The 55034-nt window shown below is 68.9% G+C and carries 56 protein-coding genes and 3 pseudogenes (2 of these 59 running past the window's edge); 27 read left to right on the top strand and 32 right to left on the bottom strand.

Annotated elements, in window-relative coordinates; all coding sequences use genetic code 11:
• Nucleotides 1-1001 carry the 5' portion of a restriction endonuclease gene (locus HEK131_RS15165; RefSeq protein WP_244335702.1) on the bottom strand. It extends 256 nt beyond the left edge of the window, so 1001 of the gene's 1257 nt are visible here — the first part of the coding sequence; it begins with the start codon at nucleotides 999-1001; its stop codon lies beyond the left edge, outside the window.
• A gap of 382 nt (nucleotides 1002-1383) precedes the next feature.
• Between HEK131_RS15165 and HEK131_RS15160 the strand changes: the two genes are divergently transcribed.
• The 4 genes from HEK131_RS15160 to HEK131_RS15145 all read left to right on the top strand — a co-directional run bounded on the left by HEK131_RS15160 (nucleotide 1384) and on the right by HEK131_RS15145 (nucleotide 9537).
• On the top strand, nucleotides 1384-5736 hold the full coding sequence (locus HEK131_RS15160) for a hypothetical protein (protein ID WP_244335701.1): 4353 nt from the start codon (nucleotides 1384-1386) through the stop codon (nucleotides 5734-5736).
• Between the two features lie 148 nt (nucleotides 5737-5884).
• Complete coding sequence (locus tag HEK131_RS15155) at nucleotides 5885-7045, top strand: tyrosine-type recombinase/integrase (RefSeq protein WP_244335700.1); 1161 nt, start codon at nucleotides 5885-5887, stop codon at nucleotides 7043-7045.
• Nucleotides 7042-8895 carry a site-specific integrase gene (locus tag HEK131_RS15150; RefSeq protein ID WP_244335699.1) on the top strand — a complete coding sequence of 618 codons (1854 nt, stop codon included), beginning with the start codon at nucleotides 7042-7044 and terminating at the stop codon, nucleotides 8893-8895. Before HEK131_RS15155 ends, HEK131_RS15150 begins: the two co-directional genes overlap by 4 nt.
• Complete coding sequence (locus HEK131_RS15145; protein ID WP_347881874.1) at nucleotides 8896-9537, top strand: site-specific integrase; 642 nt, start codon at nucleotides 8896-8898, stop codon at nucleotides 9535-9537.
• Between the two features lie 493 nt (nucleotides 9538-10030).
• On the opposite strand, the gene HEK131_RS15140 is transcribed toward HEK131_RS15145, so the two are convergent.
• A complete protein-coding gene (locus tag HEK131_RS15140; RefSeq protein WP_244335698.1) occupies nucleotides 10031-10522 on the bottom strand; it encodes a hypothetical protein in 492 nt (163 codons plus the stop codon).
• A gap of 94 nt (nucleotides 10523-10616) precedes the next feature.
• Entirely contained in the window at nucleotides 10617-10817 is a 201-nt protein-coding gene (locus HEK131_RS15135) for a hypothetical protein (RefSeq protein ID WP_244335697.1), read from the bottom strand.
• A 230-nt stretch (nucleotides 10818-11047) separates the two neighbouring features.
• On the opposite strand from HEK131_RS15135, the pseudogene HEK131_RS15130 reads away from it, so the two are divergent.
• The 3 genes and pseudogenes from HEK131_RS15130 to HEK131_RS15120 form a co-directional block, all read left to right on the top strand.
• Nucleotides 11048-11527, top strand: a pseudogene (locus HEK131_RS15130) (DEAD/DEAH box helicase); the annotation flags it as partial.
• A pseudogene (locus HEK131_RS15125) lies at nucleotides 11506-11895 on the top strand (sensor histidine kinase); the annotation flags it as partial. The pseudogenes HEK131_RS15130 and HEK131_RS15125, both read left to right, overlap by 22 nt.
• The gene (locus HEK131_RS15120; RefSeq protein ID WP_244335696.1) at nucleotides 11892-12527 is read left to right on the top strand and encodes a response regulator; all 636 of its coding nucleotides are present in this window, start codon (nucleotides 11892-11894) and stop codon (nucleotides 12525-12527) included. The pseudogene HEK131_RS15125 and the gene HEK131_RS15120, both read left to right, overlap by 4 nt.
• Nucleotides 12528-12546: 19 nt before the next feature.
• On the opposite strand, the gene HEK131_RS15115 is transcribed toward HEK131_RS15120, so the two are convergent.
• On the bottom strand, nucleotides 12547-12846 hold the full coding sequence (locus HEK131_RS15115; RefSeq protein WP_244335695.1) for an NIPSNAP family protein: 300 nt from the start codon (nucleotides 12844-12846) through the stop codon (nucleotides 12547-12549).
• Between the two features lie 340 nt (nucleotides 12847-13186).
• Between HEK131_RS15115 and HEK131_RS15110 the strand changes: the two genes are divergently transcribed.
• Nucleotides 13187-13981 (top strand): nucleotidyltransferase domain-containing protein, encoded by a 795-nt coding sequence (locus HEK131_RS15110; protein ID WP_347881858.1) that lies wholly within the window; start codon nucleotides 13187-13189, stop codon nucleotides 13979-13981.
• Between the two features lie 97 nt (nucleotides 13982-14078).
• Nucleotides 14079-14474, top strand: coding sequence for a HalD/BesD family halogenase (locus tag HEK131_RS30295; protein ID WP_432215702.1), 396 nt, complete (start codon nucleotides 14079-14081; stop codon nucleotides 14472-14474).
• Between the two features lie 249 nt (nucleotides 14475-14723).
• On the opposite strand, the gene HEK131_RS15100 is transcribed toward HEK131_RS30295, so the two are convergent.
• Together HEK131_RS15100 and HEK131_RS15095 are read right to left on the bottom strand one after the other, a co-directional pair.
• Nucleotides 14724-15437: an SCO4225 family membrane protein gene (locus HEK131_RS15100; protein ID WP_244335692.1), complete on the bottom strand. Its 714-nt coding sequence runs from the start codon at nucleotides 15435-15437 to the stop codon at nucleotides 14724-14726.
• A gap of 701 nt (nucleotides 15438-16138) precedes the next feature.
• Entirely contained in the window at nucleotides 16139-17641 is a 1503-nt protein-coding gene (locus HEK131_RS15095) for an MFS transporter (RefSeq protein ID WP_244335691.1), read from the bottom strand.
• Between the two features lie 116 nt (nucleotides 17642-17757).
• Here HEK131_RS15095 and HEK131_RS15090 point away from each other — a divergent pair, with 116 nt between their 5' ends.
• Both HEK131_RS15090 and HEK131_RS15085 read left to right on the top strand, forming a co-directional pair.
• Entirely contained in the window at nucleotides 17758-18279 is a 522-nt protein-coding gene (locus HEK131_RS15090) for a MarR family winged helix-turn-helix transcriptional regulator (protein WP_244335690.1), read from the top strand.
• 718 nt (nucleotides 18280-18997) lie between these two features.
• Nucleotides 18998-19432 carry a hypothetical protein gene (locus HEK131_RS15085; RefSeq protein ID WP_244335689.1) on the top strand — a complete coding sequence of 145 codons (435 nt, stop codon included), beginning with the start codon at nucleotides 18998-19000 and terminating at the stop codon, nucleotides 19430-19432.
• A 443-nt stretch (nucleotides 19433-19875) separates the two neighbouring features.
• On the opposite strand, the gene HEK131_RS15080 is transcribed toward HEK131_RS15085, so the two are convergent.
• Nucleotides 19876-20733, bottom strand: coding sequence for an alpha/beta fold hydrolase (locus tag HEK131_RS15080; protein WP_244335688.1), 858 nt, complete (start codon nucleotides 20731-20733; stop codon nucleotides 19876-19878).
• Between the two features lie 62 nt (nucleotides 20734-20795).
• Between HEK131_RS15080 and HEK131_RS15075 the strand changes: the two genes are divergently transcribed.
• Nucleotides 20796-21386, top strand: coding sequence for a TetR/AcrR family transcriptional regulator (locus HEK131_RS15075; RefSeq protein WP_244335687.1), 591 nt, complete (start codon nucleotides 20796-20798; stop codon nucleotides 21384-21386).
• A 244-nt stretch (nucleotides 21387-21630) separates the two neighbouring features.
• On the opposite strand, the gene HEK131_RS15070 is transcribed toward HEK131_RS15075, so the two are convergent.
• Complete coding sequence (locus HEK131_RS15070; RefSeq protein ID WP_244335686.1) at nucleotides 21631-22086, bottom strand: MarR family winged helix-turn-helix transcriptional regulator; 456 nt, start codon at nucleotides 22084-22086, stop codon at nucleotides 21631-21633.
• 65 nt (nucleotides 22087-22151) lie between these two features.
• Between HEK131_RS15070 and HEK131_RS15065 the strand changes: the two genes are divergently transcribed.
• A complete protein-coding gene (locus tag HEK131_RS15065; protein ID WP_244335685.1) occupies nucleotides 22152-23090 on the top strand; it encodes an alpha/beta fold hydrolase in 939 nt (312 codons plus the stop codon).
• 34 nt (nucleotides 23091-23124) lie between these two features.
• Here the strand turns inward: HEK131_RS15065 and HEK131_RS15060 are convergent, their stop codons facing one another.
• On the bottom strand, nucleotides 23125-23262 hold the full coding sequence (locus HEK131_RS15060; protein WP_244335684.1) for a hypothetical protein: 138 nt from the start codon (nucleotides 23260-23262) through the stop codon (nucleotides 23125-23127).
• A 53-nt stretch (nucleotides 23263-23315) separates the two neighbouring features.
• Between HEK131_RS15060 and HEK131_RS15055 the strand changes: the two genes are divergently transcribed.
• Nucleotides 23316-23639, top strand: a complete 324-nt coding sequence (locus tag HEK131_RS15055; RefSeq protein WP_244335683.1) for a hypothetical protein — start codon at nucleotides 23316-23318, stop codon at nucleotides 23637-23639.
• Nucleotides 23640-23653: 14 nt separating this feature from the next.
• Here HEK131_RS15055 and HEK131_RS15050 read toward each other — a convergent pair whose 3' ends face one another.
• Both HEK131_RS15050 and HEK131_RS15045 read right to left on the bottom strand, forming a co-directional pair.
• The gene (locus HEK131_RS15050) at nucleotides 23654-23848 is read right to left on the bottom strand and encodes a hypothetical protein (protein WP_244335682.1); all 195 of its coding nucleotides are present in this window, start codon (nucleotides 23846-23848) and stop codon (nucleotides 23654-23656) included.
• Between the two features lie 173 nt (nucleotides 23849-24021).
• Nucleotides 24022-24645, bottom strand: coding sequence for a TetR/AcrR family transcriptional regulator (locus tag HEK131_RS15045; RefSeq protein ID WP_244335681.1), 624 nt, complete (start codon nucleotides 24643-24645; stop codon nucleotides 24022-24024).
• A 69-nt stretch (nucleotides 24646-24714) separates the two neighbouring features.
• On the opposite strand from HEK131_RS15045, the gene HEK131_RS15040 reads away from it, so the two are divergent.
• Nucleotides 24715-25140, top strand: coding sequence for a hypothetical protein (locus HEK131_RS15040; RefSeq protein WP_244335680.1), 426 nt, complete (start codon nucleotides 24715-24717; stop codon nucleotides 25138-25140).
• 150 nt (nucleotides 25141-25290) lie between these two features.
• Entirely contained in the window at nucleotides 25291-25833 is a 543-nt protein-coding gene (locus HEK131_RS15035; protein ID WP_279614287.1) for a GNAT family N-acetyltransferase, read from the top strand.
• A gap of 112 nt (nucleotides 25834-25945) precedes the next feature.
• Here the strand turns inward: HEK131_RS15035 and HEK131_RS15030 are convergent, their stop codons facing one another.
• Nucleotides 25946-26419, bottom strand: coding sequence for a GNAT family N-acetyltransferase (locus tag HEK131_RS15030; protein ID WP_244335679.1), 474 nt, complete (start codon nucleotides 26417-26419; stop codon nucleotides 25946-25948).
• 222 nt (nucleotides 26420-26641) lie between these two features.
• On the opposite strand from HEK131_RS15030, the gene HEK131_RS15025 reads away from it, so the two are divergent.
• Complete coding sequence (locus tag HEK131_RS15025; protein WP_244335678.1) at nucleotides 26642-27166, top strand: hypothetical protein; 525 nt, start codon at nucleotides 26642-26644, stop codon at nucleotides 27164-27166.
• A 304-nt stretch (nucleotides 27167-27470) separates the two neighbouring features.
• Nucleotides 27471-28248: pseudogene (locus HEK131_RS15020) on the top strand (hypothetical protein).
• 21 nt (nucleotides 28249-28269) lie between these two features.
• Here the strand turns inward: HEK131_RS15020 and HEK131_RS15015 are convergent.
• From HEK131_RS15015 to HEK131_RS15005, 3 genes are read right to left on the bottom strand one after another with little or no spacing between them, the layout of a single operon-like run.
• On the bottom strand, nucleotides 28270-29652 hold the full coding sequence (locus HEK131_RS15015) for an NAD(P)/FAD-dependent oxidoreductase (protein ID WP_244335677.1): 1383 nt from the start codon (nucleotides 29650-29652) through the stop codon (nucleotides 28270-28272).
• Nucleotides 29645-30079 carry a hypothetical protein gene (locus tag HEK131_RS15010; protein ID WP_347881857.1) on the bottom strand — a complete coding sequence of 145 codons (435 nt, stop codon included), beginning with the start codon at nucleotides 30077-30079 and terminating at the stop codon, nucleotides 29645-29647. Before HEK131_RS15010 ends, HEK131_RS15015 begins: the two co-directional genes overlap by 8 nt.
• A 5-nt stretch (nucleotides 30080-30084) precedes the next feature.
• Nucleotides 30085-30687 (bottom strand): hypothetical protein, encoded by a 603-nt coding sequence (locus tag HEK131_RS15005; protein WP_244335676.1) that lies wholly within the window; start codon nucleotides 30685-30687, stop codon nucleotides 30085-30087.
• A 185-nt stretch (nucleotides 30688-30872) separates the two neighbouring features.
• Here HEK131_RS15005 and HEK131_RS15000 point away from each other — a divergent pair, with 185 nt between their 5' ends.
• Nucleotides 30873-31838: a DUF1152 domain-containing protein gene (locus HEK131_RS15000; RefSeq protein WP_244335675.1), complete on the top strand. Its 966-nt coding sequence runs from the start codon at nucleotides 30873-30875 to the stop codon at nucleotides 31836-31838.
• Between the two features lie 116 nt (nucleotides 31839-31954).
• On the opposite strand, the gene HEK131_RS14995 is transcribed toward HEK131_RS15000, so the two are convergent.
• From HEK131_RS14995 to HEK131_RS14975, 5 genes are all read right to left on the bottom strand, one after another.
• Nucleotides 31955-32776 (bottom strand): lipase family protein, encoded by an 822-nt coding sequence (locus tag HEK131_RS14995; RefSeq protein WP_244335674.1) that lies wholly within the window; start codon nucleotides 32774-32776, stop codon nucleotides 31955-31957.
• A gap of 205 nt (nucleotides 32777-32981) precedes the next feature.
• On the bottom strand, nucleotides 32982-33308 hold the full coding sequence (locus tag HEK131_RS14990; protein ID WP_244335673.1) for a hypothetical protein: 327 nt from the start codon (nucleotides 33306-33308) through the stop codon (nucleotides 32982-32984).
• Nucleotides 33305-33934: a SigE family RNA polymerase sigma factor gene (locus tag HEK131_RS14985; protein ID WP_244335672.1), complete on the bottom strand. Its 630-nt coding sequence runs from the start codon at nucleotides 33932-33934 to the stop codon at nucleotides 33305-33307. Before HEK131_RS14985 ends, HEK131_RS14990 begins: the two co-directional genes overlap by 4 nt.
• A gap of 71 nt (nucleotides 33935-34005) precedes the next feature.
• On the bottom strand, nucleotides 34006-34467 hold the full coding sequence (locus HEK131_RS14980) for a hypothetical protein (RefSeq protein WP_244335671.1): 462 nt from the start codon (nucleotides 34465-34467) through the stop codon (nucleotides 34006-34008).
• Between the two features lie 295 nt (nucleotides 34468-34762).
• On the bottom strand, nucleotides 34763-34969 hold the full coding sequence (locus HEK131_RS14975; protein WP_244335670.1) for a hypothetical protein: 207 nt from the start codon (nucleotides 34967-34969) through the stop codon (nucleotides 34763-34765).
• A 136-nt stretch (nucleotides 34970-35105) separates the two neighbouring features.
• Between HEK131_RS14975 and HEK131_RS14970 the strand changes: the two genes are divergently transcribed.
• The 5 genes from HEK131_RS14970 (at nucleotide 35106) to HEK131_RS14950 (ending at nucleotide 39303) form a co-directional block, all read left to right on the top strand.
• On the top strand, nucleotides 35106-36245 hold the full coding sequence (locus HEK131_RS14970) for a sensor histidine kinase (protein ID WP_244335669.1): 1140 nt from the start codon (nucleotides 35106-35108) through the stop codon (nucleotides 36243-36245).
• A gap of 10 nt (nucleotides 36246-36255) precedes the next feature.
• The gene (locus tag HEK131_RS14965; protein WP_244335667.1) at nucleotides 36256-36948 is read left to right on the top strand and encodes a response regulator; all 693 of its coding nucleotides are present in this window, start codon (nucleotides 36256-36258) and stop codon (nucleotides 36946-36948) included.
• Between the two features lie 251 nt (nucleotides 36949-37199).
• Nucleotides 37200-37586 (top strand): SRPBCC family protein, encoded by a 387-nt coding sequence (locus tag HEK131_RS14960; RefSeq protein WP_244335665.1) that lies wholly within the window; start codon nucleotides 37200-37202, stop codon nucleotides 37584-37586.
• A gap of 170 nt (nucleotides 37587-37756) precedes the next feature.
• Entirely contained in the window at nucleotides 37757-38701 is a 945-nt protein-coding gene (locus HEK131_RS14955) for an SDR family NAD(P)-dependent oxidoreductase (RefSeq protein WP_244335663.1), read from the top strand.
• On the top strand, nucleotides 38698-39303 hold the full coding sequence (locus HEK131_RS14950) for a TetR/AcrR family transcriptional regulator (protein WP_244335661.1): 606 nt from the start codon (nucleotides 38698-38700) through the stop codon (nucleotides 39301-39303). Before HEK131_RS14955 ends, HEK131_RS14950 begins: the two co-directional genes overlap by 4 nt.
• 123 nt (nucleotides 39304-39426) lie before the next feature.
• On the opposite strand, the gene HEK131_RS14945 is transcribed toward HEK131_RS14950, so the two are convergent.
• Nucleotides 39427-40272 carry a hypothetical protein gene (locus HEK131_RS14945; protein WP_244335659.1) on the bottom strand — a complete coding sequence of 282 codons (846 nt, stop codon included), beginning with the start codon at nucleotides 40270-40272 and terminating at the stop codon, nucleotides 39427-39429.
• A gap of 263 nt (nucleotides 40273-40535) precedes the next feature.
• On the opposite strand from HEK131_RS14945, the gene HEK131_RS14940 reads away from it, so the two are divergent.
• Nucleotides 40536-41684: a ferritin-like domain-containing protein gene (locus tag HEK131_RS14940; protein ID WP_244335657.1), complete on the top strand. Its 1149-nt coding sequence runs from the start codon at nucleotides 40536-40538 to the stop codon at nucleotides 41682-41684.
• Nucleotides 41685-41711: 27 nt separating this feature from the next.
• Here HEK131_RS14940 and HEK131_RS14935 read toward each other — a convergent pair whose 3' ends face one another.
• The 5 genes from HEK131_RS14935 to HEK131_RS14915 form a co-directional block, all read right to left on the bottom strand.
• A complete protein-coding gene (locus HEK131_RS14935; RefSeq protein ID WP_244335655.1) occupies nucleotides 41712-41927 on the bottom strand; it encodes a heavy-metal-associated domain-containing protein in 216 nt (71 codons plus the stop codon).
• A gap of 256 nt (nucleotides 41928-42183) precedes the next feature.
• Nucleotides 42184-42801 (bottom strand): sigma-70 family RNA polymerase sigma factor, encoded by a 618-nt coding sequence (locus HEK131_RS14930; protein ID WP_244335653.1) that lies wholly within the window; start codon nucleotides 42799-42801, stop codon nucleotides 42184-42186.
• 168 nt (nucleotides 42802-42969) lie between these two features.
• Entirely contained in the window at nucleotides 42970-43659 is a 690-nt protein-coding gene (locus tag HEK131_RS14925; protein ID WP_244335651.1) for a hypothetical protein, read from the bottom strand.
• A gap of 252 nt (nucleotides 43660-43911) precedes the next feature.
• Nucleotides 43912-45282 carry a hypothetical protein gene (locus tag HEK131_RS14920; RefSeq protein ID WP_244335649.1) on the bottom strand — a complete coding sequence of 457 codons (1371 nt, stop codon included), beginning with the start codon at nucleotides 45280-45282 and terminating at the stop codon, nucleotides 43912-43914.
• A 199-nt stretch (nucleotides 45283-45481) separates the two neighbouring features.
• Nucleotides 45482-45799, bottom strand: coding sequence for a hypothetical protein (locus tag HEK131_RS14915; RefSeq protein WP_244335647.1), 318 nt, complete (start codon nucleotides 45797-45799; stop codon nucleotides 45482-45484).
• 443 nt (nucleotides 45800-46242) lie between these two features.
• On the opposite strand from HEK131_RS14915, the gene HEK131_RS14910 reads away from it, so the two are divergent.
• On the top strand, nucleotides 46243-46926 hold the full coding sequence (locus tag HEK131_RS14910; RefSeq protein ID WP_244335645.1) for a class I SAM-dependent methyltransferase: 684 nt from the start codon (nucleotides 46243-46245) through the stop codon (nucleotides 46924-46926).
• 114 nt (nucleotides 46927-47040) lie between these two features.
• Here HEK131_RS14910 and HEK131_RS14905 read toward each other — a convergent pair whose 3' ends face one another.
• The 6 genes from HEK131_RS14905 to tap all read right to left on the bottom strand — a co-directional run bounded on the left by HEK131_RS14905 (nucleotide 47041) and on the right by tap (nucleotide 54249).
• Nucleotides 47041-47997, bottom strand: a complete 957-nt coding sequence (locus tag HEK131_RS14905; RefSeq protein WP_244335643.1) for a hypothetical protein — start codon at nucleotides 47995-47997, stop codon at nucleotides 47041-47043.
• Nucleotides 47998-48302: 305 nt separating this feature from the next.
• Nucleotides 48303-48806 carry a transglycosylase SLT domain-containing protein gene (locus tag HEK131_RS14900; RefSeq protein ID WP_244335641.1) on the bottom strand — a complete coding sequence of 168 codons (504 nt, stop codon included), beginning with the start codon at nucleotides 48804-48806 and terminating at the stop codon, nucleotides 48303-48305.
• Nucleotides 48807-49242: 436 nt separating this feature from the next.
• Entirely contained in the window at nucleotides 49243-50253 is a 1011-nt protein-coding gene (locus tag HEK131_RS14895; protein ID WP_244335639.1) for an aldo/keto reductase, read from the bottom strand.
• A gap of 37 nt (nucleotides 50254-50290) precedes the next feature.
• Nucleotides 50291-51112 (bottom strand): aldo/keto reductase, encoded by an 822-nt coding sequence (locus tag HEK131_RS14890; RefSeq protein WP_244335637.1) that lies wholly within the window; start codon nucleotides 51110-51112, stop codon nucleotides 50291-50293.
• Nucleotides 51113-51429: 317 nt separating this feature from the next.
• Nucleotides 51430-51987: a telomere-protecting terminal protein Tpg gene (gene tpg / locus HEK131_RS14885; protein ID WP_244335633.1), complete on the bottom strand. Its 558-nt coding sequence runs from the start codon at nucleotides 51985-51987 to the stop codon at nucleotides 51430-51432.
• Between the two features lie 15 nt (nucleotides 51988-52002).
• The gene (tap, locus tag HEK131_RS14880) at nucleotides 52003-54249 is read right to left on the bottom strand and encodes a telomere-associated protein Tap (RefSeq protein WP_244335631.1); all 2247 of its coding nucleotides are present in this window, start codon (nucleotides 54247-54249) and stop codon (nucleotides 52003-52005) included.
• Between the two features lie 315 nt (nucleotides 54250-54564).
• On the opposite strand from tap, the gene HEK131_RS14875 reads away from it, so the two are divergent.
• Nucleotides 54565-55034 carry the 5' end (the start) of a Cmx/CmrA family chloramphenicol efflux MFS transporter gene (locus HEK131_RS14875; protein ID WP_244335629.1) on the top strand. 745 nt of this gene lie beyond the right edge of the window, so only the first 470 of its 1215 coding nucleotides appear in the window; the start codon lies at nucleotides 54565-54567; its stop codon lies beyond the right edge, outside the window.

Below are 55034 nucleotides of genomic sequence, written 5' to 3'. Positions count from 1 at the left end.
GCGGGTGACGGCTCTGCCGCAGCGATGATTGCCGTCAGTGTGTAGAGGCCGCCCAGGGCGGTGTCGCAGTAGACGAGTTGCTCGCTGTGGTGTGGGGCGGCCGGCTCCGCCATACGCTGCTGGGCGTCGTCCAAAGCCTGTATGAGTTCGCCGGCGCCGATTCCAAACCATGAGATGTCGTTCTGCTGGAGAGCCCAGGTGGGACGTGCGCTGGCCAGTCCGAGTTCATCAAGGCCGTGGATCAGACGTAGCAAGTCGTCTGCAGTACGGGCTTGGATGGGGATGTCCATACATACGCCGCGGCCGCGACCGAAGGACCAGTCCACGTTTGTGACGGCGGTAGCGAACACTGCGGGGGCGAAGCCGCCCGGAACAGTTAGGTAAGGGTGTTGCTCCCCGTCGGCGTCGCGGAGATGCAGGTCTCTGGCTGGCAGTGCGCGGTCTGGCCTACGGGTTGTGGCGTGTGCCCGTGCAGACTCGCCGAGATGCACCTGGCCATGAGTGATCAGTGCCTCTTGCTTGGCTCTGAGCAGGCCGGGCAGTGTTGTCGGCTCCCGAAGAGCGCTCAGCAGATCCTCTTGGTCGATCAGAAGGATCGGTGTCTGACGCTCTCGGCTGACTTCCTCTACGAGGGTTCGGGTGAAGCCCGAGATGCTGACGAGCACACCTACTACGGCGGCACTGGTCCGGCGCAAGCGGTCGCGTAGACCGCCGAGTACGTCCATGTCCGCCTTCGCGGCTTGCCACTTGGCTTCCAGGAGGTACCGATGGTCTCCGTAGCGGGCGGACAAGTCCGTCTGACGTGGGTGTGCGATCCGCGGGTTGAGCTCTACCTCGAAGTGAGCGAGCTGGAAGGCTCGCTGCAGTAGGTGCTCGAAGTCCTTCCCTCGGCGTTGTGGATCGCCTGCGGCGCTGAGTCGCGTGTACGCGTCAGCTAGGTCGCTGACGCCTGTGAGGAGTGGGGCGTCGTTGTTCAGCCTGGGTTCAAAGTTCTCGGCCACGTCGGTGATTCTGCTTCGACTTCCGACGAGGACTGGGCCAGTTGCGCGAATCGGGTGTCAGGAGCGGCGTCCGCCCTGGCTGCCCCCAATTGAAGAGCAGACGCGTCGATGCCCTGCAAGGCCCCAGCTGAGCAGTGGGTCCTCGAAGAGACCACGGCTGTGGCTTCCGTGTCTGCGGTCCGAGGACAGCAGAGAGGTGGACATTTTGTCAGGAATATTCTGAATGTCTGATTGTCGGTGGGTGGAGGTAGGGTCGCGGGACGCGGGTTCCTGAAAGAAAGGAGCCTTTGCGGCTTTCGAGGGGTGAGGCTGGGTGGGGCTGGCGGGCGGGGCTGCGGACAAGGCGGGTAACCGGTACGAGGACTGGTGGACCGCATTGAGGGTGGCGGAGCTGCTGAGGGGGCGGGCGTCGCGGATTCGCCTGGAGCCCCCGGGACCGGCGGGTGCCGGGATCGAGTTCGAGCTTGAGGCGGACGACGGCACGTGGTGCGAGCAGGTGAAGGACGTTCCCTCGAAGGGGCCGTGGACCCTGGACGCTGCGGGGAAGATCCTTAAGGCGGTCACGGGGCATCTTGCGGAGGGCAAGAAGGTGCGCCTCGTGCTATCCACAGGGGCCCCTGAACTGCACGATCTTGCCCAGCGTGCCAGGGCCGCCGACACACTCGCCGAGTTCGAGGGCATCATCACCAAGGCTCAGGCTCCCCAGTTCGTACAGGTGCTCGGGAACTGGTCTGTGAACGTTGTGCCGGTCAACCGGGAGGTTGGCTGGCGGTATCTGCAGGCCGTACACGTGGAGCACTACTCACCGGAGGCACTGCGCCGCCTGGTGGTCTCCGAGTATGAGCTGCTGTTCGTCGGCGATCCGGAAGTGATCGTCAAGCAGCTGAGCGGCTATCTCGACGAGCACCTGCACCAGCGCCTCACCGGCTCCCAGATCCGGAGCCACCTTTTGACCGTGCCGGGAGTACGCCCACGCCTGCTGGCCGGTGACACCGGAACGCTCACAATGCTGGCCGGTACCGTCGAGCGCTTCGTGCGGCGTGTGCGGCGGGACAGGCCTGTGTTCGGGATGGCCGCCCGTCCGCACGTGGAGCAGTTGTACGAACGCCTGGTGGCTGAGGGCGGGCCGCAGATTATGGTCTGCGAGGGCGGGGCTGGCCTGGGTAAGTCGGCGGTTGTCACTGATGTCCTGGTCCGGCTGAGCGAGCAGGGATGGCCGGCGGCCGCGGTGCGGATGGACGGTGCCGACGCGGGCGTGCAGACGGCCAAGGAGCTGGGAACGAAGATGACCCTGCCGGACTCACCGGCGGTGCTGCTGGCCGGGGTCGCGGACGGAGACCCGGCGCTGTTGGTGATTGACCAACTGGATGCGGTCAGTACCTACAACGGCAGGATGTCGGATGCTTACGAGGCCGTCGAGGACGTACTCGCGCAGCTGGTCGTTGCCCCGAACGTCAAGGTGCTCCTGGTAGCCCGCACCGTCGATATCGACAACGACCGGAGGCTGTCCCGTCTGGTCGCCGACTCCGCCCGGACAGCTCGATTTCCCCTCAGCGTTCTGGATCTGGAACAGGTGCGGGCTGTTCTGTCCGCCAGCGGGACGAATCCCGAAGGCCTGGGACCGGTGACACTGGAGCTGTTGCGGACTCCGTTGCATCTGTCGGTCTTCAGCCGCCTCTCGCCCTCCGCACGTACCGCTTCGTACCGGACGTTGCAGGAGCTGTACGCGCGCTACACCGATGAACTACGCGAAGAGATCGAGCGCCAGGTCGGCGCTCTGGACTGGTCGGGCATCACTGGCACGCTGTGCGCCTCTATGAGTGAACGCGAAACGCTCCAGGCGCCCTTGGCTCTCCTCGATGGGTTTGCCCGCCAGCACATCAGGGTGCTCGAGTCGCATGGTGTGCTGGTGCGTGACGCGGAACAGATCGGGTTCTTCCACGAGACGTACTTCGATTTCCTTTTCGCCCGGTCTTTCATCTCTACCGAAGCGGATATCCACGACTTTCTTGCTGGATCTGGCCAGCATCTGTTCCGTCGGGCGCAGACCCGGCAGATTCTTGAGCACCTCGCTGGCACGAATCGAGATCGTTTCCGCGCCACGGTGGCCCAGCTTCTGGGCTCTGACCGGATCCGTTCGCACCTGCACGACGTGATCATCGCGGTCCTCGGGCAACTCGATGCCGCCTTGCCGGAATGGCAGGCCATCGAACCGGTCGCCTGGGGCCATGCTCCTGTGGCGGGCAAAGTCCGCGGCCTGCTCGCCCAACCCCAGTGGTTCGACGCCGCCGACCACGATCAGAGGTGGGAACGCTGGCTGAACACGCCGCAGACCACCGATGCGGCGTTCCGCGAACTGCTGGCCGTAGCGCGGCACCGACCCCGACGTGTCGTGGAGTTGGTGCGACCGTACGTGGACACCACGCCACAGTGGGCACAGCGCCTCCTGTCGCTGATCGAGTGGGCACTTACACCCGACCTCGTCGACCTTGCCGTCGACCTGATTGAGAACGGCCATGCCGATGAGGTCCGCAGGCCGATCGCGGTCAACAGTGACTTCTGGTCGCTCCTCTACGGCCTCGCCGAAACCGCCCCCGCTCCCGCCGCCCGTCTCGTCGGCGCCTACCTGCGCCGTCACCTTGCCCGAGCGCGCGCCGACGGTTCCGGCGATCCCTTCGCGTCCAAGCACCTGTCCACGCACTCGCAGGTTGCCGGCACGGTCCTCTCCCGCATCGCGAAGGCCGAGCCAGAGGCCTATGTGGAGCAGGTATTGCCCTTTGTCATCGACGTGGCCACCGCTGGCAGCACGGACCGCACCGATGCCTATGCTCCCGGCGGCCGTTGGGGCTACCGCCATGTAGGCGGCCACAGCGTGGACACCGCGCTGCTGGCCGCCCTGGACACGGCGCTGCGCTCCCTGGCGGCCAGCTACCCGGCTGCCGCTGCCGGCGCCCTACAGCACCTGGCGGCGTCACCAGTCCAGGAACTGCGTTTCCTTGCCTGCCGCGCGTACACCGTCATAGGCCAGGCCGATGAGGCTATCTCCTGGCTCCTGACCGATGAGCGCAACCTGCGCCTGGGATGGCTGGACAGCCCGCGCTGGGCCTCACGTGGACTCATTGAAGCAGCTACACCCCACTGCAGTGACGAGACGCTGGAGCGTCTGACCGCGGTACTGCTTGGCCACTACACGGCATGGGAGCGCCGACGCCAGAAGGGACAGCGCAGCGCGTGGGGCTGGGCCCAGTACGAACTGCTGTCGGCAGTCAGCCCCGATCGCCGTAGCGACGTGGTAAGCCGTCGGCTCGCTGAGTGGGAACGCAAATTCTCTGGCCAGCTCCCTTCGCCACCGACAGCCATCCAGGCCGAATTTGTGGGTTCGCCGATTAGCGACCACGCGGCCCAGCGTATGACTGACGTCCAGTGGCACCGAGCCCTGGACAAGTACGCCAAACCCCGGCCCGAGCGCTTCTGGCCGCCTCAGGGGGGCGTTTACGAACTCGCCCAGACCCTGCGCAGCCGCGCGGAGCAGGAACCTGACCGCTTCACCGAATTCGCCTTCTCCCTTGGCTCCGGCTCACCGGCCGCCTACCTGTGCGCGATCTTGGAGGCGGTCACGCCTCACTTGGACGCCGACCGTTGGGAGCAGTTGGCTCTCCACGCTCATCGGACACTCGGCCCCGCCGCCGCGCCCACGATTTGCCGTGCCCTGCAGTCGGCTCCGCACAACTTCACTGCTGCTTCGCTGTCAGCCCTCGACAGCTACACCACGGATCCCCACCCCGAGCAGGACATCCGCGACGCCGATGCCGAGGGAACCCGAACGGATTTGCTGACCGCCGGCATGAACGCCACCCGCGGCCAGGCAGCGCTCACCGTTGCCACCCTGCTCTCCCACGGCAGTGAGCACCTGCACGCCTTGACGCCCCTAGTCACCCGCCTCGCCAACGACCCCGTGCTCGCTGTCCGAGTCTGTGCCGCCCAGGCCGTGCTGGCCCTGATGAAGCATGACCCTCAGATTGCGCTGGACACCGCTGAACAACTCCTCAACCACCAGGACGCCAACGTCTACAACGCCTCCACCACCCAACGGCTGCTCATCAACACACTGGTCCGTGAACCCTCACGCTTCGCTGCCCACCTCGCCCGGGCCCTCCTGGAGCCGGGTGACGCGGCCGAACTCGCTGGCCAGTCCTGGGCTGTTGCCACCATCCAGGGGTGTCTTACCCCGGAGCTCCCGAACAGCACGCACGAACTCAACGCCCTCGCACGCCGTGGGGCGGCAGCAGTCTTCGCCAACAGCATCGACCACTACCCACACCTTGTCCCGCTGTTCACCGACGACGACACCGACGTGCGAAAGAACGCCTCCCAGGGCATGCGGCAGGCATTCAACCTGCTTCCTGCGCAAGCCGACGAACTCGTCAGCGCTTTCCTCGACAGTGACGCGTTCCCCGACCACCTCGAACATCTGGCCTTCGCTCTCTACGACCACACCGGCCCCCTTCCGGCCGTGGCTATAAATGCCTGCGAGCGCATCGTCCAGCACGCGGGCAGGGATCTCGGCGACCTGAGAACCCACCGAGCAGCGGACGGCCACCATCTGGTCTCGGCGGTCCTCCGCCTCTATCGCCAAAGCCCGCAACCCCAACGCATCCGTTGTCTGGACATCATCGACAGGCTCTCGCAAGCAGGTGCCTACGGGTTGCACGCAGCTTTGGAAAACGAGCGCTGAGTCGTACGAACCACCTGTCCCCTGCCTGCCGCGGATTATCCATAGGTGCACGGGTTTGTGTGGTGTGTTCGGTGTGGTTCCCACCTGGTCGTGTGGCAGCTGTCTGGAACGGCCACCGACCCTCGGCGGGGTTTGGTCTGTTTGGCGGATGGATCAGGCCTATGTAGCTGAGCGTTCGATCTCCCCGGTGACGGGTGTGGAGCGGTGGGTGGTGGCCGACGCACGTACCTACGACCTGCATGCCGAGGCGTGTGCGTTTCTGGCGGGGTTGCGTAGCAAGGGCCGCTCGCCGAACACGGAACGGGTCTACGCAGGCCGTCTCGCCCTCTATCTGAACTACTGCGCAGGGCACCGTATCGAGTGGTCGTGTCCGAGTTTCATGGCGTTGTCCGGGCTGCAGCAGTGGCTGGTCACCACGCCGCTGCCGGCCCGCAGCCGCCGCTGTCCGACCACGGCTGCGCCCCGCTACCGTTCGCAGGGAACGGCGAACGCGGTGATGACGGCGGTCACGGACTTTCTGCGCTTTGGCGCGCTCCATGGCTGGGTCCCTTCCCAGACGGCCGGCCTGTTGTCGGAGCCGAAGTTCCTGCGGTTCTTGCCGACCGGTTACGACGCCGGCGAGCGCGGCCAGTGGCGTCAGGTCCAGGCGTCGGCCTTTCGTTTCCAGGTCAGCGAGCCCGGCTACGAGGACCTGTCCTCACAGCAGATCCGCCGCATGATCGCGGATACGCCCCGGGCGCGGGACCGTTTCCTCATCGCGCTGCTCGCCGCGACCGGCCTGCGGATCGGGGAGGCCCTGGGCCTGCGCCAGGAGGATCTGCATTTCCTGGCCTCGTCACGCTCGCTGGGATGTCCCGTGCAGGGCCCGCACCTTCATGTGCGGCGCCGCACCGACAACCCGAACCGGGCCCTGGCCAAGTCCAGACACTCCCGCTGCCTCCCCCTCACCCCCGACATCGTCGCCTTCTACACCGACTACCAGCACGAACGGAACCAGGTGGCCCAGTCGGCCGAAACGGGCATGGTGTTCGTGAACCTATTCCGCCCGCCGCTGGGCCGGGCCATGACCTACCCGAACGCCAAGAGCGTCTTCGACCGTCTGGCCCGCCGCGCCGGGCATCCGGCTCGCCCGCACATGCTGCGCCACTCCGCAGCCACCCACTGGCTGCGCGGGGGAGTGGACCGGGACGTGGTTCAAAAGCTGCTGGGGCACGCCTCGCCGCTGTCCATGGACCGCTACCGCCACGTCGATGAGTCCGAGACCCGGGCGGCTGTCGACCGGGCCCAGGCATGGCGGGAGGATCAGTGAGTACCGCTACCGCGCCCGTGACTGCACTGGGGGCGCCGACGAGGGCCACGAAGAAGTCGTGGGAGACATGGCTGCGTGCCCACATCGATCCCGCGTGGCGGCCGGGGGAGTGGGACAGCGCCAGATGGCTGTTCACGGGAGACCTCGACAACCCGCGCACCTCGTCTTCCCGGTGCCGCACCCGCCGCTGCGACATGATCGTGCGCGCTCAAGAGACGTTCTGTACCTACTGCTCGGACCAGCGCAGAAAGAGCGGCCTGCCGCGGGAGGAGTTCGCCGCCACTTTCACCCCCGCCCGTTCCAGATCCCTGCCGTTGACGGTCGTCGGGCCGTGCACGCTCACCCGGGACGGCGTGCGGTGCGTACGCCCTCAGGTATCGGGGGGCCTGTGCGCCGCCCACCACGGATCATGGAAGTACCACAAGTCCCGAGGCACGCTCGAGCGGTGGCTTCGCAGCCGGGCAACACCGTTCACCGAAAACCCGGACTGCATGGTGACCCACTGCTCCGGCTGGGCGATGAACTCCAGTGGGCTGTGCAACTACCACTGGCGCACCTGGAGAGCGGAATGCCGCTCCAGCACCGGCCCCGTGCCTGCCGCTCAGTGGGCACCGCACCAGCCCCTTTATCTGCTGGCGCACCAGTTCCACCTCGCCCCGTTGCCCGAGCTGCTGCGCTGGGAAGCGCTGTACGCCGTGCAGCAGATGGATCAGTGGGTACGTGCCCTGGAACCTCACTGGATCCGCGGCGTGATCAGCCACCTCACCACGGCCGACACGCTTCTGGACGCCACCAACGCGGCCCGGCTCACCAAGCCGCATCAGTCTGCCGTCCGCACATTGGAGAACCTGCAGTCCGCCGCCCGCGCCGGATACAGCGAGTTCTCCGGGATCGCCCTCATCGACCAGGACGTCATCGATCTGCGCGTCCTCGGGCTGCGCCACAGCGCCTCCGGCAAGCGCCGGCATCTGCCCGGCCGCGTCGATCTCCGCACCGTCCGCCAGCCCTGGCTGCGCCAGGCGCTGCGTCATTGGGTGACCACCGCCCGCCCCACCACGGAAGACTTCAAGCGCACCTTCCACGCGACGACCATCGCCTCCACGGCTCTCGCCCAGCGCGCCGACGCCGGCGAGGATCCCGTCGCCCTGACCTTCGCCGATGCCACCTTGGCCGTCGACGCTTTCCGTGCCGCACGCAAACGAGACGGCACCCCCTACTCGTCCTCCTTCCGGCGCAGCCTGCTGGGGATGTTTTTCCAGCTCATCGCCTACGGTCGCCGCTGCGGCACCCTCGACGACCTGGCCGGCACCTTCACCCGCGTGCCCGTCGAGCACGTCATCTCCGTGGAAGAACCCAACGAGGACTTCATCGGCAAGGCCATCCCCGAATCCGTCATCCGGCAACTGGACGCCCACCTCGACACCCTGGGCACCGGAAACACTTACGGCTGCCGCGACATCGCCCCAGACGCTCGGCACCTCCTGTACCGCACGATGTACATCGTCCTGCGCGACACCGGGCGCCGCCCGCTCGAGATCGTCTCCCTGGCCCGTGACTGCCTGGAAACCCACAACGGCCAGCCCACCCTGATCTGGGACAACCACAAGCGGAAACGCCACCGCAGACGTCTGCCGATCACAACCTCCACCGCCGACGCCATCCGAACCTGGCAAGCCCGCCGCGACCAACTGCACCTTCCCGCCAAAGGAGACCGATACCTCTTTCCATCCCTCACCCCCCTGAGCGACGCCCCCCACATCTCCAGCACCTACCTCAGCGACGCCCTCAGGCTCTGGGCAGACGCCCTGCCCCCGCTCCACGCCGAGGGCACCGACTCCAAAGGTCAATGACTGCTCTTCGACCGGTCCCTGATCTACCCCTACGCCTTCCGCCACTCCTACGCCCAGCGCCACGCAGACGCCGGCACCCCCGTCGACGTGCTGCGCGAACTGATGGACCACAAGTCCATCGCCATGACCCAGCGCTACTACACCGTCTCCCTCAAACGGAAAAGCGAAGCAGTGGCCAAACTCAGCGCACACGTCCTCGACCAGCATGGCCACCTCAGCCCCAGCTCGAGCACGGCCTACGAGATGCGCTCCGTCGCCGTTCCCTACGGCGGCTGCACCGAGCCGTCGAACGTCAAAGCCGGCGGCCAGGCGTGCCCCATCCGCTTCCAGTGCGCTGGCTGCGGCTTCTACCGCCCCGACCCCTCCTACCTGCCCGCCATCGAGCACCACATCAACGAACTACGAGCAGACCGCGAAACCGCACTCGCCATGGGCGCCGCCGAGTTCGTCACCACCGCCCTCACCGCACAAATCACCGCCTACCAGCGCGTCATCGACCGCATGACCACACACCTGGCATCTCTCCCCGCCTCCGAACGCGCGCAGATCGAAGAGGCCAGCACCGTGCTGCGCAAAGCACGAGCAGGCGACAACCACACCCTCATCCCCCTCACCACTGCCCGACCGAAAGACCCGCGATGAATCCCCGCGGCAACCCCGCCCCCCTCGCCGAAGCCAGACGTCGCCACAGTCTCGACAAACGAGCCCGTGTCCTCACCGTCCTGGCCACACTCGAGAAACAGGGAAAGCCGCTCACCTTCGCCGCAGTCGCCCGCGCCGCCCGAGTCTCCACCTGGCTCACCTATGCCCCCGGCGTACGCGAGCACATCGAGGCAGCCTCCGCGAACGGCAAGCACGCCGTGCTCGAAGGCTGGCCGCTAGAACTTCAGGACAGCGGATTCCTGGTGTGCGCCCTAGCAGATCACCATCCCGTAACTCGCCCACCAGAGCGCTACTGGCTGGAGGCCGTGCATACCGCCCACACGTCTGACCTAGCCGTGGCAACAGTCCGGGCCAGATGGTGACCAGGGTCAGCTCCACGACGGATGAGCAAAGGTAGACACTGCCGCAAGCAGGCCCCGCTGGCTGGTGAAGGCCAGCAGCCAGTGGGGCCCACTCGCTCAAACGCAGTTGCCTAGGCGGTCTTCCTCCGCCCTGGACTCCGATCCCACCTGGTGGCAAAGGACCGGATGGACTCAGCAGTGAAGACCGGTCCAGCAGCAGTGCGGCCAATCGGCCGCGGGAAGTCAGGATGGCTGCCATCCAACTGAGCCACCCGTTGACGAGAGACACCCAGTTCCTGAGCCGCTTCCCTGTATCCCATGAGCTGCTGTTCCTTGGGGTAGTCCCGCTCCGCGGCTGCCTGCTCAGCGGTAACCACACGCAGGTCGATCAGCCGAGGCTTGTGGCCCAGAGCAGCCTCAAGTCCCTCCACCACTGTATGAAGAGCCTTGTCCGCAGCCTCTACCAAGCCGGACGCCCTCAGGCGCCACAGAATGTAGAGACGCCGGCTGTCAGCCTCATACCTGATGACACCAGCGAAGTGCCGATGCATCTCTTCGAACTGCTCATCCCGGAGCGCGCGAACAGCATCCGCAGTCGCAGACGCCCGCCATTCCTGTTCCATGCTTCTCTCCTCTCCTTCCCTCTGTTTCGTTCTGTGGTGTGCGCGGATGGACAGGTACAGGGGGCCAGGCCTTCTGGCCCCCTTCCATACCTGGCTAGCCCTCGTACGGGAGGACCAGGCCCATATCCCGCAGCGTCGAGACCAGATCGAGCCACTCACCCGTACTGCCCGGCTCGTGATCGATCGTGGTCACGTTGCCGTCCCGGGAGAAGAACCAAGATCCCTCCGGGCTCTGCCAGCTCTTGAATCCCTGACGGTCCAGTGCCGCGAGAAGCACGTCCATCCGATTTGCCATGCCAATACCACCTCCAAACCTTGCATCTGTCAAGAGATAACCTCGAGCAACCTACTAGCAACCCTTGCTTCTGGCAAGGCAACACCCCAAGGGCTTCGCTACAAAGCGGGCAGCTCGTTCTCGCACAAACATCGAGACGCCTGCTGTGGAGCCTCACGCGTCACCGGGCAGCGGAATACGAGCAGGTCAGAACCACAACAAACACTCCACGGCATCACCACCTGCAGATAATGGACATCACCGGTGAGCGGGGAGTCGAGGCGGTCTGCTTCGCGGACACCCGCGGGTCCCAGGTGGAGATCGTGCAGAACATCGGCCGGGCGCTGAGGCTCAACAAGGACGGCAGTACGAAGGTGGCCAGGATCATCGTGCCGGTGTTCCTGGAACCGGACGAGGACCCCGCCGACATGGTCGCCTCGGCCAGCTTCCGCCCTCTCGTAGCCGTCCTCCAAGGGCTCCGCAGTCATGATGAGCGGCTCGTCGAGCAGCTCGCCTCCCGTGCCGTGAGCAGCGGGAAGCGGAAGGTGCATGTCCGGCGCGATGAAGACGGGCGGATCGTCGGGGCCGGGGGCGACGGCGAGGACCAGGAGCAGGATGACACCGATGCCGCTGCCGAACCAGCCTTGCTGCACTTCTCCAGCCCGCGTGACGCGGTGACCATCGCAGCCTTCCTGCGCACCCGGGTCTACCGGCCCGAGTCCCTGGTGTGGCCGCGCTGGTCGACAGCGCCCGCGCCAACGGTCTTGACGTCCGCCTGGAGGCCGGGCAGGGCGAGGTGCCCGCGCCGGTCGGCCTGGCCGCGTACCGGATCGTGCAGGAGTCGCTGACCAACGCCCTCAAGCACGCGGCCGGGGGCCCCGTCGAGCTCCGGCTGCACCGACGGGACGGCACCCTCGACATCCTGGTTTCCAGCCCCTACCGGCGCGGTGACACTCCGCGCGCCCCCGGTTCCGGCGCCGGGCTCGCCGGGATGCGAGAGCGGGCGGCGCTGCTGGGCGGGGTCTTCGAGGCCGGCCCCGAGGGCGCCCGCTGGACCGTCCGCACCGCACTTCCGCTCTCCGAAGGAGACCCCGCGTGATCCGAGTCCTGGTCGCCGAGGACCAGTCGGCCGTACGGGCCGGTCTCGTGCTCATCCTGGGCAGCGCGCCCGACGTGGAGGTGGCCGGGGAGGCGGCGGACGGCGAGCGAGCGGTGGAGCTGGCAAGGGAGCTGCGGCCGGACGTGGTGCTGATGGACGTACAGATGCCGCTGCTGGACGGGGTGTCCGCGACCCGGCTGATCACGGTCGAGGGTCTGGCCGACGTGCTGCTGCTGACCACCTTCGACCTCGACGAGTACGTCTTCGGGGCGCTGCGGGCCGGGGCGGCCGGGTTCCTGTTGAAGAACGCCGAGGCGCGCGAGCTGTTGGAGGCGGTGCGGACGGTGGCGCGCGGGGAGGGTGTGGTCGCCCCGGCGGTGACCCGGCGCCTGATCGCCGAGTTCGCCGCCCAGCCGGCCCGTACGGCCGACCGGACCGTGCTGGACGGGCTGACCCCGCGCGAGCGCGAGGTGCTGTTGCGCGTCGGCGAGGGGCTGTCCAACGCCGAGATCGGGGCCCGGCTGGCAATGGCGGAGGGCGCGGTGAAGACCCACGTCAGCCGGCTACTGGCGAAGCTGGGACTGCGCAGCCGGGTCCAAGCAGCGGTGCTGGCACAGGAGTTGGGGCTGTAGATCGCTTCGCGGGCGGGCTTTAGGTCGATTCGGGGAGGAGCGGGCGCATGAAGGTCCGCTCGTAGCGCAGTACACAGCCACTTTCATCCCGGATGCGGTCCGCGTCGATGAAGTCGGGATCCTCGCCGAACAGTGCCCGGTACTCCTCGTACGCGGCGAGGCTGGGGAAGCTGAACAAGGCCATCGCCCTGTCGCTCGCACCCTCTGCAGGCAGGAAGTAACCATGGTGCGTGCCACCATGCCGGTCGACCAGCTCCATCCAGCGGCGTCCGAAGCTCTCGAACGACTCGATCTTCGCCGGATCGATCACGTACTCCACTACGCAAGTAATCACTCCGCGAGGCTAACGCCGTCAAGTGCTCCTTCTGCTGGATACGTCGACCAGAAGCCGAACCGATCAGTGCTGGGCGAAGGGGACATCAGGAACTGCGGCTCTGCGTACTGCCGTCCGGATGGTGCCGTGGGCAGGAGCCGCTCGGCGTCGGGCCTTTCGAGGACCCTGAAGCCGCAGCCTTCCTGGCGCGCCGGGTCGAGGAGCCGGCGCCGGGACTGGTGACCATCCCTGAGCTATATCAGCGTGCTGCAGCGTCGCATTCGCCCACGGATCCGGCCAGCGACCTGGTACGTTGAAAGACTTTGCTCGTGCCGAAAGGAATGTCATGGACGCCCCTTCACCGCACCGCCGGTTCCTCGACGAGGTGGTTCCTCGGATTCGGCAGGACTTGAGAGTGGCCGGTATCGCCGTCACGGGGTCGGTCTCGGGGGGACACTGCGATGTCTACTCCGACGTCGATCTGATCGTGGTCATCGAGGACGAGTCGTTCGACTCGGTCATGCAGGAGCGGCTCACGCTGATCGGCTCCTGGGCCTCCCTTGTGGCAGGGTTCACCGGTGAGCACGTCGGTGAACCGCGCCTGATCGTCACGCTGGTCGGGCCGCCCCTCCTCCACGTCGATTTCAAGTTCGTACGAGGCTCCGACTTCGCCACGAGGACCGAGGACCCGCACATTCTCTGGGACCGGGACGGGGTCCTTGCGGGCTCGCTCGCGGAGCATCCGGTGACAGCCCCGCCGCTCGACCTCCAGTGGATCGAGGACCGATTCTGGATCTGGGTGCACTACGGCGCGACGAGACTCGGCCGCGGCGAACTGTTCGAAGCCATCGGCTTCCTCAGCTACTTGCGTGAGACCGTACTGGGTCCTCTGGCCGCCTGGCGGGTGGGCGCGACACCCCGCGGCGTCCGTCGCCTCGAATCCATCGCACCGGACGAGACGCGCGACCTTCAGGCAACGATCTGCGGCTACGACCGAGACGACATCGGCCGGGCTCTCCTCGCCAGCGTCGAGCTCTACCGCCAGTGGCTCGGCGAGACCGGAACGCCGGTCGAACGCCGCCACCACGCCGAGAAGCTCGCCATGCAGTACCTCCACGACGTCATCGGCCAGGAGGCATGAGCCAAGCGTTCCGGAATGCCCCGTCCGGGCGGCGCACGCGGCCGTTGTGACATGGGCCGAGAGCCAGGTACTGGCCACCGGGTAAGAGGAACAGACACTGAACGACCGCCGCTGCCGGGGCCGCCCGGACGGCGGGCGGCCCCGGCAGCGCTACGGAAAGCAAGCCGCCGAGGGTCATGGCATCCGCCCACAGCCAAGATCGGCCGGAGCAGAACCTGAAGGCGTCGCAGACGAACCGCGACACCCTGACCTGGGCGGCATCCTCGAATACGTCCCGCAGGCCAGGTCCTTCGACGGGATCGACGATGTCACCGCCGTGCGGACCGCTCACCATCGGGCCGGCGACGGCTATCTGCTGCGCAGCGACACCACCGCCCACCGCGTCACTCCGCTGACACGATCAGGGCTGCGCCGGGTCGTCCTCAACTTCGCCTACGGGACCAGCGCCGCACCCGCACGCACCACCACCTCCGCGCGCGAGCTCTACACATAGCGGCTCCCCCGCTCGCCGACGCCCGCTGCACCTACGCACGGAATGGGTGGCGACCAAGCTCCGCCAGCACCTGACCGTCGATCGTGCCAAGCATGCGGTACTCACTGAGCTTGTTGCCGGGTGCGGACAGCAGCACGTTGGGTATGAACCGGCTCCAGAATGATCACGCAGACTCCCGTCCGGGTCCCCCGGCGACTGGCGAAGTGACATGTTTAATCCCGGCAGGATGAGGCCCCTTGCCAGGACGACTTAGCGCTGCTCTCGTGCCCTCTGGCTGTGTGCGTAGCGGCCGATGCGTACGGCGTTGAACTGCCCGGCCAGGATCGTTCCGGTGGAGAGCACCAAGGGGTGCACCCAGGCGGCGGGGTAGAACTCCGTGGGTATCGCCACCACGAAGACGAGGATGCTGAGCGGCGCCGTGGTGACCACCGGGTAGACGGCGGCGTACCCGGAGTCCGGCCCGGAGAATGTGACGCCCAGGAAGTACGTCAACGCCACCGCGACCACGGCGAGATAGCCGCGTGCGAGCCAGTTGTCGACCGCGGGCGCGAGCAGGGTCCGCAGCCGGTGCATACGCGAGCTCGCAGGCTGCGCCCGGTCAGATCCCCGCTGCGCAGGGGGAGCCGATGCGCAAGGGAGGGACTCAGGGGCGGCCGCTGGTCGCGTGGCGAGGTAGCAGAGAACGGCAGCGGTCACCAGGGCGCTCACAAGGAGCAATGCGACCCAGACACTGCTGGCGAGCACCTCGGCTGGAGTGTCGGCCCCGCTCCCCGGACCGAAGGGGAGGAACGGCGTCAGGACGGAGAGGGGCGCGGTGAGCAGCGAAGGTATCCGGTCCAGGTCGGCGGAGGGGAAAAGGACCACGGCCAGGGCGGAGACGGCGAAGGCGGCCAGACAGCCCCGTACGAGCCGGTGGCCTGTGGCGAGAGCCAGGAGGCGGCGCGGGCGGGAGAGGTTCGGCATCGGCGTCCTTCAAGTCGTCCAGGTCGGTGATCTTCACGATGACCTGGGGGACGCGCTCAGCCATGAGTACCCGTACTCATGCCCGACAGGAAGTTTCCGCAGGTGTCTGAGCACCTCTCGGTGAGGTTGCCTCTGGTGGTCGGCCTCAGGGTCGGAAGCGGCTCCGAGGAGACGAGAAGCTCGCTCCCGGCTGAGAACCGGAGGCTCGCTTTGCCGCGGGGTAGGAGCGGAACCGCGCAGGGCGGGCTGCGGCGGCAAGGCTGGCGTATTCCATCGGCAGACCGAGCGCCGTCTTCCCGCTCGGTCAGGAGTCGGGATGTGCGGCCGCTTTCAGTCTCCAGCCGCTACCCGTGCACGCGTCGGGAAGGGGCGGAAACCGGTGGCCTCACACGCCGGTGCTGTACGCATGGTGCTGCGCACAGTCGCCTCGTAGATCCCCGACTCGGAGTCGATCTCGCCGGGGTGATGGGCCTTGGGCGTGTCGCTGCTCTACGGGCAACCGCGGCCTTCCGCGACTTGGTCCAGCGACCGGCTCACTGGCCGCTCCCCGCGCACTGCTGCTCGGCAGACATGCCGTCGAAGGCCGCCTTCAGTACGTCGGCCGCACGACCACCCTCGCCCGACCTGCAAGCGCAGCGGACGCCGGCCTGCCCGCAACGGGACGGTTCGGGCATCTGGTCGCGCATGGTCCCGGCCGGGGCTCAAACAGTGAGGTGCTGCTTGGTGCCGGAGTCGTCGGCGGTCGCCTCGGGGGTGATGCCGTGCTGCTCTTCTTCGGGGCGGCCTTTCTTGGGCAGCCGGAAGGTGATCACGAGGAAGACCACCAGCAGACATGCCTGGACGATCAGCGCGCGGTGGAAACCGCCGATGAAGTCACCGGTCTTGGCTTGGGCGAAGAACACCGAGCCGAAGACCGCGACGCCGACGGAGCCGCCGACCGCCTGGACCGCCGACAGGACACCGGAGGCGGATCCGATCTCGTTGTCTTCGACCGCGGCCAGGATGAAGCTGAACAGGGCGGCGATCACCATGCCGGCGCCGACGCCCGCCACCGTCACGCCGGGAACGATGGTCCAGATCGAGAACGAGGCGGCATCCAGGCCGTCGAGCTCGAACCACAGCACGGCAGCGCCTGCCAGTTGGACCAGCGGTCCGATCTGCAGCACCTTGCGGCCGATCTTGTTCGCGAGGAACGCGCCACTGACCGCGCCGCCGATCGCGGTTCCCACCGCGAGGGGCAGGTTGCCCAGCCCCGCCTCGCCGGCGGTGAAGTGCCGGCCGATCTGGAGGAACAGGGTCAGCACGAGCTGGGTTCCGATCAGTCCGCCGAAGAACAGGGCGATGCCGCCGAGTCCGACGGTGAAGGCCGGCTTGCGCAGCAGGCCCGGAGTCACAAGCGGCTCGCGGCCTGCGGCGGCTGCACGGCGCTGCTGAAGGGCGAAGAGGGCGAACCCGATCACCGAGGCGGCCATCGACAGCCACGTCCAAAGCGGCCAGCCCTCCTCCTGCCCCTGGTTCAACGGCAGTACCAGCAGGGCGCAGGACGCCACCACCAGGGCGGCGCCGGTCATGTCGACCCGTACCGTGCGATCGCCCGCCTTCGCGGGCACGAACTTCGCGGCGACGATCAATGCCGCGATGCCGATGGGCAGGTTGATCAGGAACACCGACCGCCAGCCAAGGCCGAAGACATCGCCCTCGATGAGGAAACCGCCCAGGACCGGGCCAATGACGCCGCCCAGGCCGAGGACCGGTCCGAAGATCGCGAAGACCTTGGTGAGCTCCGGGCCGGAGAAGTTCTCCCGCAGCAGACCCAGGCCCTGGGGCAGCAGCATCGCTCCGGCGGTGCCTTGCAGCAGGCGGAAGCCGATGAGCGACTCGATGTTCGGCGCGACCGCGCACAGTAGGGAGCACGCGGCGAAAGCCGCAAGTCCGATCAGGAACATCCGGCGTCGGCCGTATCGGTCGCCGAGTCGGCCTCCGAGCACGAGCCCGGCGCCCAGGGTGAGGGCGTAGCCGCCGATCACCCATTGCAGTCCGACGGAACCGGCACCGAGCGACTTCTCCAGGTCCGGTCCGGCGACATTGACGATCGAGGCGTCCAGGAGATCCATGATCTCCGCGACGATCATCACTGCCAGGATCAGCCATCGCCATCGGTAGGGCCCAGTCGTCTTGCCAGGGGTGGGGGACGGGTCACGCACGCCAGATACCTCCACGGTGAAGTAATTCCATCATGAAGGTAAATTGGTGACGGTAGGTTGTCAAAGCGGAGCCACCGTGCGGACCGTGCGGCGGGAGAGAAGGGTGGAGGGTCGGCATGGAGGAAGCCGTGCGCGACGGCGTCGCGGAGCAGCGTGAGCGGCTGATGGAATCACTGCGGGTCTACGGCGGCTACTACGCCGAGCTCAGCCGGCGATTCGCCGCCTGGCTGGGCCTGCACTCCACCGATGCGACCGCGGTCCTGGAGATCGCCGCCGCAGAGGAGCGCGGCACTCCCCTGTCACCGGCGCGGCTGAGCGAGCGGATCTCCCTCTCCACCGGCGCCACCACCGCACTCCTGAACCGCCTCGAATCAGCAGGGCACATCACGCGCGCCCGCGAGCACTCCGACCGACGCATCGTCACGCTGCGCAGCGGAGAACACATCCAGGAACGGGCGGACGAGTTCTTCGGCCCGCTCGCCCACCGCCTCGACGCCGCAATGTCGCACTACCCGCCCCGGCTCCTGGAACAGTTCGAAGCGTTCATGGCCGACCTGAACACAACCATGAACAGCCACTTGACCGATCAGGACACGCATCCCCCAGCCGCCCGCACCCCTGATGAACGGACTCCCTGACAGGCTTGCTCCCACCGCCCAGCTCGCTACTCCGACCCGCCCACACCTGTCGCCCTCGTCGCTCCCGGCGGCACCTTGAGGGAGGACTCCCTTCGAGAGACGGACTGGGGCTGGTGGCGAACGCTGCCTCCAGGGTGTCGGGGGCCCTTCGCGACCGAACATCCGCAACAGGTCGTAGGCCTCACCTGGTTGGTGATGAGCGCCCCGGGCACGTGGAGCACGTCCGGACAGTACGTAGCGATCTTCTTGGGGTTGACCTTGTTGCATGCCACGCCCTAGGGCGACGGCGCGCTGATCGCCGCGACGTACTGCGACACGGGAACATCCCCGCAGGCGCGGGAACGGACTCTTGACCTGGCCGTTCCCCACCAGCTCCTTCGGACCATCCCTCGCGGAGGCGGGGCGACTCCGTGATGCCGTAGCTGCGAGCCCCGCTGTCCGGATCATCTGCGCGAGCGCGAGGGCGGCACGGTGAGCGCGGCCTCCGACACCGCTCGTATCATGCTGGCACCGAGAAGGACCGGTGATCACACCGGGCCACAACTCCCTGATCTGAGGCATTGCTGGCTACGCGACCCCGCTGCCCGCCATGCTCCCTGATGACCGGTCCACCAGCTTCGTCGACGCGTTCGGCGCGGCACTCGGCTCCCGGGCGCGGCTCGAAGCAGGTTGTGCGAGCCATCCTCCGGGCCAACCAGAAGAGGAACCTGACCTCCGTATGACTCTGCTCGGCCCCGTGCTGCTCCTCGTCCTGGTCCTGCTCCTCCTCGCCGCGCGCTGCCTGCGAAGGCTCGCCGACCCGTCCATCGCCGGCCACGCACGACGCATGTGGACCAGGACCGGCGCCGCCGTACTCACCGGACTGCTGACACTGCTCGTCTACGGCGTCGGCGCACTCTCCGGCTTCACACGGAGTGCGACGATCTGCGCGATACGGGCCGGCAAGGGGCCGTCCCAGCGGCCGTCATCAATCACCGAAAGCCTCTTCCCGCTGTCCAAGGAGTGCCATTGGGCCGACGGAACCTCCGTCGACCTCGTACCCACCTGGCTCAATGCATTGCTCTGGGCCGGTCTGGCCGGCGTGGTCCTCTACTCCGCCTTGGCCGTCCGCGCGGCGCTGGAATTGCAGAAGGAGTCTGCCCATGAGCGGTGACGGCACTGAACTCGCTTCCCGTGTACTACTCAGTGATCTTGGGCAACTTGGCGGGCGGCGGACTGGTCCTGCGGCCCTTGCTGATCGGTCTTACTCGCTACTGACCGCGGTCTGACTCCTCTGGTTGCTCACGACAGCCCTGAGGGTCGGATGGAAGAACTCCTTGAGGGTCCGACCGGTGTCGGCATGGCTGCTGTCACGGATAAGAAGCGTGGGACCGCACGAGCGAAACACAGACAGCAGCGAGAGAGGAAGCCCGAGCCCCGCGTTACGTGCTCCAGGTCGACCAGGGGATCAACGGCCCTTCCCCCTGCTGATGACTCCCGGTGAAGCGGTCATCGCGGCTCCGAGCATCGACCCGACCCTGGCGAAGGTCACCTGGGCCGTCCTCGGCCCTGGCTGGAGGGCGGTGGTGGCTGTCGGATCCGCCTGCCGCCCCGCGCTCAGGAGACGTGCCGGACCGGCTCTGCTCCGGTCTGGATCAGGAAGTCGGTGAGGACTTGCGCGAGTCGTTCGGGCTGGTCCTCGGGGATGAGGGTGGACGAGTCAGGGATCTCGACCAGCCGGCCCTGTGGGTACAACTCGGCCAGTCGGGGGCCGTGCTCACGTGGCATCAACCGGTCCTCGGTCGCCCAGACGACGAGTACCGGGCGGTCGAAGGCGCGTAGTCGCTCGCTCCAGGCGAGCAAGGTCTTGCGCCCGGGTGCCCCGGTGGCGAACTTGGCGAAGTCCCTACGGATGGCCCTGCTGCGGGTGGCGGGAGCGAACCAGTCGTTCATGATCTCGTCGGGGATCCCCCGGAGGCTCATCCCGCCGTATCCGCCCCGGTTGTGACGGAAGGCGGGAACGCGCATGAGCCGCGTCAGGAGCCAGACGCCGCCGGGAACCCTGCACACCTGCGCCATGGCCTTGGCCGGACCCGGAGGAAAGTTGTCAAAGGCTTCGCAGGCCACCAGCACCAGGCGCGCGATGTACTGGTCCTGTCCTTCCGACACGAGGAACTGACCCCCGCCCCAGTCGTTGAGGACGAGGGTCACCTGGCCCAGACCGAGTTCCTCGATGAACTCGCCCAGGAGCAGGGCGACACCGCGCTGGGACAGGTCGACATCCGGGTTCATCGGCTGACGGTGGCCACCCAGGGGCAGCGTGGGCAGGACGCAGCGGTATCCGTCCAGCAGCGGGACCACCTTGCGCCACTGGGTCTCGTTCATCGGCAGACCGTGGCCGAACACGAGTACAGGCCCCTCACCGCCGGTGTCCTGGTAGTCGATCGGTCCGGACGACAGCTCGATCCTCGGCACCGTTGCCCCCTATTTGATAGATCGTTCTACTGTAATCTTGGAGGGGAAAAGGGGTGGAGGCAATGGGAAAGCCGGACACACGAGCCAGGATCCAGGGCGCCGCCGCGGTGCTGTTCCGTCGACACGGCTACTCGGCCACCGGCCTGAAGCGGATCGCGGCAGAGGCGGACGCACCGTTCGGCTCGATCTACCACTTCTTCCCCGGCGGCAAGCAGCAACTGGCCGAGGACATGATCCGAACGTCCGGACCCGCGTACGGGCGAATGGTCCTGGCTCTGCTGGACAGCGTGCCGGACCCTGCGGAGTCCCTGGTCCGCGCGTTCGATGCGGCCGCGGACGACCTGGCGGCGGCCGACTATGCCGACGCGTGCCCGATCGGGACGGTGGCCTTGGAAGTCGCGAGCAGCGATGAGGTGTTGCGGGTCGCGACGGCGGAGGTTTTCGAGGAGTGGGTCGGCGCGGCGACGCGGTGGTTCGGCCGCTGGGTGGCCGAACCGAAGACGGCGCAGTCCCTCGCGTATTCGATGGTCGTGATGCTGGAGGGGGCTTTCATGCTCAGCCGGGCCGCCCGTGACCCGGAACCGCTGCGGGTGGCCGGCAGATCGATGGCCGAGTTGCTGCGCACAGCAATCGGTCAGGCCGACGAGGACTGATCTCGAACAGCGAAGAAGTCACCCTGTGCAGCAGCGGCGCACAGCATCCCGACTGGCTCCAGGTGGAGCCCAAGCCGGCCACGAAGACGGTCGAGGCCGACACCCCACGGCCACGTCGCCGACGGAGTCCTCCGCACTGCGGGCGAACCGGCAACAGCGGCACCGCTCGCGGGCGGGGAGCAGCCCTGCGCGAACGGGATGCTGGACGAGGTGCCTGAGCCATCCCCTCGTGCGCGGCGCCTTGTCAGGCTGAATGCGCCCGCCCGGTGGACTCCAGGACTGCGGCCAGAAAGCGACACACTGTCTCCAACTCGCCCGCTTCGAACCCTTCCGCGGCTGCCACCACCTCGCCGATCACCGGCCCGAAGAACGTCCACCCGAGTTCCGTGGCCTTCTCCTCCACCTCCAGGAGCACGCGCCGCCGGTCGGCCGTGTCCCTGCAACGCCGTACCAGTGCGAGCTTCTCCAGTCGGTCCACGAGGGCTGTGGTTCCGGCGGAGTTCAGGCGTAGTTGCTCGCCGAGCCACCCGGGCGTGGCGCGGGTGCCGACCCGTGCCGCGTCCAGCAGATGGATCAGCGCGCGTACATCGGTGGGATGCAGGCCGTTGCGCACAGCGAACTCAGCACCGAGCAGGTCGAACTCAACGGTGACCGCGCGCAGCAGGTGCACCAACCGCATCGCCGGGCTCTGATCGTCCATTGCGCTCTCCCTTGCACTGCGTATTATCTCGCTCATCGAGATTATCGCTCATCGAGAGGGATACCGTGTCGCTGTCCGACTTCGACCTTGCCTATGACGAGCTTCGCGGCCGCTGGCCCGAGTCCACCGAGGACCGCGACGTCGCCACGCCGTACGGGCCCACCCGCGTCCATGTGTACGGCCCGGTCGACGGCATCCCGCTGGTGCTGCTGCCCGGCGGCTCCGCCACCGGCTTGGCATGGTTCGCCAACGCCCCAGCTCTCGGTGAGCGATACCGGGTCCACGCGGTCGACCTGCTGGGGGACGCCGGCCGCACCGAACGCCGGGGCACACCACTGCAGAGCGTCGACGACCTCACGGCCTGGCTGGATGCGCTGCTGGACGGGCTCGGGCTGGCCCGCGCGCACCTGTGCGGGCACTCGTACGGCGCCTGGCTGGCCGCCAGGTACGCACTACACGCACCGGAGCGGGTCGACCGCCTCGCCCTTGTCGAGCCCACCCAGGTCTTCGCGGGGTTCCGCCTCGGCTATCTACTGCACGCGCTGCCCCACTTGATCCGCCCGAGCGAGGCCCGGGCCCGTGCCTTCCTGGCCTGGGAGACGGCTGATATCGACCTGGACGAGACCTGGCAGCGCCTCTATGCGCTGGCCAGCACCGTTCCCTGCCGCAAGCTCATCGCCGGTGGCCGTCCCCGGATCGCCGACCTCCGCATGCCGGTGCTGGTCCTGCTCGCGGAGCACAGCCGCGCCCACCGTGTCGACAAGGTCGCCGAGAGGGCCCGCAGGACGCTTGCGCAGGGCGAGGTGGCACTGCTCCCCGGAGCCACCCACCACTCCCTGCCACTCGCCGCGCCGAAGCCGCTGAACGACCGGTTGATGGATTTCCTGACCGTCACCGCCAGCGCAGGGGCGCCGCAGCCTGCTGACCGGGTAGCGGACCGTTCGTGCTGGACCGGTCCTCAACCGGAGACCGACACGGACATGACGACCTCACACCAGACCTAGTGCTCCTGGTCGGAGACGACAAGCACTTGAAGGCTCAGGCGGCCATGCGGCCCAGGGAGCCCAGGGAGCCCAGGGAGCCCAGGGAGCCCAGGGAGCCCAACTGCACGATCGCTCTCAGCTCGCGCGGCACAGGCGGTGCCGGCGACACCGAGTAGCTGACTGGAGGGGGCATGTGGTGCTGATCCTGATGGACGTGACTTTCGACGCGCAACCGAGGGAGCTACCGTGAATGCAGGAGCAGTCATCACTCTGGCCGCCTTCTCGCCGATCATCGTGCCGCTGTGGGCCATCGCTGCTGGTCTGTTCAGCATCCGCATCGGTAGCAAAGCAAAGTCGTTACGCCTGGGGTGGCTCTTCTTCCTCACCCTGGGACTGCTCCCCGTCGCAGCGACCTTCGCTCTCCTCGGCGCAATCGCTCCCCTTGTCGTCGTGGGAATCATCGCTTGCATGATCATCGCTCTGATGATCCTCGACTGGTACGGCGACCGGACCTCTGAACCGGACTCGGTGCACGACCGGACCCCAGGCGGCAACAGAAACCAGCCCTGATCCGAAGGTGGCCGTCAACAGGTGCAGGCGTTTCTGACGGTTCTTACATGCGGGCCGTCCGGCTCCGGCCCCCCGCCCACCACCAGCACGGCCGGCCCAATCCGGCCCCAGCGCCCGAGCTTCCAGGCCAGCGCGGCCAGCACCATGGCGAACAGGGCCGCGCTCCACCAGATGTACCCAGTGGTGACGGCGTCCGAACCAGCCCTCACGCCAGCCGAACGGAAGCTGCTCTCGGGCCTCCGCACGAACGGCATCGATACGGTGGCCGGCCCGCTGGCTGCCGGGCAATCCCCAACTTGACCGCAGAGCAGAGAACTTCACGAGTAGCACCTACGCCGGGGTCCAACGTTCCTTTCCGAGTGGAGGTTCTTCCGCGGTGCCGTCACGAAGGGTCCGAGTCGTGGTCGACGAGGGATACGTCGGACACGAGAGCGCGGGCAGTGTCGGCGAAGTACTCCTCGTCGGCACCGGGAGCCAGGCCGAGGGGGACGGCCTGACTGAGGCCGACGAACAGCGCCCTGAGCGCGGTGGTCAGACGCTCTGCCTGACCCGGCGTCACCAGATTTCCCTTGTGCGATCTTCCGGTGAACAGCGCGATCAGGTGGTTCTCCTGCGATCGGATGGATGTGGCGAGCTGGGACCCCAGCTCCGGGTCGTGCAGGGCCATGTCCAGCAGGGTGATCTGGAGCGACAGGCGAGACAGCGCGTCGGGACCGTCGCAACTACGCCGGTAGTACCGGGCGAACGCGTCGACCGCTTCCAGCAGATCCAGCCCAGTTGGGACCGCCCGCTCGACCTCCTCGTAGTACGGCCGCAGGTAGTCGGCCACCAAGGCGACCACCAGGCCGTTCTTGCTCCCGAACAGTGAGTAGATGGCGCCCGTGGTCAGGCCGGCGCGGTCGGCGATCTCGTCGAGCTTGGCCCGGTATCCGTCCCGGGAAACGACCTGGAACGCGGCGTCCAGCAGGGCCCGACGGTTGCGCTCCTTGGCCTCCGCTCTAGTCATTCTCATAGGTTGATTATTACCGTAATCTCGTTACGAGATTCGTCGGGACGAGCTTCAAGGAGGATGCTCATGGCCCAGGTTGGGGCGTTGCGGGTGACTCGCCAGACGATGGGCGCCATCGCCGATGGTGCCTTCAAGGTGTTGCTCGGTGTCGCCTTCGTGGCCGGCGCCGCTCCGCTCGGCCGGTTGCTCGGCACGGCCGCCTGGCTGATGGTCGCCTCAGGGATGGCCCTGCTGATCGGCGGCGGGATCGAGATCGGATACACGCACAGCCGGTCGATGCGCACCTGCACTCAGCTCATGATCGCCTACGACAGCGGCTGGGTGCTGGCAGCCCTGGCCGGCCTCCTGATGGCACGGGAGGGCAGCAGCGTCGGAGGTGAGGTCTGGATGGCGTACCAGACAGCCGCCCCCCTCGCGTTCGCCGTACTGCTTGTCGCCGCAGCCCCTGCGCCGATGACCTCGGACGCTCGCGCAGAGGACACCGCCCGCTGACAGCGGCAGCGCGGACTTGGGCGGCGGCGTCCGGCTGGAGTGGCGAGCAGGCGTAGGGCGTGAAGGAGTCGAACTCCCCTGAATGCCGCTCGTTTTGAGAGTCACCTGATGAGGATGGTGGCGAACCCATTCGTGATCCAGAATGATCGGATGGTCACCCTTGAGACCCCCCGTTTGATCCTGCGTCGCTGGCGTGAGGAAGACGTGACGCCCATGGCTGCCGTCAATGCCGACCCCGAGGTCATGCGGTGGATCCGTGACGGCAGCGTCCGTGACGAACAGCAGACTCGCCGCGGGATCCAGGCATGGGAGAGCGAGTGGGAGTCAGAGGGCTTCGGCCTGTTCGCCGTGGAGATCCGGTCCACTGGTGAGCTGGCCGGGTTCACCGGCCTTTCGGTGCCCGGCTTCTTGCCGGAGGTACTTCCGGCGGTTGAGGTCGGCTGGCGGCTGGGACGTTCCCACTGGGGGCAGGGCTTGGCCACCGAGGCGGCTACGGCCGCTGTACGGTTCGGGTTCGACGAGCGAGGGCTGGAGCGGATCGTCAGCATCGCTCAAGTGGGCAATAGCGCCTCCGAACGGATCATGACCAAGCTGGGGATGCATCCGGTCCGTGAGACCGTCAATCCCGCCTGCGGTCGGCGAGTACGGGTGTTCGAGTTGACGTCGGACCAGTACGTCGCAGCCACTCCGTGATGGCGGCAACGAGGACGGTGGCGCCGTAGCGACCCTTGAGTTCGTCGTATCTGGTGGCCACGGCTCGGCCCTCGGCCTTACTGGGGAGCGATGACCAGCAGCGGAAGGTCGGTCAGGACCTAGAAGTGTCGAGCGGCAGATCTCGGTGGAAGACCGCCATGGCCAGACCGGGGCCGTTGTAATCGTCCACGATTTTCGCATCGAAGCCGAGGCTGCGATGGAAGGCGATTGAGCCGGTGTTCTCGATCGATGTGATCGCCTTCAACCGCTGTGCACCGTGACGTTCCGCTGCTTCGGCGAACGTCGCATACAGACGACGCCCGAGACCGGTGCCACGGGCGTCGTCCCGTGTGGCGATCAGATGGACGTAGCCGGTGCGGTCCGGGGTGACGAAACCGAAGATGTACCCACGGATCCCGTCCTCGGCACGGGCGATCAAGCAGGTGGAACCGAATTCCTGCACCAGCGCCAGAAGGTGCAGCGACCGGAGATCGCGTTCACCCCAGTAGCGGGGGTGATCAGTCAGGACTTGATGGAAGTCGGCCACCCCGGCTGGTGCGATGTGTATGTCCATGGGGGCGATCATGACAGGCGCCGTAGCCGGTACAGGCCAAGGTCCCCAGGGACGGTGTCTGTCACCTCGACTCGTTGATGGCGGCGATGAGGGCGGCTGCCCCGCAGCGGGGTTGAGTGGCTGAGGACGTCCGGAGGCACTTGCGTACGGATTTCCCGTCGCGCGAGAGTGCGATTGACGCGGAACCTGGGGCTCTCGACGCAGGACGGGGACAGCCTGGTGTGCAGGATGGATGTGGCTGCCAAGGAGGCGGCGATCGATCGGTTCCTCGACGAGTACCCGCGGGCGATTGATGCCGGCCGTGGCCATCCTGCTCTCCAGGGGTGTGAGGATGTCCGCTGGTCCGAGTTCCCGGAGTGCCCCGCCGGGATACCGGTGCTGCTGCGCGCCCTTCTCGACCGGGAAGCAGCATCCGAAGCCGAACGGGTGCTCACCAACTCCCTTCACAACGGCATCACGGCGATCAACGCGGCCGTGCCGACGGCGCTGCCGTTCCTGTTGCGCCTGGCCAGTGACCCTCAAGTCCCGGCGCGGTCCGGACTACGGGACCTTCTGGTCACGATTGCAGGGTTCTCCGAGTCGATCGATGCCGACGACGAGGTGTCGGTGTTCTGGTTCGGCGGTGACAGCGAACATCCCGAGCGTGAGCAGTGCCGGGCGGTGTTCGCCGGGCACGCGGGTGTCGTGGCGATGCTGGCGGAGGAACTGGCAAGTCCTGCTCAGCAAGCCGTACTTAGAAAGGCCGCAGGGCTCTTGTGAGGTTTCCGTGTTCAGGCCCCTCGTGCGACGGAAGGGGCCTCCGACGGGCGCCATCAGCCGTTCCCCGCGGACCACATCCGACCGTCCGAACGACGGGCCGCAGGGAGAATCAGGGTGCGGTCGGACGGGAGACGCAGGCGGCACGGTACGGGCGTGCGGGAGGTGGCTATGATCGGCTCGGCCGTCGGGATGTGCCTGTCAGGCCCTTGGCCGGGTGCCGCCTCGGGGGCGGATGGGCGAAGAGACCGGGCCCGCATCGTGATGTGTGGGTCTCTGATAACTCCGGCAAGGAGCGATTCTTCTGATGACCGCACATTCCGCGCGCCCTCAGCGCAGCGGTCCTGAATCCGCCTCGGTCATGGATGGCTCGCCGTTCAACCCCTCTCTTGTCAAAGCAGTGTTCAGGGACGTGACTCGGATGCACGTCTCTCGGTCGGCGGCGTGGACCGCAGCGTCGGTGACGCGGACAGTGTTGACGGAGATCATCGACGGCGCGAGGAGCGCGGCGGCAGAGGAGGCCCGGAAGAAGCTGATTCCCAGGGATCTTCTCGGCGATCGAGCGGAACGTCGAAGTCGAGGTGGGGGTCAAGTGGTACGAGCACAGCCCGACTTTTCATGGCCTCACCGGTGTCCTGTACGACGCGGAAGGTGTCGTCGTGCCTTCTCCCAAGCGCCGCGGGTCACGCAGACCGAGTGCTGTGGTCGGCGCCCACAGGTTCGAGGCCGGGGTCAAGGCGCTGCTGCGTAGCCGGGGGGCGACGGCCGTCCCGGCGATGGTGCGCGACCTGGACGGAATCGCGAGCGTGTTCCTGACGGATCTCGCCCGGGACGCGGCCATGGTCGTCCGCGAAGGCGGGGTCAGACGTTTCGGTGCGGTCACCCCAGTGGTGTCGGGCGAATCGACCCCTCCCCCGTTCTTCAAGGATTCCCTCAAGGCTCTGTCCGCCCGTAGAGGGGACAGGCGGACCATCCGCAGGGATGACATCCTGGCCGCCGCCACGATCCAGTTGTTCGGCGGTGACCTCAGGCAGCGGGCCCTCGCCGAGGCACGCGAGGCGACACAGAACACTTCGGCCGACTGAGCGGCTGCAACTCGCGAAGGCTCAGACTGCGGACTGGCGTTCCTCCTTACTCAGCGGAGCGCTGTCCAGGAGCGCCCGCTTGGGGCCGAAGAGCATCGGCAGGAGCATGTCGGAGGAGAAGAGACGGGTCGCCGGCCGGGACAGGCTCATCACGTCCAGGAGGGCGGTCAGGGCGCGAGGGTTGCGGGCGCCGGTGGCGACGGCACGGTCGACGAACGCGGCCAGGGCGCGCTCGACCCAGGTGGGGGGCTGGTCGCTCGCGCCGGGGTAGAAGATGTCCTGGCCTATGGCCAGGTCCCATGCGGCGGCGACCGGGCGGGTCACCGATTTCTGCAGGCGGCGTGCGCTGCCCGGCCGGGTGAGGCCCGTGGTGGCCGCGTGTTCGCGAAGAGCGACGGCGCTCTGGGCGGCGACGGTGATGCCGTGGCCGTAGACGGGGTTGTAGCCGGCGATGGCGTCACCGATGACGTTGAAGCCGTCCGGCCAGTGGCGCAGTTTCTCGAAGTAGCGGCGGCGGTTGGCGGTGCTACGGGTGGTGACGACCTCGGTGAGGGGTTCGGCGTCGCGTATCAGCTCACCGATGACCGGATCGCCCAGGCCGAGCGCGAAGTCCGTGAACGCGTCGGGATCGTCGGTGGGTTCGCCGCCGCGAGTGCCGGAGAGGGTGACGATCCAGCGGCGGTCCTCGACGGGCAGGATGATGCCTCCCTGGCCCGGCGGCACGGCGGGGTTGGCCTGCACGTTGACCAGGGGGAAATCGTCGGCCGATGCCCGGTAGACCCGGGTGGCGTAGGCGACCCCGGCGTCCACTCGGCGCTCGGGCACGTCTGGAAGGCCGAGCCCCTGGAGCCAGGTCGGTGCGCGGGAGCCCCGGCCCGTCGCGTCGATGACGAGGTCGGCCGGAAGGTGCTCCACCTCTGCGTCCAGGGCGCGGACGTGGAGGCCGGTGACGCGGGCGGCGCCTCCGTCGATGCCGACGGCGGTCGTGTTCTGGCGGAGGGTGATGCGGGGGTCGGCGAGGACACGTTCGCGGGTCACCGCGTCCAGCAGATCGCGGGAGCAGACCAGATTGCGGTGCGGGGTGGAGGTGAAGCGGCGGAACCAGATCTCGTTGGGGGCGCGGGAGGCCATGTCGCCCATGATGTGGGCGAGGCGGGCGCCGCGGGCGACCAGTTCCTCGATCAGCCCGGGCAGCAGCGTGTCGAGCGCGGTGACACCTCCGGTCCACACCAGGTGGGCGTGGCGGGCTTGGGGGACGCCCCGGCGGGGTTCCGGGCCTGCGGGGAGGGTGTCGCGTTCGATCAGGGTGACGTCGGCGTGGTCGGCGAGGGCTGCTGCGGCCAGCAGACCGCTCATGCCGGCGCCGAGCACGATGACGGTGGGACGGGTGACGTCGTCAGGCATGGGTTCGCGTTTCTTGTGGGGCCATCCGCTCGCGGATGGGGGCAAGAGTGCGCGGCCGGTGCAGCGCGTGGGAGATGGCGTCGGTGGGGTCCGTCGAGCCGAGCGTGCGGGCGGCGGCCGCGGGCAGACCAGGAACGTGGTGCGCGCAATCCTCCTGCTCTTCGTGCCAGAGCTCGTGGCCCGGAATGACCAACTGCGACTCGGGCGGCGTGCGCTCCTCGACCACGATGATCGAGCGGTCCCCGCAGTCCAGCCGCATCCTGGAAACCGGGATCTCCTCGGGGAAGGCCCTGAAGACCAGATCGATCGGCCGACCGCGGTGCTCGCTCATCGCTCGGCAGAACGCGTCCATCACCACGCGCGGTTCAGCCGGAGGCTCCAGGTTCCGCGCCACCGCCGCCCCTAACGCACCAAGCAGCGGTTTCATGGCCCTCACCGAGCCCCGCTCCCGTCATCGAGCTCGGGCACGACCGGCCGGAAGACACCTTCGAGCAGGCGCTCAAGCTGACGGCGAGGCAATGAGCCGTGCATCCGCAGGTCCGTGGATCGGACGCCGTACTGGTCCATCAGCGCGACCACGGGATCGTTCTCGATCTCACCCAGGACCTTCTGCAGTTCCCGGCTGAGCGCGTCGTCGGCCGGCAAGGTGAAGAACGCCTCCCCTTCGACGCCGAAGAACCGCACCAGCGCGTGGAGCAGCTCGACGTCCGGCACCTTCTTGCCGTCACACACGGAGCGCGCCCACACCTCTGAAACGCCGAGCTCGTCGTGCAGTTCCGCGGCGAGGTCCGCCATGCGCCGCTTCGTGGATGCCAGGCGCGCTGCGGCGAGGGTCCTGACACGGGACCGTACTCGGTCGTTGACCGTCTCGTCCGGGGGTCTTCCTCCGCCGAGGAGAGACCGGACCGTCTCGGCGGGGAGAGCCGTTCTCCGTGCGAGATCGTCGGGGTCGAGGAGTTCCTCCCGGTCGAGCCCGTGCTTGCTGATCAGCGCATCGAGTCGGGCGAGCGACTCAGTCAGTGGGGTTCGTTCCACCTATGCGCTCCAGGGGTGTGTGATCCACATGCCTGTGGTGTACATGGCGCTCTACTCGGCGCCTACCCGCCACTCAACGATTGTTTACAGATCTCAACTCTCCATAAACACAGAGTGGTTGCCGATCGCGTCCAGCCCTGTTCCTGCGTCGGGCAGCGGTCTCGCCCTCCTGTTAACGTCCTGCGGTGATCTCTCTGGGGGAACCCGCGTTCTTCACCCGCCTGCGCGATGCGCGGCGGGTTCTCATAGCGGGTGCGGGCGGCGGCTTCGACGTGTACGCCGGGCTGCCGCTCGCTCTGGCGCTGCGGTCGGCGGGCAAGGAGGTGCACCTCGCCAACCTGTCTTTCGCCGACCTGTACGGCCTGAGCCCCGATGTGTGGGTGGATGAGGATGTCGCGGCCATCGGGCCCGACATCCCCGTGCGTGGCGACTATTTCCCCGAACGGACTCTCGCCCAGTGGCTCGTGACGCAGGATCTGCCGTCGACCGTGTACGCGTTCCCGAGCATCGGGGTCGGTCCGCTGCGGGCGGCATACCGGGCGCTGATCAAGCATCTCGGCGGTATCGACGCGGTCGTGCTGGTGGACGGCGGGACCGACATCCTGATGCGCGGTGACGAGCACGGTCTGGGCACCCCGGAGGAGGACATGGCGAGCCTGGCTGCCGTGAGCAAGCTCGACGAGGTCCCCCACCGGCTGGTTGCCTGCCTCGGCTTCGGGGTGGACGCCTTCCACGGCGTGAACCACTCACACGTGCTGGAGAACCTGGCCGCCCTGGACCGGGACGGCTCCTATCTGGGCGTGTTCTCGCTGCTCGGGGCAGGGCGGGAAGGCGCGCTGTACCTCGACGCGGTGGAGCATGCCCAGCGCCACACCCCGACCCACCCGAGCATCGTGAACGGATCGGTGGCCGCCGCAGTGCGCGGTGACTTCGGCGACGTCCGGTTCACGGAGAGGACCAAGGGCAGCGAGTTGTTCGTCAACCCGCTGATGGCCATGTATTTCTGCGTGGACCTGCCCGGACTGGCCCGCCGCAACCTGTACCTGCACCTGCTGGAACAGACATCACTGATGCGGCAGGTGAGTTCCGTGATCGAGGAGTTCCGCACGACGCTGCCCCGTCAGCGCCCGCCACGGGTATTCCCGCACTAGGCCTTACCCCGCGCGTACCGTTCTGGTGCCGTGCCTGCCGTCTTCCCGGCGCCGTACCACCGGCACCCCCGCATCACTGAACGGCCGTCAGGCAGGGATACGGGCGTTCCGACCGGTCATGCGAGGTTCTTCTCCAGAGCCGTGAGGTAGGCGTCCATCAAGTGGTCGCGTACTCCGTCGCCGGCCGGGGCGAGGACGTCGGCCGTCAGTCCCCTGGCGCGGTCGGCGAGTGAGCTGAGCACGGGCATGCTCTCGTGCAGCTTTCCGTGTGAGTCGATGTAGCGCAGCGCGTCGACGTGGGTGAAGGCGGGCTCCGGCGGCATCTGGGGCACGATGTCGTTGTTGTTGACGAAGCGGTACATGCGGTTACGGAAGCCCTTGTTGTAGGCGGTGGCCAGGAGCCGGTCGCAGGTGCGGGGCTGGCCGTAGGTGTACACGCCGTCCGCGGCCAGGCGCGGCTCTTCGAGGTACATGCGGGCTCCGGCGAGCATGGCCAGGGCTCCGCCGAGGCTGTGGCCGGTGAACCAGACGCTCTGACCGTTGGTGCGGTATCCGGCGAGGGTGTCCTTGACCGCGGGGTAGACCGACTCGAGGGCCTCGGCGAAGCCGTGGTGGACGTACCCGGTGCCGCCGGGGCCAGGGCGGGGCGGCGTGGTGGCGTCCGAGAGCCAGTCCTTGATCTGGACCGGCTCCGTGCCACGGAACGCGGTGATGATCATGCTGTCGCTCACCGCGGTGTACGCCTGTGTGTCCTGCAGGGGGAAGGGCGGGCTGAACCGGCTCTGGTGATGCCGCACCTGGTCGAATCCCCAGGCTCGTGCCTGCTTCTCGATCGTGGCTTCGTCCTTGTAGGCGAGGTCGGAAGCCTTGGCCAGCCAGTACGCATGGGCCACGCTGTAGCTCGTCGCCCGGTGGTCGATGGTGGACGGCACGCTCATGCGCCGGTCTCCTCTCAACGTTCACGCCTGTGCGCCCGCACGCCCTGCCCCCCGGACGCCTTCACCGCCTTGGTACAGGCACATCCCCGTGCGGTCGGCGACCCGCGCCCGAGCCCTCACCCGAACGCCGGGTCCGTCCTCGCGCCCAGGGCGGGAGCGCTGCGCAGGCGTCACGGCGCGGCGGTGGTCACTGTCTGCTTCGCCCCTAGGGCCCGGACGCGACGGCGGAGGGCACCGGGTGCGGGATGTTGGAGGGCAGGGGTTGCTGCGGGACGGTGGGCGTGGGGCTGGAATGGCGCGCGGGCGGTACCGGGCGGGAGCGGTCCGGGGTGTTGGAGGTCAGCAGGAGGACGACGGCGGCCGCAGCCGCCGCGGCGGCGACGGCGACGGACAGCACCCGCCGGATCCGGCGTGTGCCCCAGGTCCTTCCGGCAGGCGGGCGGGCCGGTGACAGGTCGTGGGCGCTGATGAGCCGCCCGCGTGCTTCGAGCGCGGCACGCAGCCGTTCCTCGATCGGTGCCTGATCACTCATCGGTCCACCTCCAACAGCCTTTCCAGAGTGGCGAGCGCACGGCTCGCGGTCGACTTGACGGTCCCACGGGAGACGCCGAGGGTCTCGGCGATCTGCGCCTCGCTCAGGTCGGACCAGTAACGCAGGACCAGTACCTCGCGCTGGCGCATGGTGAGCCGCGCGAGCGCGTCGAAGACCTGCCGGTGCTCCTCGGCGAGCAGCAGCAGTTCGTCCACGGGCGCCCCCGGGCCCTGGTACGGCGGGGTGTACGCGCGCGCGGTGCGCCGCCGACGCAGCACCGAGCGGGCGGCGTTGACCACCGCGGTGTGGAGGTAGGCGTGCGCGTCCTGGAGGTCGTCGAGCCGTTCGCCGTGCCGACGGCAGACGGCGGCGAAGGCGTCCTGGACGACGTCCTCGGCGGTGTGCAGGTCGTCCACCAGGAAGGCTGCCAGCCGGACCATGTCGAGCCGCCGGGTCTGGTACAGATCGGCGAGTGTGGGGGATTCCTCCTCGCCGTCCCGGTCGGCCACCGAGCGCAGGTGCCGGAATCTTCGGCCGGGGTGCTGCGCGCCCGACGCCGGGGAAGGGGTGGTCCGGGCGCGGCGCAGTAGCCGGGCCCACCAGGGCAGGGCAAGAGTGAGCTGCATCGTCCTCGTTCACATCAGGAGTACGGCGGGGCCGGTTCCGGTCCGGCCCCGCCACGCCTATGGTCGGCGGCTCAGCGGCCGGTGTTGCCCGGGTAGGGCTTGCCGTTCGCGTCACCGGGGACCGGGACCGCGCTCGGGGCGGTGCGGGGGGAGGTCTGCTTCCCCGGAGTGGAAGGCACGGGCTTCGGGTACGGCTTGCCGTTCGCGTCTCCCGGGACCGCGCTCGGGGCGGTGCGGGGGGAGGTCTGCTTCCCCGGAGTGGAGGGCACGGGCTTCGGGTACGGCTTGCCGTTCGCGTCGCCGGGGACCGGGACCGCGCTCGGGGCTTCGGAAGATGCCTGCTCCCCCGCGGTGGAAGGCACGGGCTTCGGGGCGGCCGGTGCCGACGTACCCGGCTTGGCCGGGTGCGCGTGGCCGGCGGTGGCAGCCTGAGCGACGATGCCGCCGCCCGCCACCAGGGCGAGACCGGCGGTCGACCCCAGCACCCAGGTGCGCAGGGAACGGTTCGACTTCTTGGCGCGGATGTGCCGCATAGGAAACGACTCCAAAGAGTTCAAGGACAACGCTGAAGGTCGGGCAGCGCCGGGGCTCGAAATCCCGTCCCGGAAACCGCCTTTCACCCCACCAGACGTGCGGCCCCACCCGAGGTTGTCGCTGTCCGTGAAAAATTCTGCGGCCTTCGCGGGTCCAGCCGGTGAACGCCCACACGCGGTCGGCGGTGATGCTCTGGGCAGGGCCACCCGCACTCTGCGCAACTGCGTTACCAGCGCTGGTCGTACGACTCCTTCGGCACCCGCGTCGTGTCAACGCGAGCCATCTGAGCGGCTCTTACTCCTTCGGGGCCGCCCGCGCGGCGGCGCCCACCGCGATGCCCAGGACGATGAGCGCGATGCTGATGTAGATCTCGTAGCCGTCGATGTACAGGTGCTTCATGAAGCCCATGAGCGGGATCCACTTGCCGAAGGCCTCGTGGACGAGGCCCTGCAGGCCGCCGACGATGAGCGTGAAGCTGATGAAACCGAGAGTGCCCTTCATGACATGAACAGTAGAAACCCCTGTTCAGGGGCAGTATCGGTCATTGGTACACGGGGTGGGCGGGCTTGTAGTCCGAAGGTATCGATCCACGGTACGCAGGAGCTGGCCGCTGCGCTGCGGACGTAGGTTCGGCGGTATGCGCAACCGCCGCGACTGGTTCGTCGACATCGCCTTCTTCCTCTTCGCCGTTGTCTTCTCCGTGGTCACGGCAGACTCGGTGCACCCGGACGAGAACATGTCCGGCGGCGAGCAGATCGCCGACCAGGTGGCCGGAGGACTGGCCTGCGCATCGGTGTTCCTGCGGCGGCGGTGGCCGGTGCAACTGGCCGTGGCGCTCATGCTTGCCGGGACGTATTTCCACCATCTGACCGGGGCCACGCTGGTGGCCCTGTTCACGGTTGCGGTGCATCGGCGACGGCGGGTCACCGCCTGGCTGGCGGCGGTCACACTGGTGCAGTTCGTCGTGTTCCTGGCGCGGAGGCCGGACACGGGTTCCCAGGCGGCCAGTTCGGCCCTCACGTACTTCGCGCTCGTGGCAGGTGCCATCGGCTGGGGGCTGTACGTACGCTCCCGGCGGGCGCTGGTCGCGTCGCTGGAGGAACGCGCGGCCCGGGCCGCCGACGAGGCCCGACGACAAGCACGGGAGGAGATCGCCCGGGAGATGCACGACATCCTCGCCCACCGGCTGTCGCTGCTGAGCGTGCATGCGGGGGCGCTGGAGTTCAACCCGGGCGCCCCCGCTGCGGATATCCAGCACGCGGCCGAGGTGATCCGCGACAGCGCGCACCAGGCGCTGCAGGACCTGCGCGAGGTGATCGGTGTCCTGCGGGCGCCGACGGCGGGCCCGGACGGGGCCGAAGGGTGGCCGCAGCCGACGCTCGCGGACGTGGGGCGGCTGGTGGCGGAGTCGCGCGAGGCCGGGATGAACGTCACCTACCGACAAGAGGCCAAGGATGCGGCCACCGTCCCTGCCGTCACCGGCCGAACCGCGTACCGCGTCGTGCAGGAGGGTCTGACGAACGCCCGCAAGCACGCGCCCGACACCGAGATCACGGTCACCGTGTCGGGCCGGCCCGGCGAAGGACTGACGGTGACCGTGATGAACCCGCTCCCGGACAGCCGGGGAACGGTGATCCCGGGTGCCGGGCAGGGCCTGATCGGGCTCGGCGAACGCGCCGAGCTGGCCGGTGGGCGGCTGGAGCACGGCCCTCGGGACGGCTCGTTCGTGCTGCGTACCCGGCTGCCCTGGGGCTGCGCCGAGGCGGTGGGCCGCTAACGTGACCGTCATGATCCGAGTACTCCTGGTCGACGATGACCCGCTGGTGCGCTCCGGGTTGCGGCTGATGCTCGGGGGCGCGCCGGATGTGCGGGTGGTCGCCGAAGCCAAGGACGGGGCTGAAGTGGCGGCGCTGGTGGCCGAGCACTCCCCCGACATCGTGCTCATGGACATCCGGATGCCTGGCATGGACGGCCTCGCCGCTACCGAGGCGTTGCGCGCACGCCCGTCCCAAGGCACTCCGGGAAGCTCTGCGGAGGAGCGGCCCCCCGAAGTGCTCGTGCTGACCACGTTCAACTCCGACGAGCACGTGCTGCGCGCCTTGCGCGCGGGCGCCGCCGGCTTCGTGTTGAAGGACACCCCGCCTCGGGAGATCGTGGCGGCGGTGCGGAAGGTGGTGGCGGGCGAGCCGGTGCTCTCGCCCGCAGTCACACAGCAGCTCATCGCGCAGGTGTCGGAGGGAAGGGGCGGGCGCGAGATCCGGGCGGAGCGGGCTCGGACGCAACTGGCGCTGCTCGGCGACCGTGAGCGGGAAGTGGCGGTCGCGGTGGGGCAGGGCAAGACCAACGCGGAGATCGCGGCAGAGCTCTACCTGTCCGTACCGACCGTCAAGACGCATGTCTCGCGCATCCTGGCCAAGCTGGACCTCAACAACCGCGTGCAGATCGCCCTGGTGGTGTACGACGCAGGCGGGGCGCTCTGAGCGCGGCTCGGGGGCAGTAGCCCGTGCTGGACGGGCGACCCCGGGCGGGAGCCGCCGTCACCCGAGCACCTCGTCCGTGGGCACGAGCGCGCGGCTCGTCCTGCTCCCTTTGCCGCAACTCGCCATGACAGGTGCCGTTGTCGTCGGAATGCTGGGATGAGACCGCGGGCGCAGCCCTCACCCAGCGTCAGGATCAGACCGATGACACCCGTTCGTACCAGCCACCCGCCACGACGGTTCCGGGCTCTGTCATGGCACGCGTGACCCTGAGCGCCAGCGGCGCGGCCCGTCCCGAGGCGGTCTGGGAGCGCTACGCGAGCGTCGACCAGTGGGCGTCGTGGTCCCCGCAGATCAAGGCAGTGCACTCCGTCAGCCGCCGTCTGCGGCCGGGCATGAGCGGCTCGGTCGAATCGGTCGCCGGCATCCGTGCCGCCTTCGTCGTGGAAGCCGTCGACGACGACCGCCACACCTGGACGTGGCGGGTACGCCTGGGACGCATCCAGATCCAGCTCCACCACGAGGTGAGGCCACACGAACACGGCACCACCACCAGCCTGACGATGCACGGCCCGAAGCTCGCCCTCCTCGCCTACGCCCCCCTCGCCCGCCTCGCACTGCACCGCCTCGTCCAGCCCTGACCTCACCGGCCCGACCGTGGCCGCATGCGCGCCGCACGCCGGAACGCGGGAGCGTGATCATCCTGACGGGTCCACCGACACATCCGAACCCCGGGAGCCCAACGACCGCTGAACCACGACACGTTATGGTACTGAGTACCACATGGAACTCAGTACCTCAGGAGCCTGTCATGGACAGCCGGACCATCGTCTTAACCGGAGTGACCCGCGGTTTCGGGCGCGAGGCCGTCGAACTGCTCGTCCGGGAACGGCCACAGGACCACTACGTCGTGCTGGCTCGCCGGGGCGGCGAACGCCTCGCCGCGGAACTCGCCGAGGCCACCGGCGCCTCCGGGATCACCGGTGTGGACTGTGACCTCGCTTCGCTCTCCGGGACCAGGCGGGCGGTGAAGGAGATCCTGCGCGGGCTCGGATCCGGGCAACTCCCGCCGCTCGGTGGCTATCTCGGCAACGCCGGCCTGACGGTCACGACGACCGGGCAGCGCACCGCTGACGGGTACGAGATGACCTTCGGGGTCAACGTGCTGTCCCACTACCTGCTCGTCCGGGAGCTGTTGCCCCGGTTCACCGGTCCGGGCTGGATCGTGCTCACCTCGAGCGACTGCCACTTCGGGCAGTTCCGCCACACGCTCGGCGCCACGCCACCCCCACGCTGGGCAACGCCGGCGCGACTGGCCGCGCCCCGTGCCGGTGGAGCGCGGGAGGCCGGGCGCGCGTACGCGACCAGCAAGCTCGGCGTCATCTACCTGACCCACGCGCTGGCCCGCCGCCTGCCCGACAGCGTCGGCGTCTACTCCTACAACCCGGCGCTCGTCGCGGGCACCGGTTTCTTCCGCCACGCCCCGGGGCCCGTACGGCGTGTGCTGAACGGGTTCTTCCAGCTTCAGCGGTTCCTCGGCCGGGGCATGACGCCGCAGCAGGCGGGCGCCCGGCTCACCGGGACGATCCTGACCGGGCTGACCGCCCGGACAGGGGCCTACCTGGATCGCGGCCGCGACGTCCCCTCGTCGCCGGAGTCGTACGACGAGGCCCGCGAGGAGGAGCTGTGGCGGGAGGCCGCCCGCCTCGTCGACGCCGGCCGCCCGACGGAGCAGGCGGATATCCTGACCGAATGAGCGCGAACACGTTGCCGGCGGAGTCGTTGCGGGACCGTAAGCGCCGCCAGACCCGGGAACGGATCATCGAGACGGCCTTCGCGCTCTTCAGGGAGCGGGGGTTCGACGCCGTCACGGTGGACGAGATCGCCCAGCGGGCCGAGATCGGCCGCACCACCTTCTTCCGCTACTTCGGCGACAAGCAGGAAGTCGTCTTCTCCACCGAGGACGACTTCCTGCACGCGCTCACCGCGGCCATGCGCGACGTACCCGCCGAGCCCCTCCGGGACCTCGCGCAAGCACTGGCCACATCTCGGCGGCTGCTGCTCGCGATCTGCGCCGAAGCCGCCCGCCACCCCGGCCACCACGCGGTCTACCACCGCCTGGTCACACAGCACCCCGAACTCGAGGACAGGCACACCCGCAAGACCCGGCACTACGCCGACCTCCTCGAGAACCACCTGACCGACCACGGTGCCCCTCCGGCCACCGCCGTCCTCGCCGCCCAGTTGACGCTCGCCTGCTACCAGACGGCGTGGCGCCTCGGCAGCCACGACGCGACGGCGGTACTCCGCGAGGCGGACGACGCCTTCGACCTCCTGCTGGGAGCCACCGCCGTCTGACCGGCCGGCCCGCACTCAGCCGGGGCATGCGTCACCTCGCAGCGGGCTCCGACGAGACGGAACGGCTGGACCTCACCGCAACCGGTACGGGGAGCGCTGCGAGGAACTCGTCGCCTGACGCACTCACAGGTGCTTGGTCCCGAGCGCGCTATCAGACAGGTGCGTTTCGTCATGGCGCGCCTGTATGCGCGCGATGACGCGCTCCTGTCCCAGCTTCTTGGCCTGGCGGAGCTTGGCTTCGGCGACGAACATGGGGACCCCGAACAACCAGCCCCACAGGCTGAAGTCCAGCACTCCGCTCAACACGAGTGCCTTGTTCAGGCCGAACGCGGCGACGAACGTCAGCACATACGCTGCGACCCGGTGCGCGAGGATCAGACGCAGTGGTGCGTTCCAGGCCCCCTGCAGCAGCTCGACCGCCGCCGCGATTTCAGCGGCCCGGATGTCCTCCCCTGTGTCCTCGCTGGGCTCGCCACGAGCCGCTCGCCGTAGCGCGTCGGTGACCAGCACGCTCTGCTCCGCCATGGCGGCATGCTGCGCTTGCCCCTGGGCAACGGATACCTTCAGGTCGTCCCAGTAACCCCGTCCGGCCCAGCCCGTCGCGTCATCGACGCGCACGCGCTCGGCCGACCCGGGTGGGGCCAGCTCTTCGATTCTCTCCCGCAGAACCACCGCACGGCGCGCCCGCCCCGGGTGGTCGAAGGAGTCCGAGCGAAGACACAGCTCCAGATACGACACCAGGAGTCCGAGATCGTCCGCCGCCAGGGCGAGGCCCTCGCGATACGCGGCCTCAGCCTCTCGGTCGTGGTCCTCCTCGTCCGCCGCGGCATGTGCCTGCCCGAGCCAGCGGAAGAGGACCGGATCCGGTCCGCACTCCTGGAGCCCCGCCTCTGCCGTCGCTCTGACGGCCTCATGACCACCCACTGCGAAGAGCTCTGAGCATCTCTCCACGTACTGCTGCCGTTCCACGTCCCCACCCTGGTCGTCCGAGCAAGCACCTTCCGACGCACTCGGCGCCGCTGTCAATCACCGCTTGATCACGAACACCGGATCAAGAGCCATATTCGACATGTAGTCGGACCAATCGGGCGCTGGGTTCCGCGCGGTGCGCCGATCGCGTGGAAGGACGAGTCGCCGGTCGCGCACCGCCGAAGAGGGCATGGCCCGCTGCTAGCTTCGCGCACCTGGTCCGAGGTCGATTGCCCGTGTCACGGGCGTGTACGGAGGCTGCGGTGACGAATTCAGAGAGGTCCCCCGAGGACTCGGCGGACACCGGTGTCCGGTTGCGCAGGCGCAGCGTGCTCGCGTCGGCCGCGCTGGCCGCGGGGGCGCCGGTGTCCCTGGCCGCTCCGGCGCACACCCCCGGACGCTCGGCCGGTCAGCGGTCCGCGGCCCCGCAGCACGGCGCGGCGGTGCGCCTGGTGGCCGTACCGGCAGAGCGGCGCGACATCTCCTGGCTGAGGTCCGCGCTCCAGGTCGCGGTGGAGATCGAGTTCGCCACCATCCCCCCGTACCTCTGCGGATGGTGGTCGGTCAGGAACCGCAAGTGCGATGCCGCACGGCTGATCCGGCGCATCGTCTCCGACGAGATGTACCACCTCGGAATCGTGTGCAATCTCCTGGTCGCGCTGGGGGGTCGCCCCCGGATCAGGGACTCCGCGCCCACCTATCCGGGGCCGCTGCCCGGTGGCGTGCACCCAGGGGTCGAGGTCTGTCTCTCGGGCCTGACTAAGCCGTTCGTCCACGACGTGATGATGGCCATCGAGGCGCCGGGCGCGCCCCTCACCGACAGCGCGGACGACCCGTTGAGCATCGGCCTCTTCTACGAGCAGTTGCTGTCGGCGTTTCTGGCCGCGGCACCTGATCTGCGTACGGACCGGCAGTTGCACGAACGCATCGGTGAGGACACGCTCAGGCCCGTACGGACTCTCGACGACGTCGAGCGTGCCATCGAGATCATCAAGGAGCAGGGCGAAGGCACCTCGCACTCCCCCGCGGACGCGCCGAGGGACGGCCACATGGCGCACTACTACGCCTTCGCCGAGATCTACCACGGGCGCCAGCTCCGCGAGACCGGGGGCGAATGGCGGTTCACCGGACCCATGGTGCCGTTCCCGGACACCCGGCCCATGGCTCGGGTCCCGGCGGGCGGCTGGAAGAATCCGCCCGCCGAGGCCCAGCGGCTGCTCGACGCCTTCGACGGCACCTATGCCGGCGTACTGGAAGCGCTCGACGCCGCGTGGAACGAGGGCGACCGGCACAGCCTGCGCACGGCCGTGCGGGGCATGCGCAGGCTCCAGGCTCCTGGGGAGGAGCTGATGGAGATTCCGATCGCCGGAACCCGCGAGACCTACGGGCCGCAGTTCCGTCCGAGAGGCTGAGCGCCGCCGGCAGTCGTCCGGCGGCCGTCAGACGGCGACGGTGCCCGGCACCTCGTAGCCCGCCTCGACGATCGCCGCGCGCAGAAGGGTGTCGTCCAGATCCGCGCCCTGCACGGTGACGGTGCCCGCGGTGACGTCCACGTCCACCTCGCTGACGCCGGGCATCCCGGTCAGGGCCTTCTTGATGCTCGCCGCGCAGTGTCCGCAGCTCATGCCGGTGACGAGGAAGTTCATTCGTGCCATGGCGCCACTCCTGGGTCTGGGTGAGGCGTGCGTACGCCCCGGATCTACGGATGGACCGCCCGCCGTGTCCGGCGGGGTCGTCCGAACAGTCGGTCCGGGTGACGAGCCGGTTCCCGGCGACAGCCCGGATCACACGAAGGTGGACTCCGGCTCGGCCGGCCGGGGCTTGTGCCCGTGGCGCGCCGATGGGTGACGGCGAGGGTTGCCGCGCCCGGTGCGCTCCCCCGGGCACGGCATTCCTCACGCGGGCCGGGCTTCAGGCGGCGGGCAGCGACGCGGGCCGTTCCGCCTGGTCCAGCAGGTCCATCAGTGTCGCTCTGGCACGGGCGACGCGGGAGCGGACCGTGCCGACCGGGCAGCCGCCGGCCTCGGCCGCTTCCACGTAGGGCAGACCTGCGACCTGGGTGAGCAGGAACGCTTCGCGTCGCTCCTGCGGCAGAGTGTCCAGCAGGTCGAGCAACGCGATGCCGTCGTCGAAGCCCGGCAGGCCACGCGGCTGCGCCCGCTCGACCGCCATCTGCCAGTCAGACGCGTCGGACAGTCGTGGTCGCGCGGCGGCGTGGCGGTAACTGTCGATGACCGCCCGGCGGGCGATGGACAGTAGCCAGGAGCGCGCCGAGGAACGGCCCTCGAAACGGTGCAGGCTGCCGAGCGCGCGCAGGAACGTGTCCTGTGCGAGGTCGTCCACCGACTGAGGGTCGCCGCACAGCCGGGCGACGTACCGCTGGACGTCACGGTGCAACGCTCGGACGAACTGCTCCCGGGCATGGGCGTCACCGCTCCGGGCGGCCATGGCCCACATCGTCGCCGGGTCGTCGTCCGGCGCCGCCGGAGCGGGGGTGGTCCGGGAAGCGGGCAGGGCGGAACTGATCACCTGGTGTCCTTCTTGGATTCCGCGGTCCGGGCCTGGGCACCTCGGCGGCATCGCGGCCCGGTGAATGGGGAGACGGCCGCACCCCGGCGCGACGCTCTCAGGCGTACGTGCACGGGGATGCGGCCGGGACCCGAGGTGCACGGCGCAGCCTCGGGAAACCGGCTGTCCTCAGATGACAGCGGTCCCCGGCGGAGGTCCCCGAGAGGTGATCGCGTGAACGAGCAGGAGTCCCCGCACCCGGCGGGAGCGGGAGCGGGGTACCCGGATCCGGGGGTGGTCGGTGGTGACCTTGAAACCGAGCAGCAGCAGGAGCGGGGCCGCCAGCCGGCCGGCGATCGCCCGCATGATGCGGAACGCCGCCTTCTCTCCGTACGCCAGCCACAGACCGGTGACCACCGCGGCGAACAGGTGCGCGGCGAGCATCCCGTAGGAGGGAGCTCCATCAGGCGCCACCGCATGGCTCATGGCCGAGTGGCTTGTCGACATGTGGTCCATCGACATCCGGCTCATGCTCATGTCCGCGGGGTACATGGACATGTGACTCATGCCCATGGAGCCTGCGGCGCCTCCGGCTCCCGTCCCACGGGCAGGCGTGCCCTCGATGATCGACTGGGCATGGGAGAACGCCGTGTGCAGAGCCACCTGCGTCGCCACGACGGTCGCCACGATCAGCGGAAGACCCCGCTCGCGGGCGGCAAGGGCCCATCCGACGGCACCGGTGGCGACCGCTCCGAGGGCGAACGCCCAGGCGGGCAGATGGGTGCCGGACATCATGACGTGCGCCAAGGCGGCCAACACCACGCACACGGCCGCGAACACCGCGGCCCGCACGGTGCGCGAGCACCACCCCGCCGTCATGAGGCACATCCTCACATCCGGGTACCGGCCTACATGCCCGCGTACGGAATTCACGCCCGCCCACCACTCAACCACCCCGCTGCGATCCAGCACACGGCGAAACACCGGATCCGGGCGAGAAGCCCGTCTGGCTTCGTGGCCTGCCCTGTTGCTCGGCGGGATCGTCGTCGCGCCGGCCCGGTACACACCCGCTGCGAAGCGAGGGGTCCGGAAGAGCCGTCCAGACGGCTGTCCCGGACCCCTGTGACTGGGTCAGTTGACGGCCAGGACGGCCGTGTTGTTCGTGAGGTCCGGGTCGAAGGTGAAGGGGGTCTTGCCGAACTCGCCGTACGGGGGGTGGATGCTCACGGCGCCGGTCGCGCCGGGCACCACTGTGTCGACGCGCACGGAGAACGCGAACGTGCGCTGGGTGTCCTCCAGCACCCAGTACGGCAGCTCGCAGTCGTAGCGCGGGGCGCCCGTCTGCTTCGGGTAGTAGCCGCCGCCGAGGGTGCGCGGGTAGCAGCCGGACGGCACGCCGGTGACCTTGGTGCCCTCGGGCACGATCAGCCGGACCTGGGCGACCGGGTCGCCGGAGCCGAGGTTGCCGAGCCAGGCCGGGCCGTTGTTCTTGAACGTCAGCTCGGCCGTCGCCGTCTGGCCCGCGCCGGCCGAGATGGTGTCACCGGTCACCGAGAAGTCCGCCGTGTTCGCAGCGCCGATCTGGAGGACCTCGTAGTCGTTGCGGGAGTCGATGTCCTGGGCGCCTCCGCCCGGCTCGACGTCGATGTCGAGCCGCTCGCTCATCGCGTGCGGGGCCAGGCGCACCGTCAGCGGCTCGGGCAGCTCGAAGGAGTCACCCGGGGCCAGCACCTGGTCGAACGTGCAGATCGCCTTGTTCGACGGCGCGTAGTCCTCGCCGCTCGTCGTGGTGTAGGTGCAGGCGTCGTACCGGGTCAGGTCCGTCAGGCCGTACGAGGCGTACAGCTTGACGGTGAAGCCGTTCGCGCTCTCGTTGCCGCTGTTGGTGACCTTGAACGGGATCGTCCGCTCGTCGCCGGGGCGGCCGTCCTCGACACCGGTGACCGGGGCGATGGCGAGGTCGGGCCCTGCGCCTACGGTGAGCGTGGTGTCGAAGCTCTCGTGCGGCGCGGTGAGCGTGCCGTCGGGGCCACCGGTGGCCGTCGCCTCGTAGGTGATCCTGCCCTGCGCGCCGGCTTCGGCGCCGTCGGCCGCCCGCACGGTCAGGTGCACCTGCTTCTCGTAGTCGGCCCCGATCGTGGGGACGACGGGGATGTCGCAGACCGCGCGCGTCCCGGCCGGAGTGCAGTTGTCGGGCCAGGTCACCTCGGCGACCCCGGCGAGACCGGAGACGTCGACGGTGAGCCTGCCGTCCGTCACCGTGAAGTTCTGGTTGTCGTGGTAAAGGCCGACGTCGAGAGCGCGGGACTGCGGCTCTCCGCCGTCGGCTCCGGTCGGGAGCGTCTGCTCGTACGGCGGATTGACCCACAACTGGTCGGTCTGCGGCGGGTCGTCGTCAGCGGACGCCGGTGCGGCGAGGCCGACGGTCAGCAGACCGGCCGCCACCGCCGCGGCAGCACCGGATCTGAGACGTACCGGGCTTCCAGCAGAGAACCATCTCATCGCTACCCCCCAAGGGTTTGATCACGCGACTGGTGCACCGTCAGGCGCGGCGCACCGGACGGATCATCACATGAGACGGATCTTGCTGCGCCCTGATTTTCGGTCCCCGCGGGAGAACACCCGCGAGCCGCACAACCGCCTCGCCGCCCTACACGGCCGCGCCTGACCAACGGCGGGCACAGCAACAGATCAATCCTGGCTACGACCCCTCCGGAGAGGTCGCGTCGGCGCCCGGCGGCTCCTCCTTCGCCAGTGCACCCCGGCCCACTGTCAGGGACCAGCGCACAGCCGTGGGCGCCTCCACCGATACGACTCCGCCGCGGCTCGCCCCTGACACGGCCACCTGGTTGTGCACAGTGCTGACCTCGCCCGCGACGCACTCCAGCGGGAAGGAGACATGCACAGGCCGCACGGCCACCTTGACGGTCCCCGCGCCCTGGCAGCGCACCGCGACGATGAGCGCGTCCCCCTTGTCGCCTCCGGCGAACTCCACCTCGGCGTTCCCCGTGGTCACCATCCGCCGACCGGCCAACGTCTCGCCCGCATCCAGCTCCGGCGGCTTCTGGACGGGAGGATCTGTGCTGGGAGCGGCTGCGACCGACGCCGAGCTGGAGACCGGCGGGTGCGCTGACCGGGCAGGCTGCTTGGCGTCGGAGTCGGGGGCGGAGCAGCTACTCAAAGGGAGGAGCACGGCAGCACCCACGATGCCCAGCGCTCCCAGCGTCCTACGAGACCTGGGCATCCCAGCACCCCCACACAGCCCGGCCGACACGATGCGGCGTACAGACCACAACACTCCCCTCATCACCATGCGCACACACATACCGGCTACAACCACGGACGCGTGCGGCGCCGGAGCAACCGCGGCTGGTGCCCTGACGGAAACGATCAGTAGATGTCGGGCAGGTCGACTCAACGTCGTCCCATGGCATGTCAGTTGCCTGCTCTAGGGTCGCCCGCATGGCTGAGCCCTCCTTCCTGGCCGCTGTCCGTGAGTCGTACGACACGGTCGCGGCCGATTACGTCGAACGCGTCCCACCGCCCGCCGAGTTGGACCCGCTGTCACGCGCGATGCTGACGGGGTTCGCCGAGTTGGTGCGGACGGCCGGTCTGGGACCGGTCGCGGACCTGGGGTGCGGCCCCGGACGCGTGACGGCGTACCTGGCCGGGCTGGGGGTGCCCGCCTTCGGTGTCGATCTGTCGCCCAGGATGATCGGACTGGCTCGGCACGCCTATCCGAACCTGCGGTTCACCGAGGGCTCGATGACCGCGCTGAATACGGAGGGCGACGAACTCGGCGGCATCCTGGCCTGGTACTCCACCCATCACACGCCCCCGCAGTGGCTGCCGGCGGTGTTCGCCGAGTTCCACCGCACGCTCGCGCCAGGCGGCCACCTGCTGTGGGGAGACTACGTCGGCGATGAGCGGCTGCAGCCGACCCACGGCTATGGCCGTCCGGTGTCCTACGAGTCCTACCTCCTGCCCCTGGACCGCGTGGTCGGCCTGCTGGATCAGGCCGGTCTCGTCGTCACCGCGAGGCTGGAACAGGAGCCCGGCGGACGCGTGAACAGACCGCACGCCTGCCTCCTGGCCCGCAAGCCCGCCCTTACTGGAAACGCTCGCACGGCGAGGACGCCCGGCTGACCGCCGACGGTCGCGGGGAGGGCGGTCCGCCCCAGCGGACGCCTCTGTCGCTGACGTGTCGCCGGTACCGCCACAGCCCTCGCGCGTCGGCGCCGAGCCGGCACGAGGACGGCGTCAGGCCGTGGCGCCCGCCGTGTTCACGGACCCACGAGGAGAGGTACGGGACGACCGCAACTGGGCGTGGAGAGCCGCGAAGGCCGTGCACGTGATGGGGAGGACCACGGCCGCGGTGACCAGGATGCCGACGATGACAGGGGCGAGGATGCCGGCGTAGTACGCGGCGAAGAAGTTGCCCGTGGCTTCTTCGATCCAGCCACGTACGAGAGGCCGCAACGGCAGCGCGAGCTGCACCACCAACCGGATCACCCCGGCGGTGAGCGCGGCCAGCGGGAGCGTGAGGGCGAGGACACGGACCGCTCCGGCGCGCGTCCACGACAGCGACCAGGAACGGCGCAGGGCCGCGCCGGGCCCGAGGCCGTCGGCTGCGGCGGCCGGGGCGAGATTCAGTGCCAGGCGCAGCAGCACAGCGGCGAACACGGCGACCACGGGAGAGGCCGCGACAGACGTGTAGAGCCACGACCCGCGTTCCAGGATCTGATCTTCGGTGTCGATCTGGGGGCCGGTGAGGTCGTACGCGACTTCTACGGCGAGCAGCGGCAGGGGCCATACGATCAGGCCGCGCAGCGCGTACACGGTGAGCACCGGTCGCAGTCGCGCGAAACTCAGCGCCCACGACCCGTCGTCCTTCGAGGGCTCGTGAGAGACCGCTGCGACCGCCCGCGAGCACACGGTCTGCAGGGCCGCGCCACCGGTGCCGAGGAGCAGCAGGAAGAACGGGAGCGCGCCGAGGGCGACCAGTGTCAGGTCACTGTGGTCGTGCAGGTAGGGGTCCTCCATCTGCTGGTACCAGATGCGCTGGTTCCGCATCCGGGTGAAGCAGGGCCAGGCGAGCGCGAACACTGCGGCCGTCATCAGAAGCCCGGCCAGTCCGCACAGACCCACGACGCGTACCGCCGCCCCCGCCAGAGTCCTGCGGTGCCGTCGCAGGGCCGCGGACGTCGTGGCGGCCAAGCCGCGTCGCGAGCTTCCGCTCGTCGGTGGCACCGTGCGGTCGTGCTGTGTCGGCATAGGACGCCTTCTCCAAGATCCGGGGCAGTTCCCGGAGAAGACGCAGGGCGGACCCGGCGCGGTTCTGCCGGCCTGCGCGGCCTTGGCGGCACCTCGACGGCCGTGGCCTCGGCCATGGGTTCCGGCCGCGGGGGCTCGGGGGGAAGGACAAGGAGCCGACAGCGCAGCGGCAGTGGCCCCCGACCAGTACGGTCGGGGGCCACTGCCGCTGCGCGCGTGCCTGTGCCTGTGCCTGTGCCTGTGCCAGGTCAGTAGGCGGAGTTGACGTTGTCGATCGAGCCGTAGCGGTGGGCGGCGTAGTTGGCGGCCGCGGTGATGTTGGCGACCGGGTCGGTCACGCTGTGCGCGGTGCCGGCCACGTGGTAGGTGTTGAAGGTGGGGTCGATCACCTGCAGAAGCCCCTTGGAGGGGATGCCCTTCTGCGCGTTGATGTCCCAGTTGTTCTGAGCGTTGGGGTTGCCGCCGGACTCGCGCATGATGTTGCGCTTGAGGCCGTCGTAGCTGCCCGGGATGTGCTTGGCCTTCATGATGGCCAGCGACTGCTTGATCCAGCTGTCCAGGTTCCCCGACTTGGCCGTGGACGTGGCGGCAGCACGGTGGGCGGTGACCGAGTGGGCGGCCTGAGCCTCGGCAGCGAACGCGGACGACGGCATCAGGGTCACGGCGGCGGCCGCGGCACCCACGGTGGTCAGGCCGGTCAGGGCGAGGGTGCGCAGGCGGGCAGGGCGGCGGGAAGCAAAGATCGCGTTCAAGGGGGTCTCTCCAGAGGACGTCGTTGAGGCACCGGCCGGATTCCGGTCGCGGCATCTGTTGGGCGTCGGGGCGAGGCCCCGCTGTCACCGGGCAGACATCGGCAGGCACACCAGGCGATCACCCGGTCCGGCCCGCTGCTCCGGCAACGAGAAACATGATTAGGGGCGGACAAATCGCTACGCAAGCATGTGACCTACTACCGCAATGCGGGGATGTGCGGCAAATTGCCCGATTCGCGGCTTGCGATGCTGTTCGGGGCGGGGGCCCTTCTACGATCCACGTTAGGACGTGATCTGCCCCCTATGAGCACCGTCACGGCTCACCCGCCGACCGACCCCGCCGTCACCACGCCGGGCGACCATTCGGACACGCCCCCGTCACGCGGCGGCCTGGGCTGATCGGCAGACGACCGGCCGCCGGGCGGTGCCACCTGAATCAGGTGAGCGGTACCGGTGCCTCGTAGGAGACGATTCCCTCCGCGCGGAGAGCCTGCCAGAAGGCGGCGGGGATGCTCTGGTCGAGGGCGCCGAGATCTTCCGCGATACGACTGGGCCTGCTGGCCCCCGGCACGACCGCGGCCACGGCCGGGTGGGCGAGGACGAACTGGAGCGCCGCGGACTTGACGCCGATGCCGTGTTCACGCGCGAGGGCGTTGACACGCTCCACCTTCGCGACGACCTCGGCCGGGGCTTCGCCGTACTCGAAGTGGCTGCCGCCGACGAGGATGCCCGAGCTGTACGGGCCGCCGACGACGAGGTCCACGTCGCGCCGACGGGCGGCGGGCAGCAGTCGCTGGAGGGCGCGCTCGTGGTCGAGCAGCGTGTAGCGGCCGGCGAGCAGGAAGGCGTCCGGGGTCGGCTCGGCCAGGTCGAGGGTCAGCTCCAGGGGCTCGACCCGGTTGACGCCGAGCCCCCATGCCTTGATCACGCCCTCCTCCCGCAGCCGGGTCAGGGCGCGGAAGGCGCCGGTGCGCGCCTCCTCGAAGCGGCCGATCCACTCGTCACCGTAGAAGTCCTGCGCGACGGAGTGCACCCAGACGATGTCGAGGCGGTCCGTGCGCAGCCGCTTCAGACTGTCCTCGACGGAACGCAGCGTCGCGTCCGCGCTGTAATCGTTGTGGATCTTGTTGGGCAGGCCGTACTGGAACAGGTTGCCCTTCTCCCCCAGTTCGCGTGTGGCCGGTTCCTCGAACTCGTCCAGGATCAGGCGGCCGACCTTGGTCGACAGCACGTAATCGGCGCGGTCGTACTGCGACAGGAAGTCACCGAGGCGGGTCTCCGCGAGGCCCGCCCCGTACACGGGCGCGGTGTCGAAGTAGCGGATGCCGTGGTCCCAGGCGGCATGCAGGGTGGCCTGGGCCTCCTCGTCCGTGAGGGAGCGGAACATGTTGCCCAGGGGGGCCGCGCCGAAGCCGATGGGGCCCGGCAGCAGATGGCGGATGCTCATGTCAGGTCTTTCGGGTGGAGGGGACCACGGCTCCGGGTCAGTTGAGGGTGTCGGGGTCCGGGCCCGTGCGCAGGCCGCGGTCGAGGGCGGCGATGGCGTCGAGTTCGTCGTCGGACAGCCGGAAGCCGAACACGTCGAGGTTCTGCTGGATGCGCTCGGGCGTGACGGACTTCGGGATCACGACGTTGCCGGTCTGCAGGTGCCAGCGGATCACCACCTGGGCGGGGCTGACCCCGTGCCGCCGGGCGGCCGCGACGATCGCCTCGTCGCCGAGGACAGCGCCCTGCGCCAGCGGGCTCCACGCCTCGGTGGCGATGCCGTGCTCGGCGTGGAAGGCGCGCAGTTCGGCCTGCTGGAGCGCGGGGTGCAGCTCGATCTGGTTGACGGCCGGGACGATGCCCGTGTGGTCCATGAGGCGGCGCAGGTGGGGCACCTGGAAGTTGGAGACGCCGATGGCGCGGGCGCGGCCCTGCTCGAGGATCCGCTCCAGGGCGCGCCAGGTGTCGAGGTAGCGGTCACGGGCCGGGGTGGGCCAGTGCACGAGGTACAGGTCGACGTGGTCGAGGCCGAGCTTGTCCAGGGAGGCGTCGAAGGCGGCGAGGGTGCTGTCGTGGCCCTGGTCGTCGTTCCACAGCTTGGTGGTCACGAACAGCTCGTCGCGGGCGATCCCGGACTCGGCGATCGCGCGGCCCGTTCCGCGCTCGTTGCCGTAGATCGCGGCCGTGTCGATGCTCCGGTAGCCGGCCCGCAGGGCGTGGCCGACGGCGGCGGCGGTCTCGTCGTCGGGAACCTGGAAGACGCCGAAGCCGAGCTGCGGCATCTGGACGCCGTTGTTGAGGGTGACGTTCGGGATGGTCATGGGTGCTGCACCTCTTCTTACTGCTGTCGGAGCCGTGCTCAGCGGCCCGCAAGGCCGGTGAGCACCGGGCGCATGCCCTCGGCGCGTGCTCCGCCACGCGGACGGCGGCACGGGGAGGGTGTCCCGGTGTGCGCGGTACGGCCCGACATTAATTGCATGCGCGGGCTAATTGCAAACGCCTTATAGCCGCGCACGCAATCCTGTGGGGGTGCCGCTGCGCGTGCGTCGTCGCGGCACCCATGTCTCCGACTCCTGGCGGCCGCGCCCGGCGGCGGTCAGGGCGCGAGCAGGCTCCGGCTCGTCACGCTGCTACCTCGTCACAGCTCGAACTCCAAGTGCTCCACGTCCGTGAACCGCACCTCCTCCAGGCTGCCGGCGCGGCGGCCGCCGTCCTGGAAATAGACCTCCCTGAGCGCTTCCGCGGCGATCTCCTTGAGCTCGCGGTCGCCGGCGCCGGTCTCCTGGGCCTCGAAGAGGCGGGCGGCGTACTGCGGGGGCAGGGCGACGGTCAGGTGGCGGATGCGGGACTCGTCCGTCGTCCCGATCGGTGCGGTGTAGCCCATGCGGGCGCGAGTGTCGATGACGATGCCGCCGGTCGTGGCCGCCCTCTCGCGGGCCCTGGCCCGGATCTGCGGCTGCCACCGCTTCTTCACCTCGCGTTCCAGGCGTGCGGCGAGGTCGGGGCGGGGCTTCTTGATCTGGTCCTTCACGTACCGCTCGACGGTGCGCTGGGAGATCCGCAGCATCTGCGCGACCGCCCTGGTGCCCTTCATCTTCTTGACCAGGTAGCGCATCTGGGCGCCCGCGCTCTTGGGCGCCGGGCGGGTGAACGCCTTCTGTACCGCGGCGTCCAGGCCGTCCCCGAACATGCTCATCGCCTGCCTGCTCCCCTACTCGCCGTTGTCGGCATCGGTGACGGTGCCGTCCTTGATGTACCGGGCGAGGTTGAGCTCCGGGGCGTCGAAACGCTCACGGACCTCCTCGCCCCACAGGACCGACTGGGTGCCCTCGTGCTTGACGAGGCCGGGGTTGATGCCGAGCTTGAAGCCGCCGGGCAGGGGCTTGCCCTCCCGGTAGGGCAGGAAGTCCAGCGGGCTCTCACCGCCCGCCGCGTAGACGACGCAGTCGGAGAGGATCGCGACCGGGTACTGCCCGGTGAACGCCGCGTGCTTGACGATCTTGCGGTGCAGGTTGATCCGGGTACGGGAGATGACCGCCGCCCGGATGTCCGGCCGCCAGGTCGGGCGGGACAGGGCGCGCCACGGCTCGCCGGGCCGCCAGCCCTCGCCGCGAGGGCGCTCGCGGAGCTTGCCCAGGCCGCCCTTCACCGTCGCCTTGACCGCCGAGACGACGAGTCCCAGCTCCGGGTCGCGGTCCTTGTAGCCGTCCATCGCCGTCAGGAAGTCGGCGGGCAACAGGTCGGCGGTGACGCCGAGGTCGGCCATCGTGGCGAGGTAGGCGTCGCGCAGCCGGTTGTACCAGCCGTCCAGGTAACGGCCGTTCTCCCGCCGCACCCACGCCTCCACCGGGCGCACCTCGTAGCCGAGTTCCACGGCGTAGGCCACGGTGGGCGTCGCGTACCAGGCCGGACCCTCGGGGCGCTCGCCCTTCGGCGTGAACGGGGAGGGCAGCAGGCTGCCGTCCAGGTCCGTCCACTCCTTGCCGACCTTCACCTTCGACAGGTCGACGTGGGAGAGGTCGACCAGCCAACTGCCGGGCAGCTTCGGATCGAACACCGGCGCCCTGACGTGCGTGGGCACGCCCAGGCCGACCGTCAGGCCGTTGGCGCCGGCCGCGAAGGCCATGTTCACGTCGATCCCGACCAGGTGGCGCAGGGTGCACTCGGCATCGGTCATCGGCCGCGCCCAGTCGTACGCCTCCTCGAACAGCTTCTCCGCCGGTCCGCGCACATGGAAGCGGGGCAGGTCCTTGAGGAGCGGGTGACCGTCGGGGGCCTCGCACGGCGCGGGGTCGACCGGGTCCTTGCCCAGGGAGCCGGGGTTGTGCTCGGAGTACCGTCTGCCGTCGGCGTCCGGCTCGGAGGCGCGGGTCGCCGGGTGCAGCGCGGCCATCAGCTCCAGGCCGGTCACGGCGGTCGATCCGCGCGGCGTCATCACCCGGGTCGCGTACACGCCCAGCACACGAGCGAGTTCCGCCGGCGGAAGCTGCCCGGCCGCGCCCCAGTGCCGGGTGTCGAGCGCGTGCCACGACGGGATGCACAACTGGACGCAGGCCCGCTCCGCACCCTGCGCCGGGCGGTAGATCCGCGCCCACGGCCCGAAGCCGCGCTTGGTCAGCTTCCACTCGGCGCGGGTCAACTGCTTGACGACCTTGTGGCCTTCCGGAAGGCGGCCGGCGAGCCGCTCCTCCTCCGTGAGGGTCGTCGGGAGGCCGTAGCGCTCGCACGCGGCTTCGGTGAGTACGAGCAGCGGGTCGGCGTCCTTGCCCGGGCCGGAGAGCTTCGGCTGCCCGAGCTTCGCCTCCCTGAGCGTCCAGTCCACCAGCGCTGGGACCGACTTGGCCGGCACATCCAGGACGAGGCCGCCGGTGCAGTACGCCAGCACCTTCCCGTCCTCGACGTCGACGACCGCCAGCGGACCGTTCTCGAACCGCGGGTCGGTGTCGCCTGCCGGAGTCGCGGACGGGGCCGGCTTCGCCGCGGCCGGACTGCCCGACGCCGACGACATCGGCCTGATGACGCGGGCCGGGCGCGACGAGGTCGCCGTGGCGGGGATGGCGGCTGCGGGCCGGGCGTTCTCGGCCTCAGGCGCGGGCGCGGTCCGCGCTTCCACCGGGTCGGGCACGCTGGTGTACGTGGCAGGCTCCTCAGCGGCCGGCTCCTCAGCGGCCGGCTCCTCAGCGGCCGGCTCCTCCGGGGCCGGCTCCTCCGGGGCCGGGTAGAGCTCCGCCAACTGCCGCAGCAGCCGTGCGTAAGCCTCGCGCTCCGGACCACGTGGCTCGGTCGGCTTCTTGGCCGACTCCCATCCCGACACCGTCGCCCGCCGCACCTTCAGCGCGCCGGCGACTTCGTCGAGCGTCAGGCCGTGCGCGGTGCGCAGCCGCTTACGCTCCTCGGCCGACGGCAGCGGAGAGCGGGATGCGACCAGCGCGTCGACCGCGTCGAACAACTCGGACATGGGACCTCCTGACCAGCAACCTATCCCATCAACCGTACGGATCGCGTACTTTCACCGTACGGACGCAGGGGCGGGCCGGAGGAGATACCGGCGAAACGAGGTGCCCCGGCGGGCGTCGGTCGGGTAGCGTGCGGGCCATGTCGAGTCCTGAGTCGGACGAGGTGGGGGCTTTCGGTCACGCCGTCAGCCCCCTGAACCACTGAGTTCGTAGCCCCGTCGTCGCGCCGCGTTCCGCGGTGGGACGAGTGTGCGACGGGGGCCGGCCGCGGTGGCGAGATGACCTTCTCGTATCTCTCCTCACCTCGGAGCCACTCGATGTCTCTCCCGCTGTACCTGCTTGCCGTGGCTGTCTTCGCCATGAGCACCTCGGAGTTCATGCTCGCCGGCCTCTTGCCGGACATCGCCCCGGATCTCGGCGTCACGGTCGGCACAGCAGGCGTTCTCACCTCGGCCTTCGCGATCGGCATGGTGGTCGGCGCCCCTCTCATGGCCGCTCTCGCCCGCGACTGGCCCAAGCGGTCCAGCCTGCTCGGGTTCACCGTCGCCTTCGCGGCAGCGCACGCCGTGGGCGCCGTCACCACGAGCTTCCCCGTCCTGTTCGCCACACGAGTCGTCGCGGCGCTCGCGAACGCGGGTTTCCTCGCCGTCGCCCTGACGGCTGCCGCCACGCTGGTCCCGGCCGACAAGAAGGGACGCGCGCTGGCCGTGCTGTTGTCGGGCACGACCGTGGCCACGATCGCCGGTGTCCCCGGCGGGTCGGTACTCGGCACGTTGCTCGGCTGGCG

Source organism: Streptomyces seoulensis, assembly GCF_022846655.1.
GTDB lineage: Bacteria > Actinomycetota > Actinomycetes > Streptomycetales > Streptomycetaceae > Streptomyces.
This window is presented reverse-complemented; position numbering and strand designations above follow the sequence as displayed.

What these genes read in the sequence shown, in the direction of transcription:
- HEK131_RS15155 (WP_244335700.1), top strand. Translation starts at nt 5,885, where the DNA reads ATGGATCAGGCCTATGTAGCTGAGCGTTCGATCTCCCCGGTGACGGGT.
- HEK131_RS15140 (WP_244335698.1), bottom strand. Translation starts at nt 10,522, where the DNA reads ATGGAACAGGAATGGCGGGCGTCTGCGACTGCGGATGCTGTTCGCGCG.
- HEK131_RS15135 (WP_244335697.1), bottom strand. Translation starts at nt 10,817, where the DNA reads ATGGCAAATCGGATGGACGTGCTTCTCGCGGCACTGGACCGTCAGGGA.
- HEK131_RS15110 (WP_347881858.1), top strand. Translation starts at nt 13,187, where the DNA reads ATGGACGCCCCTTCACCGCACCGCCGGTTCCTCGACGAGGTGGTTCCT.
- HEK131_RS15100 (WP_244335692.1), bottom strand. Translation starts at nt 15,437, where the DNA reads ATGCCGAACCTCTCCCGCCCGCGCCGCCTCCTGGCTCTCGCCACAGGC.
- HEK131_RS15090 (WP_244335690.1), top strand. Translation starts at nt 17,758, where the DNA reads ATGGAGGAAGCCGTGCGCGACGGCGTCGCGGAGCAGCGTGAGCGGCTG.
- HEK131_RS15085 (WP_244335689.1), top strand. Translation starts at nt 18,998, where the DNA reads ATGACTCTGCTCGGCCCCGTGCTGCTCCTCGTCCTGGTCCTGCTCCTC.
- HEK131_RS15075 (WP_244335687.1), top strand. Translation starts at nt 20,796, where the DNA reads ATGGGAAAGCCGGACACACGAGCCAGGATCCAGGGCGCCGCCGCGGTG.
- HEK131_RS15070 (WP_244335686.1), bottom strand. Translation starts at nt 22,086, where the DNA reads ATGGACGATCAGAGCCCGGCGATGCGGTTGGTGCACCTGCTGCGCGCG.
- HEK131_RS15060 (WP_244335684.1), bottom strand. Translation starts at nt 23,262, where the DNA reads ATGCCCCCTCCAGTCAGCTACTCGGTGTCGCCGGCACCGCCTGTGCCG.
- HEK131_RS15045 (WP_244335681.1), bottom strand. Translation starts at nt 24,645, where the DNA reads ATGACTAGAGCGGAGGCCAAGGAGCGCAACCGTCGGGCCCTGCTGGAC.
- HEK131_RS15040 (WP_244335680.1), top strand. Translation starts at nt 24,715, where the DNA reads ATGGCCCAGGTTGGGGCGTTGCGGGTGACTCGCCAGACGATGGGCGCC.
- HEK131_RS15035 (WP_279614287.1), top strand. Translation starts at nt 25,291, where the DNA reads ATGGTCACCCTTGAGACCCCCCGTTTGATCCTGCGTCGCTGGCGTGAG.
- HEK131_RS15030 (WP_244335679.1), bottom strand. Translation starts at nt 26,419, where the DNA reads ATGATCGCCCCCATGGACATACACATCGCACCAGCCGGGGTGGCCGAC.
- HEK131_RS15015 (WP_244335677.1), bottom strand. Translation starts at nt 29,652, where the DNA reads ATGCCTGACGACGTCACCCGTCCCACCGTCATCGTGCTCGGCGCCGGC.
- HEK131_RS15010 (WP_347881857.1), bottom strand. Translation starts at nt 30,079, where the DNA reads ATGAAACCGCTGCTTGGTGCGTTAGGGGCGGCGGTGGCGCGGAACCTG.
- HEK131_RS14995 (WP_244335674.1), bottom strand. Translation starts at nt 32,776, where the DNA reads ATGAGCGTGCCGTCCACCATCGACCACCGGGCGACGAGCTACAGCGTG.
- HEK131_RS14990 (WP_244335673.1), bottom strand. Translation starts at nt 33,308, where the DNA reads ATGAGTGATCAGGCACCGATCGAGGAACGGCTGCGTGCCGCGCTCGAA.
- HEK131_RS14985 (WP_244335672.1), bottom strand. Translation starts at nt 33,934, where the DNA reads ATGCAGCTCACTCTTGCCCTGCCCTGGTGGGCCCGGCTACTGCGCCGC.
- HEK131_RS14980 (WP_244335671.1), bottom strand. Translation starts at nt 34,467, where the DNA reads ATGCGGCACATCCGCGCCAAGAAGTCGAACCGTTCCCTGCGCACCTGG.
- HEK131_RS14975 (WP_244335670.1), bottom strand. Translation starts at nt 34,969, where the DNA reads ATGAAGGGCACTCTCGGTTTCATCAGCTTCACGCTCATCGTCGGCGGC.
- HEK131_RS14970 (WP_244335669.1), top strand. Translation starts at nt 35,106, where the DNA reads ATGCGCAACCGCCGCGACTGGTTCGTCGACATCGCCTTCTTCCTCTTC.
- HEK131_RS14965 (WP_244335667.1), top strand. Translation starts at nt 36,256, where the DNA reads ATGATCCGAGTACTCCTGGTCGACGATGACCCGCTGGTGCGCTCCGGG.
- HEK131_RS14960 (WP_244335665.1), top strand. Translation starts at nt 37,200, where the DNA reads ATGGCACGCGTGACCCTGAGCGCCAGCGGCGCGGCCCGTCCCGAGGCG.
- HEK131_RS14955 (WP_244335663.1), top strand. Translation starts at nt 37,757, where the DNA reads ATGGACAGCCGGACCATCGTCTTAACCGGAGTGACCCGCGGTTTCGGG.
- HEK131_RS14950 (WP_244335661.1), top strand. Translation starts at nt 38,698, where the DNA reads ATGAGCGCGAACACGTTGCCGGCGGAGTCGTTGCGGGACCGTAAGCGC.
- HEK131_RS14935 (WP_244335655.1), bottom strand. Translation starts at nt 41,927, where the DNA reads ATGGCACGAATGAACTTCCTCGTCACCGGCATGAGCTGCGGACACTGC.
- HEK131_RS14925 (WP_244335651.1), bottom strand. Translation starts at nt 43,659, where the DNA reads ATGACGGCGGGGTGGTGCTCGCGCACCGTGCGGGCCGCGGTGTTCGCG.
- HEK131_RS14920 (WP_244335649.1), bottom strand. Translation starts at nt 45,282, where the DNA reads ATGAGATGGTTCTCTGCTGGAAGCCCGGTACGTCTCAGATCCGGTGCT.
- HEK131_RS14915 (WP_244335647.1), bottom strand. Translation starts at nt 45,799, where the DNA reads ATGGTGACCACGGGGAACGCCGAGGTGGAGTTCGCCGGAGGCGACAAG.
- HEK131_RS14910 (WP_244335645.1), top strand. Translation starts at nt 46,243, where the DNA reads ATGGCTGAGCCCTCCTTCCTGGCCGCTGTCCGTGAGTCGTACGACACG.
- HEK131_RS14895 (WP_244335639.1), bottom strand. Translation starts at nt 50,253, where the DNA reads ATGAGCATCCGCCATCTGCTGCCGGGCCCCATCGGCTTCGGCGCGGCC.
- HEK131_RS14890 (WP_244335637.1), bottom strand. Translation starts at nt 51,112, where the DNA reads ATGACCATCCCGAACGTCACCCTCAACAACGGCGTCCAGATGCCGCAG.
- tpg (WP_244335633.1), bottom strand. Translation starts at nt 51,987, where the DNA reads ATGAGCATGTTCGGGGACGGCCTGGACGCCGCGGTACAGAAGGCGTTC.
- tap (WP_244335631.1), bottom strand. Translation starts at nt 54,249, where the DNA reads ATGTCCGAGTTGTTCGACGCGGTCGACGCGCTGGTCGCATCCCGCTCT.